The sequence below is a fragment of the Gracilimonas mengyeensis genome, from assembly GCF_900182705.1.
Classification (GTDB): domain Bacteria; phylum Bacteroidota; class Rhodothermia; order Balneolales; family Balneolaceae; genus Gracilimonas; species Gracilimonas mengyeensis.
The window spans coordinates 1-57,671 of the sequence record NZ_FXTP01000007.1; the positions used below are offsets into that span (position 1 = coordinate 1).

The window sequence follows — 57,671 nt, forward strand, 5'->3', positions numbered from 1 at the left end:
GCCAGATCGGCTACTTTACGTCCCTGCTCATGCTGGGAGAGAATAGAGATGATCTGGGATTCGGTAAATCGAGATTTTTTCATAGGTCAAAAGTATGTGTTTTTCTACTTTAGACCGGACGAATTTTAGGGAAGCTGACACCCGGTTCCGCGTTTATCAAAAAGGATAACACGGGCTATTTTGCCCAACTCCTGGAGAAAGTCCACCAACTCCGGGCAGGCCCACATCCAGTCAATATTGGATACCCAGCCGGGAATATACACCAGGTCGATAGGTCCCTCCCCAAACACCTGGTAAGCAATGTTAATCCGTCCACTCTTGGTATATTTTGTAGCAGGTTTCAATAATCGTAGAATTCGTGAATCTCTTATTCATGCAGTACCCTCCTGGTATTTTTATACCGAAAAGTAACCCCGACCAAATTTGCTGAAATAAAAGATTAGTATCAAAGGGTATTCGGGGTGTTTTGGGGAGCTTGGGGCCTTTCGTAGTAGCATTTGCAATGAGTGCAACCATACGTCCGAAGAAATGACTGCTTTGCGCTTCCCAGCGAGCCTAGTGGCAATTTACTTATTTAAAATCAATCATTTCTTTTTTAAAATCCAGTCTCCGCGAATTCTCTGTTTTACTTTTTCTGGATCAAAGTTCGGAGGGGAAGGCTTATATACTTTAGCGTCTTTTTGAATTTCGTACCCCACTTCAAGATGCTCCCGGAACTCTTTGAGGTCGATGGTTGCAATAATGACAAGGTCATTTTCTCCGCCATCCAATCGAATCAGGTTTTTGAAGATGGTCTTCGCCGGTAGCGTCAACCGATTATCCCCGAAATGTGAAGAATTTACCTGAGCCACATACATATTTAAATCTCTGGCTGTTGAATCAATGATACTTGAAAAATAATTCACGTCCTGATTGTATTCCGAGGCAACCAATAAATCTACTTTAGATCGGAACCACGACCGGTGTTCAATATCTGCCAGTTCAAAACAATAAAATGTTGTGAAGTACAGGTTTCGCCATTTGAACAAATGGTAGAAGTACTCATCATTATGAACTACATCTAAATGATTCGCCCGAATTACAGCCAATTCACCGTGACTATAATGGTTCTTCAGTCGGGGAATAAAAATTGCATCTTGTCTTTTTCTTAGCCTGAACGGTAACACCGTTGCAATGAAATTGAAGACATCTTTTCCAGTATTGATATGCTCAATTCCAAAGACCATTCCAAACTGGTGGTTTTTTGCAAACCATAACAAGCCAGAAGTGAAAGCATGTGGTATAGATATCTCGGGAAAAATTGCCAGATCTGTTCTTGGCTTTTCAGTTCTGAACTTTTCCAGTATTCTGTAAATTCTGTCTAACCTTTCAAGATTAGTTAGTGGTCTGCCCCTCAAGCTGTACTCCGCTTCGTGCTCCCACTTTACTTTCATATTAGCAAGGCCGATTCGGATGTTAAGCTTTTCGTTTTCGTCTACTTCAAAATCATCCGGCAAGACATCCTGAATATGAATTTCCTGTATATGTTCATGGTTTTCTATCTGATTTATATTCACCTCATCCGATAACCGCCGAATGGCCTCTTTGATATCCAGTTCATCAGTTGGGATATTATTCCACTCTATAAACTTTTCTAATGCCTTAGAAATGAACTCATGTGTAAAACGGTCAGTTTTCAACTGATTTACCGTGTTGTTCAAAACGATGTTATATATCCACCAATAATGAGAAACCTCATACAAATTGAAAAAGCGGGGATAGGGATTGGGCTGTTTGGCAAGGGTAAATGTTTCTTTATTCAAATTGGACCAATCCAGTTCCTGCTCAATAAGTGAACGGATAGTTGAAATACTTTCTGACTGGGCCCAGTTTGTAAATTCCAGAAGCGGATAGGTAACGTAAGCAGAACGCACAAACCAAATATTCCGGATCGCAAGTGTGGTGTTGTTTATTGTGTCAATCTTGGGAGATTCTGTACCAAAAATAGATTCCAGCCTCTCTGCAAACCACTTGTCATTCAAAATTTTAGCTTTTAAAGCAAAAGATTGGGCTAAGGATGTGCACAGGTAGTTTCTCAACGTCTTTTGCAAAGAGTCACGAACATTGTCAAATCGTTCATCTATCTTTAGGTGTTCAATTTCATTTTGGATGTTTTTTAAAAGAATCGCCAAATCCATTTTCCGATCTGCAACGACCAAAAGTGTGAACAGCTTTTCCCAAAGTTGGTAATATTCGATAAGATTACTACCCTTGAAAAAGGCCTGGACTTTTTTGAATTCTTCTTTTAATCTTTTGCCATCTTTCCAGATAGCAAGGGTGGTCGCTTTGTACAAATAGGTGGAAAGACCAACGCGATTCTCTTTATAATCTTTTAGGGTCCGTGGTTTTCCGAAGCTGTCATCGTACAGCAGTTCATACACTTCTTTATCAAAGTCGAGGCGGTCTTCCGTTGGAAGTCGCCGAAATTCGCTACTCCGATCTTCTATATCTTTTTGAAGCTTGTCTATGACGGATTGGGAATAACCGGCTTTGAATTCATAGACCATCACCTTGCGCCGCTGTAAACTTAATAATGGATACTTTGGATTTCTGAAGAAATAGACCTGTTCTGGGTCTTTTCCATCTGATTTATACTGCTCGACCCTGAACAGGTTGGAGAAGTTTTTAATAATGTTCTTGCTATTGGAGCTAAGTTTTTGAGGCTGTTCTTCGAACCGTTTATCGTGCCCATATGTTCTAATAAGTAATTTAAGTCGTTCATCATCAATTTCAACGCTTTCAGTTTCTGAAACAACTAATATGATGTCATCCACATAACGACCGTAGTAGCTTGTGCTTACGAGATTGGCTACATCGTCGTCGAAAGATTTGAGATAATTATTGGCAAGTATGTATGACGAAAATAATCCTATGGGCAGAATGACTTCATTTTCTGCATATCTACTGCTATTTGATTTCTGAGGTACATTTATCAAAACATTTTTGGTATAAACCTGATGTACCCTGAACATCATCTCTTGAAGCAACTTATCCAGTTCGTTATCACCAACAAACTCTTCCAAATCCTGCCATTTTAGTCGGACATTGTAGTAATAACTGCTAATGTCCAAATTTACAAAGGTTGCGTTGTGGCCTCTTTCCAGCTCTTTTTTTACCTCTTCTATCCCTTTATCACGCCACTTTTGATACTGCCGGTAATAGGGCTCTAATAACCCCCGGCCGGAGACAATGCCACTGCCTTCTTCGTTTAAAAGTAGACGATTACCATAGCACGATTCAGGAAGGTCTTTATCTATTTTATATCCGATTCGGATCAGCCATAAAATGCTCAGGAGGTGTATTTCAAGAGGGGCATCAATGATCAGGTTGATGTCTTTAATGGTTGTTTTCTTTTCTGCTTTGAAATTGGTAATAAACTGTCCGTTCGGTTCACTTTTTTTTATGCGTTTTGGTATGACTACATAGGAAATATTTTTTAAATAAGGCTTTAAGCTCTTTTTCCCTTCTAGCAACCCGAGTACGGATTTTTCTAGCCTTTTTTTTCCATGCTGATACAGGTATGTAACCAGTTGGTTGCGGAGGTGTAGATTAGTGTTTGACTTATCGTAATAAACCTGATTTTTAAGCTTTTTTATAGCTTGCTTTATAAGAGCTTCTTCATTTTCCATTTTATATTAATCGATTGAATGTTTGATATAATGCGATGGCAATCAGGAAAATAACATAATATTATCCGAACGAAGGTATTGTTAGGGTAAACGGGAGGAAACCGCCTTCACAGGGTTTTCAGTACATTTTCGTTCGTATAATGTGAGTTTTAAGATGTTACCCGAACCACTGCTCCGTTAAGGTGTTCGAATAATACCCCGCTCTTTATATGGAATTACTTCCTCATCTCTTTCAAAATAACAAAATTGAAATCATAAGCAACGGCTTTATGGATAAACTAAAGTTATCCATATAGCTTAGCTGAAACTGATCTAATACCTAAAGAGCCCTTCCCCCACAACAAATCCCAAAAACAAAAAAAGGCAACGACATCAGAAGACATCGTTGCCATAGGTTAGTACAACTATAAAAGGTAGTCCAATCAGGTCACTAATAACCTGAGCTCGATTAAAAATGTGAAAATTAATCCAAAAGCCTATAGGGGTCATTCCTGCGAAAGCAGGAATCTTATTGTTGCCATTAAGTCAACAGTTGATACCTGTAAAGCAATTAGATTTCGGGCCTCACCGACAAGTTTGTCGGGACAGGTGCGCCGCGAAATGACTTTTGGGCTTTTAATAATCGAACTGAAGGTATTAAAGCTCCTGGGCCGTTGGACGGAAGAGAATCTCGTTGATATCCACTTCTTCCGGCTCACTTACGGCAAAAGCAACCAGACGCGCAAAGGCTTTGGGCTCAAGCCCTACTTTGCCTACATATTCTTTATTTCCTTCCTGAATCTCATCATTGCTGATGTGTTCCAGAAGTTCGGTTTTAACCGCACCCGGAGAAATAATGGTCGTACGGATGTTGTAAGGCTTCACTTCCTGTCGCAAGCCCTCGGAAATCACCCGCACCGCAGACTTCGTGGCAGAATAGACGGATGAGCCTGGAAAGATCTTATGCCCCGCTACGGAGGAAATATTGATGAACTGACCGGATTTCTGCTCCTTCATATACGGAAGCGCAGCGGCGATACCATACAGCACGCCTTTGATGTTTACATCAATCATCTGCTCCCATTCGTCAATTTTCAGTTCTTCCATCTGGGAAAGCGGCATCAGTCCGGCATTGTTTAATACCACATCTACTTTGCCAAACTCCTCAACGGCCGCATCTACCAATGCTTTTACCTGCTCGCGCTCGGTTACATCGGTGGTCACGGCAAGCGCCTTTCCTCCTTTTTCTTTGATATCCTTTGCCAGCGACTCAATCCGCTCTGTACGCCGGGCACCCAGCACTACGCTGGCTCCTTTATCGGAGAGATGGCGGGCTGTTTCTTCACCCAATCCACTGCTGGCTCCTGTTATCACTACTACTTTATTTTCTATGTTATTACTCATTGGCTTACTCTTATTTTTTATTCCTATTTAAAATTCAAACTAAAACACTCTGCACTGAGAATCCCATACTTCCCATCAGTTGTGGTATCCAGATCCCGAACAAGCCGGACATTTGGTGGCTAAGAATTTTCAAAAACATTTCAATGCCTGTCATCGTGAGGAGGCATGTTGCATAAACTCGATATTTGCGGCTACCGACGTGGCGATCTGTTGAATCTTAGGAATTTACTTACCAACGCTTCGTTGATAAATATCCTAAGTTGTATTAGGCAGATTGCCGCGTCGATACACCTCCCAAATTTTTATTTGGCATCCTATTCTCCTCGCAATGACGGTGTTTTAAATGATACGAGTGGTTTTCAAAAAATCACCTAATGCCAGGCCCGGGTCCAATCAAAAACATCCGGGGGTATGGGACGGTAAAACCACCCATCATTTGATCCTTTTATCTCAGGTCCCGGATAGTAAAAGACCGCAAGACAATCACGTACTTGCGGCCTGGGTTTTCGGGGTACAAAATTTCTTTGATTCCATTTTCGCAGGAATGATTTTGTAAAGACTTTATTGATTATGAAGTTCATTAAATCAAAACAAAGATAACCCTTTGTTAGCTCTTCTAATTACGCATTCCAAACCTATCCTTAAGAAATTCAAACTATTTTCACTATTAACAAAACTACTCTTCACTGATAGAGCATAGGTTTGGGTGAGGATGAATGTCGCGATCTCTCCACCATCCCGGTCATCCATCCCGAATGGCTCGGGACGATGGACCTTGCATTTTGTGGAGCATACTCAAGCAATTTCATGTACTACTTTGCCAGTGGCTCAAGCGCTGTTGCCCGTGATAAGTTGGTAATCATTTTGTGGCTAAGGTTCTTCAGCGGTAGCTTCTGAATGACTGCATGATTTTAGCCATTAGACTTTTCGGAATACTAAAGTGCAGGCTTTTAAACCCGGGTTTGGGACCAATAAAGTTATGCAGGAAACTCAACTCCTGTTAACTCTTCGCAGATTGAGATCAGTTTATCCTGTAAATCTGTATCATCTGCTTTCGTGTTATAGTCAGCTTGGTTTTTGTGATAGAAATACCGGCCGCTCACCAATGCTTTCTCTTCCTCACTCACGGAAAGCCAGACCTGTGTCTCGGCTCCTTTCTGCAGATCATCCGGGGCACTGGAACCGCCCATTTTGGTGGGCACCCATCCCGGGTCCACGGCATTGGCATATACATCCGGCCATTTACGCGCCACCGCTTTGGTAAGTAACAGTATCTGCAACTTGGAATCCGAGTAAGTGATCTGATCCTGGGAGGATGTTAATTCATCCAGCTTGGGGCGTCCGGATTTATGCATACCGGAGCTGAGGTACACCAGGCGTTCCGGCTTTTGGATGAGGCAGGTCAGGATGTAGGGCGCCAGGGTATTTACGGCAAAAATCTTTTTGCCGGAGGCTCTAAGAATGCCGGCATTATGAATCACGGCATCAAAGCGTCCCAGCTCGTTGGCCTTTTTGGCTAATTGCTTGGTTTCTTCAATGCTCGACAGGTCGTCAATTAACACCTCTTCTGCTTCGGGGAGTTCGTTCCTGGCATCCTTCGCGCGTTGTTCATTGCGGGCGTGCAGGATAACACTATGTCCCTGATCGATTAATTTCTCTGCTGCAAGTTGTCCCAGTCCGGCCGTTGAACCGGTAATGAATATTCGTGCCATTTTTGATTATTTAGTGTGAGTTTGAGTAAATCCGTCATCGCGAGGAGGTAATTTGCATACACTCAAGCTTTCTGCTTATCGACGTGGCGATCTGTTTGATCAAGGCAACTCCTTTCCCAACGCTTCTTTGATGAAGCCCCAAGCGGTTTTAGAGAGATTGCCGCGTCGTTACCCAACCCAAACCTACCTTAGGCATCATAATCTCCTCGCAAAGACGGTGTTTTTACGTGATAATAGTGGTTTTCAAAAAATCACCCAGCGCCCGGTCAGCTGAACACAGACCTGTCACCACCTCAATAGTGTTGCCCGCTTTTGGGCAAAATTAATGTCTCGCAATGACAGGTTTTGTATCATGATTACTCAGCCTCTTCTTCTTTCTGCTTGCTTGGAGTATCTGATGAAAACAGAAACAAAAAAAGGTTTCGAAGCGTTGTTCTGTATCGAAATTAGTCTGTAATTTTGCCCCTCAGGACCCTCCCCTTTATCCCCTCCCGGGAGGGGAAGTTCTTTGGGGGATATACATTCTAAATAATTAGGCAGAGTTGCTTTCAAAATGCGTTTGTAAAATCTATTGTGGACATCAAATGTTCCTGCCATGACAGATTAGCTTTGAAAGCTTTTACTCTTCTCTCGGCCTTAGAAAAAAGAGCGTGAAGAAGTAGGCGAAATGAAGCGTTAAGAAAGAAATCATACCGCATGGTCGCTGGCTTACCTGCAAGCCCAGAGATGGAGCATTGATTTCTTTTAGCATAATGGAGTCGGCTTTACCTCTTTTTTCGCCCGCCTTGATCTTTTGCTACTTTTGTATCAAGACAAAAGTAGGAGCAAACGCAGTGCGTTAAAGCGAAACAGCATCAGTTATTTCCAGAGATTTTGTGGCGAAGATGTCCAATGTTGGTCATCGTTCCAAGATATCGCGAACTAATCGTTCTCCCTTAACACTGCTCATAGACATTATCCGGGAGATTGCCACAGGCTGTGTTCCCTTCGGTCACAGCTACCTTCGTAATGACAGGTTTTGTAGCATATAAAAGATCTTTCACTTCATTCCGCTCTGCTGCATTTCGTTCAAGATGACAATGGGGCCGATGGATTAAGTTCAAAGACGCCTTTGGCGCCTTATGGTGGCCTCCCGGCCTTAATGTCATACCGGCAAGTGAATGCAGCGTAGCGGAATGAATGAGGAAGTATCCCAAAAATACGCTTGGAGCAGTTTTGAGATCGATTTTTCTTACAATTCCTTTACTACTTTTGCAGGAACGCCAGCCACTACAGTGTTGGCGGGAACATCTTTAGTTACCATGGCCCCGGCGGCAACTACGGAATTCTCCCCCACGGTAATTCCCGGTAAGATGGAGGCCGCGCCTCCGATCCAGGCGTTTCGTTTTATAACCACGGAACCGGGCACCATCGTTTTTCGGTCTGCTACTTCAACGGGGTGATTTTCCGAGGTGATGTTGACCCTGGGTCCGATCATCACTTCGTCCTCAATCGTGATACCGCCCAGGTCTAAAAATGAGCAGGCATGATTGATAAATACCTTCTTCCCTAACCGGATATTCTTGCCCACATTGGTATAAAATGGAGGAAACAAGGTAGTGCTTTCATCCACTTCCTCCCCGATCACTTCGCCCAGCCATTTTCGGGCTTCATTCACATCGGTTGAGGCATTTAGCTTCCTGATGAGCCCCATCGTCTGGTTTACGGCTTCCCGGATATTGGAATAATCGGGATCATCCATAGGAATGACTTCACCGGAAGTTAATCGCTCAAAAATGTCTTTCTTCTTTTCCATGCTATCTTATGATCTGAGTTCGATTTAAAAGGTTGTGAATGAATTCAAAAAGCCCAAAGGGGTCATTCCTGCGAAGGCAGGTTTTTTAATCTTGCCAGTAAGTCAACGGCTAATACCTGAAAAGCAATTAGATTTCGGGCATACGCCGCGAAATGACTAGGAGGTTTATCATAAAGACCACTTAAACGTGTTTACCGGTTAAAAGATCACATGTAAAAGGAAATCCTCAAAGCGTTTTACCCACCGACTGGTTCAAGCGTCTCGCTTGTACCACTTTGTATATCCTACCTGAGTTGTCTTATTCCAACAAACCACAAGCGAGACCCCGAATAACTCGGGGCGGCAGGCGGAGGAACATTGATAACCGGTAAACGCGTTACTTTAATAAACCGAACGCAGGTTTATGGTTATAACCTGATTAGTTTCCCGGCAAAACTTTAACCGTGGCCGCCCGGGCGCGCTCACTGATCATGGGGCTCAGATAGGGACTACCACTGTATTTATCCTTGTACGCTTCATCAATTTTGTCATTGATGCTTTCACCTTTTACCGGCTCAAAACGCACTTTCTTTTCCATACCGGCGGCTTCAATTTTCCCGGCCTTTTGCTCAATGGCAGACTGATACCAGCTGGAGGAAGTGCCATTATAGGCCCGCACATAAAGCTCTCCTTCTACTTCCACTACCCAAATCCAGGTAAGGGTGCCGAAGGTTTCTCCGTCCTCCCGGTATGGAGCAATGTGAAAGTCATCCTTTTGGGCTATTTGTTGTTTCTCTTCGTCTGTTAATGTGGTTGAAAGGTCGCTCATGCTTGTATGTATGCTTTTTCCTGTTAAAGTGATGTGCAAGAAATACCGGCCGCAATTTCTGAGGCTATGACCGATATCCCCTGAACACACTTAATTCACTTAGTTTCTAAGAGTGACTTGAAGATTTAACTTGCCGAATACTGTTCGTCAGAAACTTTTTCTTCCCAGTCTACAGCCTTTCCATCCTTTTCTTCCTGAACGGCAATGTGACTCATGGCTTTATCAGCAGAGGCACCGTGCCAGTGTTTTTCACCCGGCTCAAACCAAACCACATCTCCGGGCCCTACTTCTTCTATAGGTCCGCCTTCACGCTGTACCCAGCCTAAACCGGATTGAATAATCAGGGTTTGTCCTGCGGGATGGGTATGCCATGCGGTTCGTGCACCGGGTTCAAAGGTTACGACTACACCTGCAGCTTTGGTTACTTCTTTCTTTTGAAATAAGGGGTCGATTCTAACTGAACCTGTGAACCATTCTTCGGGTCCTTGTACAGAATTAAGTGACTTATTTTTGGTAATTTCCATAGTGGTTATCTCTTAATTTTGAATGTCGAATGTTGCGGTATTTGTGGAAGCCAGGGCCTCTACAAAACCTGAAATGTCTTCGATATGCGCTATTGGAATCAGTCCTTTTGCATATCTGAAATCTTTATAAAAAATGGCGACATCGCCCCAGGGAGCGTAATACATCACATCTCCTTTAGACGCTTCCGCTCCTTCGGGGGCATCTTTGGTACTTAGGGCCGGGTCGGGATAGAAAATCTTTTCTATGCCCGCATAATCTTCCAGCTCTGTGGTAAAAGGCATCTGATCAAGCAGGCTCTTTGCGGTTGGGTTATCTTGATAAATCACGGTAAATGTTTCTGATCCTGCCGTAATCGTCCCTTCAATCTTTGATCCGTTTGTAGCCATTTTCTCTGTTATTTTTTGATCTGTTTGTACTGTTGCCGGATGGAGGAAGCTCATCACTCCCATCATGAATGGCATCAGAATTGATATGAGCGTCATGCCTTGCCTTGGTTTAGGGGTAATATGATGCTGTATAAGTGATCCACAACAGAGAAAACTTCCGGCAGAGTCCCTAACATCCGGACTCTGCGGAAGCTCCCTGTTGGGATCTGTCCGTTTGCTGAATGACTAAACCTTCCTACACTGAAAGTTTAAGGGGATGGCTAGGGACTTATAATCCATATGTCATCTCCACCCGGTCATCCAGAGGATACCTCCGATGGACCTTGCATTTTGCAGAGCATCCGCTCATCATTCCTTAGAACTATTTCCAGTGACTCCTAGTGCACTAACTTTGGCCAGTTGGTAATCATTTTCTGGCTAAGGTTCTTCGGGAGTACCCTCTGAATGACGCTAAATGTAAAGATAGATTTCTTTGGAATACTTAAGTGATGCATTAAAAGTGTAAGGTTTAGAACACTCCACTGGGACCAATAAAAAACTTCAGATCAGCCTTTTGCAAAAACAGGAAACTTGCTGGATTCGCCGTAGTCTTCGATAGGCTTCCGGTTCTTCAGCGTTGCCATATCCTCCTCAGAGATTTCAAAATCCACCGCCGCATTACTTTTCATATGCTCGGGATTGGATGTTTTAGGCAGGGGAAGCAGACCAAGCTGAAGATCATATCGTACGCATAACTGTGGTACGGATACATCGTATTTGTCAGCCATTTCTTCCAGGTCATCGGCACCTAATAACTCACCGTGACCAATGGGAGAATAAGCTTCTACCAGGATTTCATTTTCTTCACAGAACTCAATCAGTTCGAAAGGCGTGTTGCTAATGTGTGCAAGCACCTGGTTCACCATAGGCTTGATTGTTCCGTTGTCGAGAATATTCTGCAGGTCTTCCTTCTCAAAGTTGGACACACCGATCGCTTTAAGCTTTCCGGCTTCATACGCTTCTTCCAAAGCTTTCCATGCTTCCAGGTTACCTTCAAAGAAACGTTCTTCTCCCTGAAAATCTTTCCACGGTTTTGGACTGTGGATAATCATCAGGTCAATATATTCCAGACCTAATTTTTCAAGGGACTCGTCAATGGATTTCACTGCTTCGTCATAAGACTTAATTTCAGCGGCAAGCTTGGTGGTAATGAACAGCTCTTCGCGGTCCACTCCACTTTCCCGGATGCCTTTACCCATCTCTTCTTCATTCTGATAGGCTTGGGCAGAATCAATGTGGCGGTATCCGGCTTTCGTAGCTTCTTTAACAATATTGACGGCTTCATCACCATTTACAAACCAAGTACCGAGACCTATTTTAGGAATTTCAACTCCATTTGAGAGGGTATATTTCTCTTCTAAAATCATAGTTGTTATCTCTTTATTTTTTATTAGTTAATTACTTTTATTCTTTCTTGTCTAAAACGTAGCCGCATCAATCACATACCGGTAACGGGCTTTCTTATCCACTACATTTTCCCAGGCCTTATTGATTTCTTTCGCATCAATCACCTGTATTTCCGGGCGAATGCCGTAATCGGCACAATAGTGTACAACTTCCTGGGTCTCTGGCATTCCGCCGATCAGTGAAGCGTTAAAGTTCACCCGGGTGGAGGCCAAGGCAATGTTGCTCAGGTTGATGGAAAAGCCATCAGGCATCCCTACATAGGTGAAATTACCATACGGTTTTACACATGCTTCATACGGTGCTGCGTTAAACTGGTAAGGAATGGTACAGATCATATAGTCAAGCGTTTTGCTGTAGGCACCTAAGTTGCTCATGTCATCATTGACTACAATTACTTCTTTGACGCCCCAGGATTTGATGTCTTCCACCTTATCGGGAGAAGTGGTAAAAGCGTACACTTCCGCACCTTTGGATACGGCCAGCTTCACTGCCATATGACCTAGTCCACCAATACCGGCCACCCCTACTTTCTCTCCAATATTGAAATCTTCTTTCATCAACGGAGAATAAGTGGTGATACCTGCGCAAAGCAGTGGCGCGCCTTCTTCAAAACTGATGTGTTCCGGAATGTGAACGGCGAAATGATCTCTGACCACAATCTTATCGGAATAACCGCCCTGTGTAATCCCAGTTGGGGAGTCTTCATCAGGATAACCGTAGGTGAATAAAGTTTCTCCCCGTTCGCAATGTTGCTCATCTCCGTGTTTACAGCTGTCACATTCCATGCAGCTGTCCACCATGCAGCCCACTCCTGCACGGTCGCCCACTTTAAACTTGGTTACATTTTTACCAACGGCAGCTACCACTCCAACAATTTCATGTCCCGGCACCTGAGGATATTGCTGCTGCCCCCAGTGGCCTTTCATCTGGTGGATATCGGAATGGCAAATGCTGGCAAACTTTACGTCTATCAGAATGTCATCTTCTCCCACCGGCCGGCGTTCAAACTCCCATGGACTCAGTTTTCCGGATTCGTCCGTAGCCGCATAACCTTTGGACTTAATGTTTGTCTCAAAGAACAAGGCGCTATTTTGCTCTGCCTCAGGGCTTGCAAATAATTGCCCAGAACCGGCCATGGATAAACCGGCACCGGCCAGCACGGTGCGTTGCAAAAATTCTTTTCTTGAGTGGGTTCCCTTTTTAGGTTTTTCAGTGTTTTCCATAGTTGTTCTGTTATTTTGTTGAGTTAAATTCTTCATCGGTTACCGCATCTCCCCATTCTACAATCCCCTTTTCGGTATTGGGAACCATATAGATATGCGTCATGCTGCTATCAGCAGATGCACCGTGCCAGTGTGAGACATTGGGCGGGCATTTAACCACATCGCCTTTCCTAATAATCTCTTTGGGCTCACCTTCAATTTGGTGATAGCCTTTGCCTGCAGTTACTAATAAAATCTGTCCGGCCGGATGGGAATGCCAGTTGCAGCGGGCTCCGGCTTCAAACACTACGTTACCGGCGGCCGTGGTGAAAACAGAATCGGCATCCACTAATCCATGGACGTAGGCATTGCCGGTAAAAAATTCAGATGGCGCTAAATCTCCCTTTGGATAAATTGTCTTTTCTTTTTCTGATTGAGCAGTTTGAGTACCGGGATTTTGGCAAGCCTGTAAGGTGAATATCAGGGTGAATAGAAGTGCTGTACTAAATACGAATCTCTTCATGGCCTCATGTTTGATTTAAATTACACCATGAATATAGCCCGAGGCCTGCCTTAGCTGGTAAAGACTTTCAAACCATTAGTTAAGATATTCAAACTTTCTACCGGAATGAGGTGGGAGTAGCCCCGGTATGCTTCTTAAAGAAGTTGTTGAAATAGGTAGGATATTCGAAGCCAAGGGAATAAGCGATCTCTGAAATATTCCAATCGGTATGCTGTATTAGTGCTTTTGCCTCGTTTACAATTCGTTCGCTGATGTGGTCGGTCGTTGGTTTTCCGGTTACTTCTTTTACCGAACGGTTGAGGTAATTGACATGAATGTTCAAATCTGAAGCAAAATCCTGTGCCGTTCTTAAACCCAGGGGCTGATCTTTTCTTTCGATGGGAAACTGTCGTTCCAATAATTCCAAAAATACCCTTGTTATACGCGAAGCCGCATTTTTCTCCGTTTCGTAATTTTCGGAGGGCTGCATTTTGAGGGCTTCATGGAGAATCAAATGGATCTGATTTCGGATCAGGTCATCTTTGTATTTATAATCGGATTGCTGTTCATCAATCATTCGTTCAAAAATGGAATTCAGATATTGGCGCTGCTCTTCGGAAACATGGAGAATAGGCGTCCCTCCCATCTCAAAGAGCGGCGATTTCAACAAACTTTCAGAATGATCAGACAGCTGTAAAAATTCCTCTGAAAACAGGCAGGTATAGCCCACATATTGGGTAGATAAGGTTTCCCATGAATACGGAATATGCGGATTACCAAAGAATAGCACCGTACCCTCGGCCTCGAAGCTGCGGTCGGCATAATGGATTTTACTTTCGCCGGTAGTCAGGCAGATTTTGTAGAAATCCTTGCGGCTATAGGTCCGGGTAGCTTCACTGTCATCCTCAATTTGAAAGACGTTAAAGCCTTTCAGCTTGAGCTTTTGATTAAATTCCGAGAGAGTACGTTTTTCTTTGACTTCCATATTTTAAGTTATGAAAATCAAACTTATTTCAAAAGAGCAGCAGTTCACTCCCTTAGAGCTCGTTCCCAAAGCCACTGGTACACACCGGGCGGAGGTTTACGGTGGTTCACCAATTTTAAAAGAAGCTATGCCCACTACCTACAGACCTTTTTTAAATTTTGCCAAAATGAAATAATGAGACCTGAGTTTATTTCATCGTCTTTAATTTTCTGAAAATTATCAATTAACTTTTGCTCCTTCCTGTTAGGTTTTCTTTCCCTACCATTACCCTGATGACATTGTCCCATTGGAAGGATCAAACTTACATCAGAGCAATTCACTTCAAAAACTACACAGATGGAAGCATTATCTCTTCTTCTATTTTGTATCTGTTCTGATATCCACCGAGGTCTAATTCCTGAACCTTTTTCAGTTGCCTGATTTATTCTTATGGTAATCATATCTCTGACTTTTAAATTAAAGTTAACTATAATTTAATAGCCAACAGTGTCAGATCATGTCACCCTGTTTATAAAAACTTCCAATCCTTCCTAACTCACTAAACGAAAGCCACAAATTCTTTTGTTTCCATCAAATAGAGGTTTTTACCCTTACCAAGCTTCAGGGGCAAGACAAAATCCTGTAAATCTACTCAATCCTGCATAATCCCGGTTCAAACGCCCGTAAGCTGAACCAGGATTTATAGGATGACCAAGATTAGCAAGATTTTATCATTCACTTCATCCGCCTTATCCTCGCCCCTCTCACCATCAACCAAATACAAAGTGATACTTCCCCAAGCGCTGCTGAAATTCCTACTATCCATCCAAACATCACTTTATACTCGGGATACAGAATGAATCCAAAGCTCTCGGTCAGGTAGCCAAAAGCAGCGCAGATCATAAGGATTCCAAGTAAAGTTGGGAAATTGTACGATTTCATCAGTAAATAGCCAAGGATGAAACAGTGAACTCCAAACGTAACGCCGGCCAGGATGTATCCGAGGTGATGCATTTCCATGAAAAACTGGGAAAATTCCATCAACTGTAGACTGCTGAATTGAGCAGCTAAACCAGGACTTTCCAACACCTTCAAGGCCGCAAAGTGATTCAGTAAATTGGCAGTAGCAATGCCAGGATGGGCTATCAATCGGAATGCCGCCATAGCGAGAGCCAGTGGCTTATGCACTGATTTTAACAGCACATACAGCAATACAGAAATAGCTACGTCGGTTGAAAAGGCAATCAGATCGGTAATTAATCCCCAGCGAAATAATGAAGTTGCATTCAAAATATTTTGGGCAGTCATGGCTGCATCGCCGGCTACATAAATAGATTCACGAACTACGCCCTGGCTAAAGCCGGCACACACAATTACCAAGAAGTACAATACGCCCGTAATTCTGCCTGTTTTCTTAAGATCTTTCATAGCTTCCCTCCTTATGAATCGTTAACAGTACATTCCCTTTCTTCCGCCCGGATTCCACATAGCGGTGTGCTTCCTGAATCTCCTCCATCGAATAACTCCGATCTATTACCGGACGAAGGACTCCTTTCCTGATCATATCAGTAACTTCCTCCAGGGACTCTTTGGTTTCTTTAGTGATCCCGGTAAAAACCTTCTTCCCCTTTCGCAGTGCGTTTCCCATCATTCCAAACATCAAGCCGATATTAAAAGCCGTTGAAATGAAGTGGCCTTCATCGGTAAGATGATCCCTGACCTTCCTGAAACTCAGATTTCCCACCGTATCAAAAATGATGTCGTACTGTTGATTGCTCCGGGTGAAATCCGTGGTCTTATAATCGATGACGGTATCGGCGCCGATTTCTTTTACCCATTCCACATTGCTGGTGCTGCAGATACCAGTCACATGAGCTCCTGCAGCTTTGGCGATTTGAACCGCGTAACTTCCCACACTTCCCGAAGCCCCATTAACCAGCACCGAACTTCCGGATTTTAAATTTCCTTGAGACAAAAAGAATTGAGCCGTCATTGCTCCTATTGGAACGGTGGCTAACAGTTCTTGATCGATGCCTTTCGGTGAGCGTCCCAATACGCTGTTTTCATCCACTGTGATATATTCCGCATAAGCCCCGGTTTTCATTCCCGTGCTGCCAAAAACTTTATCGCCTGCAGAATAATTAGTAACTCCTGCACCCACTTTCACCACTTCCCCGGCAAACTCTTGTCCCAATACGGTTTGCTTTGGCTTAAAGAAGCCGTTCGCTATCCGCACCATAAAGGGATCCGCCTTTCGTAGATGCCAGTCGGCGGCCGTCACCGAGCTACTGTTTACTTTGATGAGCAGCTCCCCGGAACCCGGCTCCGGTATTGGACTTTGCATTAGTTGCAGCACTTCAGGGCCGCCATACTTTTCGTAGATTATTGATTTCATCGTCTTCATGTGTACCTCCATAGGTTTTTTATTGAATGGAATTCACCGAATGGCGGAAAGATCATTTCCGGTCAAAGCCGATACATTTCGCGTTATTTTTTTGATGTCCCAGTTCCACCATTGCAGCTTGAGCAGCTGTTCAATATTTTCTTTAGAGAATCTTTTTCTGATGAGGCTGGCCGGGTTTCCGCCCATCACACTATAGGACGCCACATCTTTTACGATTGCTGAATTTGCAGCAATGATAGCCCCATCCCCTATTTTAACCCCGCCCATGATGGTGGCATTATGGCCGATCCAAACATCATTGCCAATAATGGTATCCCCTTTGGTGGGATAGGATTTATTCTCCATGGCCTGCTCCCAGCCGTTTCCAAAAATGGCGAAAGGATAGCTTGTTATAGCATCAGTCAGATGATTGGCGCCGTTCATGATGAAGGAAACGTCGGAGGCAATCATACAGAATTTCCCGATTATGAGTTGGTCCTCGGTGAAGTCGAAGTGATACTTCACATTCTTTTTGAAATTTTGGACGTCTTCCAAATCATCGTAGTAGGTGTAATCTCCCACTTTGATCTTTGGATCATCTATCAGGTTCTTCAGAAAACATAGCTTTTTGTGATGTTCTAAAGGGAAAAGGGTGTTTTTATCTGGTCCGGTCATAGTTTTCTTTTGTTTGATTACGGAGCCAAGATGAGCATATAGGCTATCGCAATCGTACGAAATCACCAATTCGGAACTTTTGTGAGATTTCGGACTTTTTGGAAAGGAGGTTTTTACCCTTCCCAACCAACACCCCTCACAACCAATTCAAGAACTAATTGAATTGGTTGATCTCCCCTCAAGGGAAGAATTATTCCTTGAGGTTGAATCCATGAGGAGTTCTGGCAAGTAATACGACTATAGCAAACTAATCCAAACCGGAAAGCAAGTCCTCCCTTGAGGGAGGTGCCGACCGTATGCGAGGCGGAGGCTGTTGTCGCCAAAGCATCTTTGCCTTTCATAAGCTCGTTCCCAACGACCTCGTTGGGAATGCCTCAGCGGGGCTCCCGGTCCGCATGGTTCGTCAACAACACAAAGCCCAAACTCCGGCAACCACCACAGCCATAGATACCCTCCGAGCGGAGGTTTCCGGCAGTGCAACTCGTTAACCCCGGGCTGCGTCCGGCTTGCACCCAAACAAAATTCAACACCTCTGCGGACATACCCGCTGCTACTTCTGCTGCTTTAGCCACGCCCGGGGTGTGGTACCGGTTTTCTTTTTGAAGTAGTCGTTGAAGGTGGATTTAGAATTGAAGCCACTTTCAAAAGCGATCCCCAACAAGGTCAGATTTTGGTTGGATGGATCCAGAGCAATATCCTGGAAATATTCCAGCCGATGAGAGTTTATAAAATCATTAAAATTCATCTCTTTATCCTCGTTGATAAGCCAGGATAGCTTGTTGGAACTGGTGTTCAAGTGATCGGCCAGCGAAGAAAGTGAGAGATCGGGATTAAGGAAAACCTGTTGTTCATACATACTTTCGTCCAAAGCCACCAGGAGTTCCGCCCTTTCCTCTTCATCGGTAATGAGTGGCCTGGGCCCCGCTGACTCCTTATAGACATCACTCAATAAAGGCAAGGCTCCGGGAATAAAGCGACTCAGGTTTTCAAATCCGGCTTGGTCCTGCAGCTTCACCAAAAAAGGATCACAATCAAAACACATGAACTTGCCGTGTTTTTTTTCCAGACCGTGTTCCAGCATCTCAAAAGCCTGTTCGTAATTTTCTTCAAGCGTAAGAAAGTACAGTTGCCAGGCATGGATGGTCTCATCAGCTAAAGAAGGTATCGGATAATCACTCACCGGCACCCCATGATATAACTTATTCAAGGTTTGGTAATGCACCATAAAAGGATAATCCGCATAACCATCCAGAAGCTCTTCCAATTCATTCTTTTTATTTAACAAAATCAGGCTAGCAGCCTTCAGCTGTACGGCAAACATCCATTTTGGATCCTGACGGAGCACTTTGTCCATCTGTTGGATGGCCCGCTCATATTCCCCCGAAAAATACAGGATGTTCCCTTTCATGAAGGTATGATTTAATGAAAGCGGGTTGAGTTCCAGCGCCCGGTCAATATGGATCAAAGCCTCGCGGAATTGCCCCACCATAATGTACAAGCCCGCCACTGCTTCCAGAGCTTCCGTATGGTTTGGGTTAAGTTGCAGCAACTGCCGAAAATGCTTTACCGCATATTCATAGTCCCATTCTATCATGATCTCGGCTGACGCTTTTGCCAAAAAATATTCTGATGTCTGGTCGTTCACCGCTGCGGCTTTATACAGATATTCATAGACGCCGTCGACATCCTTCTCCTCAGAACTCCAAAACACCAGGTAGATATAACATTGAACAATACCATAATAGGCCCTGGAATTTTCAGGATCCAGTTGAATAGCCTTTTTGTAGAGCTTGATGGCACGGTGTAAGGCATCATTGTTCCATTTTAGCTGCTCATACCGGCCCTTCAGGTAATAATCATAGGCATCTATACTACTCATGGGTTCATCATGCAGGGATGATTGTAACTCAATATGACCAAAGTTCTCCCTGATTTTATCGGCAACCAGTAAACTAATTTCTTCCTGCAGGTCAAAGATGTCTTCCAGCTTCCGGTCAAACTTATCCGACCAGATCTGAAACCCGTTATCCGTCCGAACCAGTTGCACAGAGATGCGAACCTTCTGCCCCGCCCTGCGGATGCTGCCTTCCAGCACGGTAGAAACACCCAAAGCCTTCCCAATATCACGAATATCTACTCCCTGATTCTTGAAGGCAAAGCTGGAAGTGCGGGCCGTTACCTTTAATCCCTCAATTTTTGAAAGGGACAGGATGATCTCTTCCGTAATGCCGTCACTAAAATATTCGTCGTCCGGCTCCGGACTCAAATTCAGAAAGCGTAAAACGGCGATAGATTTACTGTTCATCAGATTTGATTGACAAAAAGAAGGATACCTGATTGGTGAATTCAGCAGAAGATACTAATTCACGGGAAAAAGGCTTCGCCTTGTTTGCATCTATTTCTATTCCCTGTCCTTAACAGGAATGACGAATTTCAATCCGGACCAATTTTCATCAACTGCGCATACTTTAATGTCCACAAGTCCATGCTTTAACCCTGTTTCACGGACTACATTCCCGTTTAAGTCCGTTTCAACCTTTGATGCTTTTTGGGGCCAGGAAATCCAGAGCATCCCATTTTGCTCCATTTCCTGTTTTAGTTGTGTGATATCCTGATCGAGTACAGCCACACTTTTAGAGAAATAATGAATGAAATCCTTTTTGGTTTTAGGGTCAGTTGTGATGTTTATATCGGCGGGAAGATCAGAAAACAGCTCATAATAATGATCGGGCTCCTTATGATTCTTACTTTGAATCCATCCTTAATCCCCAGTTTTTTTGCCAACGGTGTTCCAGAGTAGCCGGCGGTTTTCATTTTATCCCCTTTTTTGTTGCTAATGCTTGAGTTCCACATTGACATCTCCCATGCAGATCATGTTTAATACTCTTTTGAGGTTGCACCTCAAAGCAAAAGTACTCGAAGGCTAAGCCTTCCGTCAGCTCAAACTATCATACATAGAATGAAGGCAGACTACATTTCTGGAAATAGCATAATTTCTTTTCTAAAAACAAGATCGGAAAGTTGTTTGCCGTTGGATAGCCTGTACATCGTCCATCGCATATCGGTCCATCCATCTGTCGCAAATCCGGTAAATGCAGCCACTCGGACCGGGGGAACCGTACAGGCATTCCTCCCAATTAGTTCGGAAGAGATTGGAATAGAATGCAAATTAAATCCTTAGAAACAAGTTTTCATCGCACCGTCCACGCTTGTCCCGATACACTTGTCGGCGTTCCGGTTTAAAATGCCTTATTACATGCTCAAGACTAATTGAAATTGTAAGATAAACCCATTGAGACACCAAATCCGGATAGTTTTACAGGTACAGTAGTTTTATTTTCTTCCTTTACATCAGTTTTTAAAAATCGGTAGTAACCCTTTGTAGTAATACCGATTGCTCTGTTTAAGTTTAGTCCTAGTTCCAGAAGTGGGGAAAAGGTTGGAGCATATTCTGATCTGAATTCTTCAGATTGGCCAAACCGATCCCTGATAGTTAAATAAGTAAGTCCACCACGTAAACCTGTTCTGAAATAGAGATTATTGGTTAGAGTTATTGGATATAGAAGAAATAATTCACCCGAAAAAATTCGAAGATCACTTCTAAAACTATTATCACATGCTCCATTTGGGCAAAATTCACTTCCATCAGAATTTGATTCCATAAGCTTTCCAGTTAAAAAGCCAGTAGCTAATCCAGAAATGAAAGGTGAGGACAAAAACTTCCTTTTAGCTATTTCAAGTGAAAAGCCTTTAAGGTGAATGTTTTCTTCTGCTACCCCCGTTTGTACCGGTTCCTGATAAGGATTTTCCTGATTCGGAAACAGATCAACCGATAGATTGATTTGAACAGGTTGAGCTTTCAATGTCACGAAAAAGAAAACGTAAATGATTAATACAGGAACAGATTTTTTCAAGAGCATATCGACCCAGCGTTTAAACGGCGCGGAGATTATAATTTAGTTGAAGTAGCAAAATTAATTCCTGGCAATCAAGTTCCATCGCACCCCTCCTGCGTGCGATTTGAAACGCCTTGATAGGCACCGAAGGAATTACATTTTATAATCAGAAAAATCTTGCCGGAAATGACGAACGGTTAAAATTTCGATTATCTCAGGATTAATCTCATAGATTACCCCATAATTCTCATGAACAACTATTTCTCGGATTTTGTCATTATTTGTTGGCGGAAATACTCTTCCTGATTCTGGATTTTTAGTTAAATTTTCAACTTTCTCTTCGATCAAATCAATAAGAGCTAAAGCAGCACCTGGATTATCTTCAGCAATGTACTCGAGAATTTCTTTGGTTTTGTTTCTTGCCGTTGGAGACCAAATAATTTTCATGATGAATATTGTGATCTCAATTCGTTTATGAATTCATCATGACTTATACCTTCTCCATTATCTAATTCCTTTCGGGCAGCAGATAATTCTTCCAATAACTCAATCTTATCCAACATTTTTTGATAATCTTCTACATCAATTAATACGGCAGAACTTTTGCCATGCTGAGTAAGAATAAGCGGTCGGCGTTTTGATTTCACATGCTCAATATAAGAGGCAGCATTTGCTCGAAAATCGGAGAGTGACCGAATATCTTGGTCAAGTTTAATGTGAGACATGGTGAAAATTTTTAATTATTGTTCTTTTTAATGTACTAAATTCAGAACAAATTATTGTATTAAATATCTCGGAAAAAAGGTGCCTAACGGCGCGGTGATTATAATTTAGTTGAAGTAGCGATATTAATTTCTTGCAATCAAGTTTCAACCGAACCCTGTCCGCGTCCTTTTGAAACGCTTATACAGCATTTTAACTTTGGTAAAGAATCTATCTTTTTTCCTTAACAACCAAGTTTTATGAAGTGGATGTATTTTTGAAATTAAAGATCTGATATTCTCATCAAACTCTTTCAGATTGTTGTTGTAGACAGTTATGGTTCTTTCAGGAATACCTCCAACATTATCCTCTTTTGCATAAACAACAAAACCTGAATAAAGACTATCTAATATTTTTAGCCTATCCTTAAAACCATATAGCTTTTTAGTGAGAAAGTATTGTCCTTTCTCGGCCTCCCATTCTGAAACTGAAGAAACAATAGAATCAAATTGATCTGGCAAATCTGGTGGATTTATTGGTATTTCGGTTCTCCATGATTCGTCAATTTCAAATAAGCTTTGAACTGTCTCAATTAGACCTGCATTTCTCCATGCTTTTGAGAGCTCAATATGAATAATTCGATCTTCTAATACTCTTCTTAATTCTGTGAAGGTCTTTCTGGTTTTTCTTCTTTCATTTACTAAATAAGCTATAAATGCTGTCATTGAGGATAATATCCAACCTGAAAAAATATATAGGAGATTTTCGATTGTCTCGGGATTCATAGATTAGTTGGAATATTTATTAGTATATATCTAATGCTTTAAAACACCTTATAATACAGCTATTCATCTTTTTCCCATCTATATTTTTTTATCCAATTAATGACGTCTTTTTCATTAGCTATTTTTATTTCTTCACTCTTTAAGTCACTAAATTTTTTTGCAGCACTTGAGTATCTGCTACTCGAAATAGCTAGACAGCCATCCAAATTATTCGCTTTAGCTACACCGTACAATTCTCTTACTGTAGCAACGGACATTGCTTTTCTATTCCTCCCATTTTTAGCCTTGTCAGGATGTTTACATTGAACACAAAATATCTTGGTTTCCTTATTATTGATTCTTGTGGCTAAGAAATCAATACCATCATCTTTAGTTGATCTATATAAATCCACATCAAAACCCATTCGTGCAAAAATTTCAGCCATTAAAGATTCAAAATCTTCTTTATTGACATCGAGAAGTACTTCTGGGTTTTCAGATATATTGTCAATAACATTTTGACTTATGTAATTCCGCACTGGAATTCTGCCTTCTTTGGTTTCATAATGCCTTTTAGAATACATAGTGCCAAACCCAATTCCATAGAAAGGAGTTGATACATCTAGAGGATTGATCGGTAGATCAATGTCAAATAAATCATAAGGAAATAAATGTAGTTCTTCAGATCTTATAAGCCCCCAACATAACCTGTGATTATCAGAAATAGTGGTTTGATCTTTCGGTAAGAACAATTTATTACCGTGAAGGCAATATCTTAGCGCTCCTTGTAATACCTTTCTTGTTCCAGCAGTATTTAGTTCTCCGGCAAAACCAACTTCTTTGAACTGATTTGTAGTTTCATCATATATCAGTCTTACTTTTCCCATAAAAAATGACTGTATTTCTAGAAAGCTGTATAATGACATTGCGCTTATACAGCCAGTTTTTACTTTTCACGAGATTTTGTAATAGTACGCGCAATAAAACCAACCCATCCCTTTTCTTTGCGATTTTTGTAAGTCTTTGCTAGCTCACGTACGCCTTGAATTCCACTCGTTATATTTGAAATTACTGGAACTTGACCTAAAGTGAGTGATGCTGCACCATCAACAATTCTTGCATTGCTAAATTCTGAGGAAGCGAGTTCAGCAACAATTCTATTATACTCGTCATTTAAATCTTGTTTAAGTGAGTCAAGTTCTTCAAATTTAGAATTAGTACTAACTTCTTGAATTTTTGATCTATAGCGCATTAATAAATTATCAGATCTAAGGTCATCTACAAAAGGATGGTAGGGTCCTTCTAGAGACTGTAACGAAGGAATACATGGAGCTAAAAGTTTTTCAGAAGTTTGAAGTGTTAATAAACTTTCTTCAAAGGACATCATCCACTTTGCATTGACGGAATTTTCAAGCAATTCCAGACCAAATTTATTTGCGATATAATGATCTACTAAGAAATTATCATAACTACCTGGAGTAGGATAAATACCTAGTTCCCCAAAACCTTGACTACGTCCATGATTATCGTAGCGAGCTTCAGGTAAAAATGCTTGGTGGATTGTTTGCTCCCACGTGTCCCAAGGAAATTTTTTAATTTCAGGTGGGTCTTCAATTCCCTTTGTAAAGTCAGCAGATAGGCCATCTGTTAATAATTCTTCATCAACAAAGTGCACATAGTCCAATTTTTCCATGTTGTAGGGGCAAACAGATCGGCTAACAAACCATAACTCATCATAAAAAAGTAACAATGAAAAGGGAGATTCAATTATAGGCCCAGGACGTCCTCTTTCACTTTCCAAATCATAATAAAAACCAACTGGACTTGAAAAGCCAATAAGTGCTTTACGTTTACTCATAGTGATAAATTCTTGGCTGTATAACATAGTACTGAGCAGATTTGCTAATCCGCAATAAGAAGCCGCATAATATTTTAAATCCCCCTAAAAACCAAGTAAACCCATGTTTTTTCAATGTTATGCGAATTTCATTTCGCTGAAATTTGCATAATATGGTCAGATAAATTTGTAAGGAGTTAGCTCTGGCTTGGTCTTACAAAGTAAAAATGCATCGCTCCGCCCTGTTCATTAAAGGACTCAAAGTAATGGAGATTGGCAACTGCGAGTAATTCATCCACAAGAATGAATTTCTTCACCACACCTTCAAAAAAATTGGTTTCACTGCCTCCATAAAATCCAATTTATAAGCTATATTGGAAGCAATAAATAATCTCAACTATTCAACAAATAACAATTACATATGTTTGATTTAACTGGAAAAGTGGCCGTGGTTACCGGCGGTGGTGGAGTCTTGGGCGGCAGTATCTCAAAAAGCTTGGTCGAAGCCGGGGTTAAAGTGGTCATTCTGGATATTCGGGAAGAGAATGTGAACAACCGCGTGAAGGAATTGAAGGACATGGGCGGTGAAGCCATGGGTGTGGTATCCAGCGTGCTCGATATCGAGGATATGAAGAAAACCCGGCAGACTTTGCTCGACAAATGGGGACGCATAGACATCCTCATCAACGCTGCAGGCGGTAACCTGCCGGGCGCTACCCTGACCGAGGAACAGACGATCTTCGACATGAAAATCGAAGACTTCGAGAAAGTAAACGACCTGAACATGAACGGGACCGTGTACCCCAGTTTGGTATTTGGTGAAGCCATGGCAGAGCAAGGCGAAGGAAGCATCATCACCATTTCCTCCATGGCAACTTATTCGGCCATCACCCGCGTACTCGGATATTCCACCGCCAAAACGGCCATCAACATTTTCACTCAATGGATGGCGATGGAAATGGCGACTAAATTCAGCGAGAAAATACGAGTAAACTCCATCGCCCCGGGTTTCTTCATCGGGGATCAAAACCGCAAGGTGCTCATCAATGAAGACGGTTCATACACCGAGCGAAGCAAGAAAGTATTGGCACGCACGCCCATGGGACGTTTTGGTGATATCTCTGAGCTCAATGGTGCCGTTCAGTTCTTGTGCTCGGATGCGGCATCCTTCATCACCGGGGTTATTTTGCCTGTTGATGGCGGCTTCAGCTCATTCAGTGGCGTTTAATCTTATCTAATCTCATCATACATACAGTACAATGGCTTTAGAAAAAACATGGCGTTGGTTTGGCGAAAAGGATACCATTACACTCGATATGCTGGTCCAAATGGGAGTAGAAGGCGTGATCACGGCCTTGCATCATATTCCCAATGGCGAAGTGTGGCCCGAGAAGGAAATCCTCCGGGTTAAAAATCTCATTGAATCCAAAGGGATGCGCTGGAGTGTGGTGGAAAGTCTTCCGGTGTCGGAAGGAATCAAACTGCACAACGAGGACTATCCCCGGCTCATCGAAAATTACAAGCAATCGGTTCGAAATCTCGGGAAATGCGGGATTGATACCATTTGCTACAATTTCATGCCCGTTCTGGATTGGGCGCGTACTGAGCTCCATTACCGGCTGGAGAACGGCGGTGAGTCAATGTACTTTGATTTCCCCACCTTTGTGGCCTTTGATATTCACATCCTGAAAAGACCCGGAGCCGAAAGGGACTATCCGGAAGAAATAGTAAAACGCGCCGCCGAAGTCTACAGCAACATGACTGAAGAAGAAGCCGAAGCGCTGGCCTACAACATCATTGTGGTTACGCAGGGTTTCATTGACGGGGTAATAGACGGCTCCGTCCCCGATCCCAAGAAGCTGTTCCTTGAATTCATTGATCGATACGAAGGAATGGACAAGGCTAAGATGCGCGAAAACCTAAAGCTCTTTTTGGATGATGTGGTACCCGTAGCCGAAGAAGCAGGCGTGCGCTTTGCCATCCACCCGGATGACCCTCCCTTTCCTGTACTTGGCCTGCCTCGGATTATCGGGCAGGATGAGGATTACGAATGGCTGTTTGAGGCCAACAAATCCGTACACAATGGCATTACCTATTGCACGGGATCACTCTCGGCCCGAGCGGAAAATAAGCCCTTGGAACTGGCTCAAAAGTATGCAGATCGCATTCACTTTGTGCACCTCCGCAATACGCAGTTGCTGGAAGATGGCAGCTTCTACGAATCCGGCCATATCAAAGGCAGCCAGAATATGGCGACCATTTTGGAGGCTCTGCTTTTGGAGCAGCGAAAACGCAAGAAAGAAGGCAGAACGGATTACCGAATGCCCTATCGCCCGGATCACGGCATCAAAATCCTTTCCGATTTTGAGCATGAATATAATCCCGGATATCCCCTCATTGGCCGCCTAAAGGGCCTGGCCGAAATCGATGGAATTATGCGGGGCGTGGAGCATTTTTTGGATAAAATGGAAGGCTAACCAGCGTGAAGCATTCAATTCCAAGCCTCTGCCAACACGACCCCTCTTTGTTTCTCCCCTGCAACGCATGGGAGAAGACTCGTTGGTAAGCTTGATATGCTTTAAGTGAATTACATCACCGTAAAACTGCCGACAAAAAAATCAAAACCCCACAAACATACCCACCAAGGAGCAAGTCTCCCCTTGAGGGGAGATCCGTCAATCAGCTGTTCCTGATTGGCGGTGAGGGGTGTGCGATGGCGCTAAAGGAAAAATAGCCCAACCTGCAACCGGGTTAACTTTAGTCGAGGCACAGCCTCAACGTAAGTGTACTTTTCAAGTTCAACTTGAAAAGATCTGTTGTGCGATGCCACCAGAGGCACGGTATCTAACAAACTCGTGTCCATGCCAATTGATTAAGATAATTCCCAGAACTAACTAACAAGCCCCTGGCTACACGACCCCTCTTTGTTTCTCCCTCCCGAGGATTCGGGACATGGGAGAAGACTCTTAGATAAGCTCCGTCATTCCGCACGCAGCGTAGCGAAGATGCGGGATCTCCCTAATACAACTCAGTTCTTGCAGTCAGGAGATCCCTGGTCTGGGCCAGGGATGACTGGAACACTCAGTTGCTGCATTTAACGAAGCAATCCAATCCCCAGCAGGAAAGTCTCCCCTTGCCTGTCCCGAGTCTTCGGGGAGGAAGATCCGTCAATCAGCTGTTCCTGATTGGCGGTGAGGGGTGTGAGATGGCGCCAAAGGGAAAGAATATCCAAACAAGCAGCCTGATTAACATTAGTCGAGGCACAGCCTCAACGTGCTTTTACTTTTCAAGTTTAACCTGAAAAGATCTATTGGTGAGATCGGAATGAAAACTAACCTTTCCTAAGGATCCAAGTGGATCTTTTGAGGTTGCACCTCAAAAGTAATAGCACAGGAAGGCTTGGCCTTCCATGCATTGCTTTAGAATAGCATCTAATTTCTTGCGATCCCCCATCGTTGATCAACCCGAAAAATCATCCACATAAAAAGCCTGACCCGCTTATGCGAATCAGGCTTTTGAGTTAATGGGAACTGAAACCTGCCGGGATTGCTAAATCAGACAGGGTTCAGACCTAAACTAATCGCCTACTCCATGGGCCGGGCCTGCCTGAATTTTTTGGTACAGGCTGTGGACATAGACAATATATTTTACATAAGCATCCACCCATTCCCGTCCGGCTTCAACGCTTGCATCCTTGTTACTTTTGGCTTCCATAGCTTCAGTAAATAAATGCGACGTTTTTTTACGGATTTGCTTTGCCAGCATATCAGTAACCGGTGCCAGCTTGCCTGAGTTGAGGGCTTCTTCCGCTAATTGAATGTCCTCAGAGCTTTCCTGGGCAGGTTTTAATCCGGTATAAGGCATGCCTTCGGCCTCACGGTGTAAGCGTACCGTCGTCTCCATAAAATAGCGTTCAGCAAGTTTCTGAGAAGCTCCACCTTCCTGATACACGTTAAGACTTCGTTCAAATGCCGTCCGTAGTTCCGGTTCCTGTGATTCACCTATCCAGACTAAAGCGTGGTCGATATCTTTGGTTTCAAGGGCTTGGCGGGCATCCGTAGCTACCGGCCCGTTAACTCGGTCGCAATGAGCTTGAGAAAGGATCGGTGTTAAGGAAAAGAGGGTTAAAAACAGGAGCGTTAATAATGTTGATATTCGAGTATTCATAACGGTTAGTTTTTTGGGTTTTTGATTTTCATCCCCAATCTAACCGCTTGAATACAGCACTAAAATGATATAGATCAAATTAGTGTGGTCATAATCGTTTTAGGACTTTGTAACAGATCTGAGCCTCTCAATATCCTGAATAGCTACCCATTGGCGGCCCGTTTCAATGATACCCTCTTTCTGAAACGTACTCATGACTCTACTGGCCGACTCGGTGGTAGTACCGGCCATGTCAGCCAAATCTTTACGTGAAAATGGAAGCTGCAGCAAAGTACCACCATCTTTCTCTTCCCCAAATTTTCCGGATAAGGTAAGCAGGATATTAGCTATCCGTTTTTCAACCGATTGGGTGGTAAGCTGTTTCACCTGTTCCTGCGAGGCCCGTAACTTTTCTGAGCTAGATTCAAGAAGTGCAATACTCACCGCCGGATATTCCTGCAATACTTCTTTAAAATCTTTTAGTCCGATAGAAAGGATACAGCAACCGCTTTGAGCCACGGCTGATTCTGTATAGACATCGCTGCCCAGTAGCTTCAGCGAGCCGAAATAACTACCAGGATTAAGTATATCCAGCACCACATCCTTACCTTCGTCCGTATATCTAAGCAATTTAACGGCGCCTTCAACTATTACCCGTAAGTAGTGTGCCGGATCTTCCTGGTAATAAATTTCATCTCCTTCGCTGAAATGATTAGCCGAAAACTTTTCTACCACCTTATCCAATTCAGGCTGCTTTAAATCCTGAAAAAAAGGAACCATGCCCAGCTTCTCGGTTTTTAGCTCTATTGAACAATGAAGGTTCTCTAAAGTGGGGTTGTTAAGTGGAGTAGTCTTTCGACTTCCCATGACAGTTATCTAATTATTCAGGTTTCAGTTTCATGACTTTTACCTTCCATTCCCCTGGCATTGCTTGCAGGTATTCCCAATTAAATGGCACATCATTCTCCGCTTCCATCTGATAATATAAGGGTTTAGGATCGTGATCGTTTATGAACAAAAATGCCTCACCCGCTTTTAATTCATCAAAGGCTTCAAACACCATTTCATGACGTTTGGCAGGTGGGTGTGGACGCACATCAAACTTATTCACCACTGTAATATCCGTCGTATCCGCATCATTTTCAGCATGTTTTTGTACGTGAATAACATATTCTCCCTCTTCTTTGCTTTTGTATTTCCAACTATGCTCTCCTTCAAATTTCTTTTGAAAAATTTTATGAATTTCCTCCGGGTCGTCCCCCGCCCTTATCTCCATTACATCATTGGGCAGCATCATTCCATAACGATGGAAAATGGTGTATTTCCAGTCTTTTTTATCTGTTTTACGCAGATCAATGAGTGTGGAAATGCCCGAACTTTTGCTCCCTTCGGAAGCTTCCGTACGGGTTACATGTACTTTCCATTCTTCCGGATCACGCTCCAGATATTCCCAGCCGACTACATCCCCAAAGATAGAGCGGAATTCGTAATACAACGGTTTTGGATCGTGGTCGTTGATGAAAACAAAGCTACCTCCCGCAGGCAGCTCTTTAAATAGCTTCAACAGTTTTTCGTGACGTTTTATAGGAATAAGATTTCTTACATCGATTTCATTTTCGGTTATTGCAGACATTTTTGTCTTATTTAGGGTTAAAAATTTTTTTTGATTTCAGCGGATAGATGTCCTTAACAAATCGGATTCTATCAAACTAATACACAAGGGGTAGCTTACGCTAGTGTCGGATGTCAATATTCTCAATAGCTGGTTCAAGTGTCTGCTCGTACCAAATTTGAACACATTCAGCTACAATCTAAAACGCGCTCATGTGCTCCGCCTTGGAACGTAAGAGCAGCAAAGCTTTTAGTTTTATATGCTATTTGGTTCCAGCGCGGAACGCATGAACCCAGTTATTAATTTATCCTTGGCGACTAATCGCCAAATCCGTGTTCCATTCCTTCATTCAATTTTGCCAAAAAGCTAACGGCCCATTCTCATCCAATTGCCAGCATCCGCTCAATAGGTTTAATTGCTTTTTCAGCTAGTTCTTCCGGCACCTTCACTTCAAACTGATCGTATTCAAGGGCCTCATATACATTCTGCAGGTTAATTCTTTTCATAAACTCACATACCGATTCTTCGTTGGCCGGGATAAAGTTTTTGCCCTGGTTTTCCTTTTTCATCCGGTGTAAGATCCCGGTTTCGGTAGCTACTACAAATTCTTCAGCTTCGGACTCCTTCACAAAATCGATCATCCCGCCGGTAGAATAAATATGGGCATCCTTACAATCGTGGTAAAAAGCTGAATTAAGCATACAGGAAGTAGAGCATCCACACTCAGGATGTATGAGAATTTCGGCTTCAGGATATTCTCTTTGCTTCTCTCCCAGGTTCAAATCACCAATCTTTTCATGCACATGGCAGGCACCGTCCCATATACGCATATTGTCCCGGCCGGTCATAAGTTGGATATAACTGCCCAAAAACTTGTCGGGGCCAAAAAGGATTTCTTTGTCATCGGGGATAGAATTAATAACATCCATAGCATTGGAAGAAGTACAGCAATAATCGGTTTCAGCCTTTACTTCAGCGGTTGTATTTACATACATCACCACTACCGCACCGGGATGCTCACCTTTCCATGTTCGAAGCTGTTCGGCCGTAATGGTATCGGCCAGCGAGCAACCGGCTTCAAGATCAGGAATAAGCACTCTTTTATTCGGGGAGATGACCGAGGTCGTCTCTGCCATAAAGTGTACACCACAGAAGACAATTGTTTCGGCATTGGTTTGGGCAGCTTTTCGGGCCAAACCCAGTGAGTCACCAATGTAATCTGCAATATCCTGCACTTCCGGAATCTGGTAGTTATGCGCCAGGATAATGGCATTTTTCTGTTTCCTGAGATCGTTAATACGAAGTATTAATTCCTCGTTTGTCATGTTATGTAATTATGCTTTTATCATTTCGTTTAAGAACCATCATGAACTCGCTCCCTCATTCGGCTTGATAGCACAATAGTGGCAAGGATTTTAGGAGCTGAATCACATAGATGATCATTGACCCGAGAATCATTAAAAATCCACAACTATTTGCCCAATCCGTGTTATCTGTATTCTCCTCATCCATTTAACAACGGCAACAAGCTGACAGCTCATCACCCCACACAATACGTGCAAGAAAAATCCCCTTCCGCTATATAACTCGTTCGTTCTACCTTTTTCTCAAACACTCTTTGGTAAAATTCCTTTTCGAGTTTGCAAGGCAATTTGGTCACTTTGATGATCTCCCGAAATGGACAGTTACATTCTTTCATGATTAAGCTACCGGAATCCGGGTCCTGTTCAAATTCAGCCATAAACCCTTCTCCGTCCAACATCTGTCGCGTGATCTCAGCTTTATCCTCCTCTGTCTCCGCATCTTTGCTTTCCAGCATCGCTTGCAATTTCCGGTAACGACGATCCCAAAACTTCTGAAAAAAATCTTCCAGGATCCTATGTTCCCCTTCCGTTTGCAGGTACCGAATAAATTCCCGCATCATCTCCGGTTCATACGATGGATACAAAGCATGTCCTTTATTGGTGAGCTGAAATTGCAGGCTGGGGCGCCCCCTCCCCGATCGTTCATAACTACGCACAATGTAGCCGTCCTTCTCCAGTTGTGTAAAATGCTCGCGCACCGTGGTTTTTGCTAAATCCATTTTCTCCACAGAGTCATCAATAGTCAATTGTCCGTGGTGTTTGATGAGATCCAGTAATTCGTTCTTTGGCCCGTTCACCATGGTCGGTTAGATTAAAAGGTTATCAAGTTTCATTTTCAGTTTGGAGAGCACATATTGATGTTCTAAGAAGTGATGCTTCTTCAGATCTTGATCCAATTTTTGAAGTGTAAGATAAAATAGACGAAAAGTAGTACATGCTTCTTTGGGAGGTGTAAAATTATTGGTCAGATCCCGGATTCGTTGCGTGAAATACTCAATATCCTGCTGATCTTTTTCAACAATCTCAGTTTGTTTTTTCAGTGACTGAACCATTCCATCTTTGGGCTCCCCATTCATTTGAAAAAACCTGAGCACATTGGGGAAATATTTTTGATTCTCAAAACTCAGATGCATTTCCAGTTTCTTCTTTAGCTTCTGCACATACCAATTCACCTGATTAATCTTTGGATATTGGGCACCATGAACATCCCAGGCTCTTGCTCCATAATCGTCGGCGTTCTGAATGAGTGAAATGGTATAATCGTGATGTTCTTCTTTCAGATACCGAATTACCAGCTCAGTAGACCAGCTAAAAATTCCATCCGGATAATCAAATTCAGTCCCTTTCTTCAGCTGTTTAATTTCCTTGAGGATCTCCTCTTCATTTCGATTTTCAACAGTACAAACTTCCATCAAGGTTTTATGCTCATTTCCTCGAGTGGGAATGCCAAGTACCTGTAATAACCTGAAACCTCTTTTTTCCTCCTGTAAGAAATCAGCAATGGTTTTCTTTAAAATACCAGGAGGCTCCTTTTCTTCAACATTCATGATGATTTGCACTTTTTCTGATCAATGATGTTTCAATGATAGGCAAAGAAACTTCTATAATCAATATAATCGGTTTTATTAGTTTTAATTTTTCCGTTATAGATTTCCTATAATTGATCAGTGTCTATCAGGTTAACCAACAGGAAATCATTTGAAATCGATCTTACAGGAGCCACGCTTCTTTTACTTCCAATGAACTTATCTAAGCTCAGTTCGAGATGGGAACTACCCCCCCTGCAGAACTAACCCCTCAGCAGGGTCCAATGAATTGCTCCGGACTTCAGGCCGGAGCAATTACCGTAAAAGTTGAAATGTTATCTCGAACTCAGGGTATGTTAGCGTGAGAATTGACCAAAGCTGCATTCCAATCTTCTTATAAATAATAAAATCTATTTTAACCGATTTTATTATTGATTCTCACTAATACACTCTCTAAATTCGAGGCAGAAATAAATGAATTTAACTTAAATCGAATATGGCTTACGTAGTTACCGAAAATTGTATCAACTGTAAGCATACCAACTGTGCGGTTGTCTGTCCTGTGGATGCTTTTCGTGAAGGGCCTAATTTTTTAGCCATCGATCCTGTTGAATGTATTGATTGCGATGCGTGTGTCTCAGAGTGCCCCGTAGAAGCCATTTACCCGGATGATGAAGTTCCCTTGAAGTGGGAACACTACATTGATTTGAACGAACAGCTTTCCGAAGAGTGGTCAGACCGAATCATCAATGAAATGAAAGAACCGCTGCCGGAAGCTGAATTCTGGGCTGACAAGTTCCCTAAGCTGGAAGAATTGATCAGAAAGTGGTGAAGATAGTCAAAAGCTAAATTTTTTAACCCTAAATAAGACAAAAATGTCTGATATAGAACAAGAACTAGACGTGAGGGTTATTCCCCCACCACAAAAACATCCAACGATTTTTAAGACTTTTGAGAACCTGGACGAAGATGAGGCCTTCATTCTGGTAAATGACCACGACCCCAAACCGCTCAGATATCAGATGTCGGCTATGTTGGGAGACAAAGCTTTCCATTGGGAGTACCTGGAAGAAGGGCCAAATGTTTGGAAAGTGCGGATACTTAGAACCAGCACTTAATTGAATTGAATCATGACCGAACAACGACGCCGGATAGCCCGGAAATTGAAAGAGGTGATAGATCCCGAATTAGGAGTGAACATTGTGGATCTTGGGTTGGTCTATGACATCCTTATTGAAGATGGACAGGTCACCATAATTTATACCACCACTACTCCGGGTTGTCCTATGCGTCGTTATCTGCAACAGCAAATTGATAAGGCACTTACAGAAATTGAAGGGATCGAGTCGTCCGAAAGCAAGCTAGTGATGGAACCCGAATGGTCGGTAGATATGATCGTGCCTGATGTCGAGTTTTTTGCTGTTCCACCTCCTCAACTCAATCAATAGCCGGATGCAAGCTTTTCGATTTTCGAACAAATTACTGGCCGGTTTTATGGTTTTTGCAGCTCTTGGTTTACTGACAGGTTTGTATGCCGGGCTTGCCAAATTGGGTTTTTTGGAAGATGTAAATGTAAACATCCCCGGGGGCATCCACGGCCCACTCATGATAAATGCCTTTCTTGGAACCCTTATTGGCCTTGAACGTGCCGCCGCTTTGGAAAAACGATGGACGCTTTCCGGCCCTTTTCTTATGGCCCTATCTGTCGTTTTTATGTTATTTGTGAATCTGCCATACGGGAGCTGGTTATTTACAACCGGCAGCTTTTTCATAACACTCACCCTGTTGTACATCTGTTTCATCCAGCCAAAGATCTATCACTACATCATGGCAATGGGCAGTACTGCTTTGTTCATCGGAAACCTTTTATTTGCCATGGGAGCACCGGTCTTTGAGGTCGTAATCTGGTGGTTAGGCTTTCCCGTACTCACTATTTTTGGGGAGCGACTGGAATTGAACCGAATTATGCGCCCGCCTAAAAAAGCGCAATGGGCTTTTGTAGCTTTTATTTTCATGTGGGTTTTAGGAACTGTTCTGCTTCATGTAAACCGTGTTCATGGCTGGCACCTGGTAATGGTTGCAACACTTGCTTCTGCCCTCTGGCTTATTAAATATGACATTGCTCGAAGGACCATAAAATCGGTGCAATGGACCAGATATAGTGCGTGGTGCCTGATCAGTGGGTTTGGATGGCTGATTTTGACCGCAGTTTTTGGCTTGATATACGGACTGCCAACCGCTGGGCCAATCTATGACGCCCTGCTTCATATGGTGTTTGTGGGATTTGTATTCAGTATGATATTTGCTCATGCTTCTGTCATCATCCCTTCCCTTTCCGGAAAGATCATCCCCTGGAGCCGCTATTTTTATCTGCCATTAGTTTTACTCCATGGATCACTGTTCATCCGAATTGCGGGTGATTTTCTGGGACTCTATGAAATCCGATCTATTGGCTCATGGATCAATGTGTTGGCTATTTTGATGTTTTTAATCGGAATTTGGGTTCTCATTTTTAAAAAAAATGAGTCATAATGTGCCAGTTATTGCCAAATGGATTGGCATCATCAACTTAATGATGATGCCCACCTTCTCCTTTGCGTATCTCCGACAACTCGAAAAATCCCTCCAGGGATCTTTTGAGGTTTCACCTCAAAAGTAACAGCACAAGAAGGCTGCGCCTTCCGAACATTGCTTTGGAATAGCACAAGTGTTTTGCCTTACCCCAACGTTCATCAACCGGTAAGGAATCATCCACATAAAAAAGCCTGACTCGCTTGTGCGAATCAGGCTTTGAGCTCCCCGGAAGTTACAGACTTGTGGATTTTGGCCTCTGTAAAATGACCTCTTAGGGATTTTAAGCGGAGATCCAAAAGAATCCCTGTTTGAAATTGACTTGGAAAAACTGGTCCAAATCTACCCTTTTTTGAATCATTCGAACCTTTGTAAAGCATGGATTTTTGTCCCCCCAAAAAGAATAAACGCTCCCCTGCCAAGAAGGCCAAATTAGTATGAGTTCGACATAAGGATCGCACAAGCATAGGCCGGCCATCGCGAGGAGTGCATTTAAATGCATAAAGATATTATGCGTACTGGCGAAGCGATCCCCTTACCAACGCTCTGTGCATTATCCTGGAGATTGCTACCGACGCAAGTGTGCGGCATAGGCCCAGTATTTGCTCCCAAATGGTCGCTTCCTGCATCATCGAAACTCGCAATGACGGGTTTTATATCAAACTTACGCCAAATTATACCGGAAACTATTGGACTCTGGAAAGGTGAAAAAAAGGCAGCCATTGCCCGAAATTTTTACAATAAGTCGATCTTGGGTAACAACAGCATTGAGTTAATAAATTTCATGTATTCAAGAATTATTCAACAACAATTTTTTTCTGCTTGAACCGGAGGGCATGGTATATTTCCATATGAACAGAACACGCAACAATCGCCAACTTTTGGTTTGATAATATTTTCACACTCCGGGCATTTCCAAAAAAACTGGCAGGAATTTTCCGGCATTTCTTCGTTGGTAGCGAAATCACATTCCGGACAGGTTATCATAGATGTGAATATTAAACCAGTACTCATTATTTGATCAGTTTGAATTATTCAAAACGGGATTATTTAGCTTCTTTAACCCAACATAAAGCCAGATAGCTGATATCAACGTTAAATATCCAGTGATTGTAATCGCCATGCTGATATTGTACAGATCAGCAATAATCCCGGAAAAAATGGCTCCGAAAGCATAACCCGCATCCCGCCATAGCCGATACACTCCAATACTTTCGGCCCGATCTTCTGGATGAACCAAATCAGCCACTGCCGCAAGAAAAGTTGGATACACCATAGCCGTTCCGGTTCCTAAAAGAGCCGATATGATGATAAAAGCAACAAACTGGTCAACCATTGGAAATGCAATAAGACTCAAGGCCTGAACCAGCATCCCCGCCCAGAGCATTTTCTTGCGACCGGTATAATCTGATAACTTTCCAGTTACAATTTGCAGCATGCCCCAAAAAGCAGGATATACTCCCACCACTATTCCAATCTCAGTAAGTGAAAGTCCTGCGGAAGCAAGAAAAATCGGGAAAGCGCCCCAGGCTAAACCATCGGTAAAATTGGTAATCATACCTCCTTGTGAAATGGCCCTGAGGTTGGAATCTTTGAAACTAACTTCCCAAAACAGGTTCTTTTTAACCCGGTCTGTTTTGTGGTTTTTGGATTCATGCTGCACAAAGGGTGCGGTATCTCTTACAAGAAAGATAGACATGATCAGCCCTAAGACGGCCATAAAAATTCCGATATAAAACGGGTAAGGCCTCAGCCCATATTCGCTGGCAATCCAACCGGTAAGAAATGCGACGATGGCAACGGCTAGGTAACCCGCAAATTCATTCAATCCCATAGCCAGGCCACGATCCTTTTCTCCGGCAAGGTCAATTTTCATAATCACATTAGCCGACCACGACAATCCCTGGTTGATACCCAAAAGGATATTTGCAAAAACAATCCAGTTCCAGTCTGGAGCTAACATGAGAATAAATGGAACAGGGAGTCCAAACAACCATCCTATAACCAACATCTTTTTCCGTCCAAATTGCTGAGAAAATCGTCCTGCAAAGTAATTGGCTAGCGCCTTGGTTATACCGAAAACGATGATAAAAGAGAAAATGGCCGTTTTAGCGGCAATACCAAAATCAGTTTCCGCGATCTCAGGTAAAATGGTTCTTTCCAGGCCAACCATACCACCAACAAAGGCATTGATCAAAACCAGAAGTGAAAACTGTTTCCAGTTTTGTTTTAATCCGGGAATGTTTTGCATGGTCAGGTTTTCCGTCATTCTATGGTTTGCTTGTTGTTTGATTGCTTATTTAGTCTCTGAAAGCAATCGCCCATTAAAATACGGATTAACCATCAATGATGATGCCCGCCTTCTCCTTTACGCATCTCCGATAACACAAAGAACGCGCCTTTGGTAACCACCTGGCTTTCCTCGGCTACTTCTTCCAGCAAACGAATCTCTACATAGCCTTCTTCACTCGTTCCAGTTACCACGGGTACCGCTCTTAAATGCGTGCCGCGATGTTCTTCTTCATCGGAATGGGAAGCTTCTTCCATTTCAATATGCCCCTCTTCCTCTTCAACCATGAAGATATATGACTGCCCGCCGTCGGAAACCACAGCTTCTTCAGGTAAGGAAAGCACCGTTTCTTCATCGGTTACAATCATGGCTTCTACATACAATCCCGGTAAGAGGTTTGACTGTTCTTCCATCAGGTGAGCATGTACACGCACAGCTTTGGGGTTTTGCTCAAAAGCTTTTCCAACCGCAAAAATCTCGCCTTTGTACAATTCTGAGGTGGGTTGATTGGCATACCGAAAATACAGTAACTGACCTTCTTTTACCCGGTGCAGGTCTTTTTCATATACCATCAGGTCGATGTGTAATTCACTGTTATCAATCACTTCAAACATATGGTCTCCCGGGGTGATGTAGCTTCCTGTATTCACTTCTACCAAGCGGACGAACCCATTCAGAGGGGAGTGTACCGGCACTTGTGAGCTGATCCTGCCTTCCAACACCTGTTCAGGATTTAATCCCAATAGCTCCAATTTAGATCGAAGTCCTGAAATGCGCGCCTCATTAGAGCGGTACCGTGAAGCACTTTCCTGGAATTCCCGGGCAGAGCCGACCTCTTCATCGAATAGTCGCTTTTTACGCTCATAATCCTGTTGTAAGAACTCCCGTTGTTCGCTGGCTTCAATAAAATGCTGCTGCATATCAATGATGGCCGGATCTTCAATCGTGGCCAATATATCTCCTGTCTCTACGCGATCCCCTTCAATTACGTTGATGTCCGACACCTGTCCTGCCACCAGCGCACTGATGTCTGCCTTTTTCTGCGGGGGCAATTCCAGCATACCGTTAGCTTTAACGGTATTTTTCAGGGGCAGATACGAAAACTGCCCGATTTCGATGCCCACGGCTTCCATTTGCCGTTCGCTGAGTTCTACAGATAAAGCATTTTCGGTATGTCCTTCTTCTTCAGCATGTTCGTCTTCATGCGCATGATCTCCGCCGCCGCAGGCTGCAACAAGCAATAGTCCAAAGAAACTAAAAATGAGTGTACTGTTTTTGATTGATTTCATGATGGTGTTATTTAAGTATTTCAAATTCGTTTTCATTGACCATTCAGGTATTGCCATTCGGCCACCTGCTGCAGATACTCAAGCAGCACCTGTTGGTATTTTTGTTTGATGTCGATGGCTTCATCCAGATAATTTGTGTAGGTCAGATAATTAATCTCACCGGCTTCAAAACTTTTCTGGGCGGTATTTATCAATTCCTCGGCCAGCGCATTTTGTTCGTTTTGATAGAATTTCACCTGCTCCTGAAGCTGTACCAATTCAGAGCGAAGCTGCTTGGTACGCGATTGAAGTTCAAACCGGTAATCCTCCACCTCCATTGACACCGCTTTTGATTCCAGTCTTGCTGCCTTCGAACGCTGATGCTGGGCAGTAAACCACAGAGGAACCTTCAACCCAATATGGATGCCATAGAATCCATCCGTTCCGGCTACTTCCTGCCTTTTATATTGAAGATTGAGATTCGGCAGCCATTGGGAGCGCTGGAGCCCCAATTCAGCTTCAGCCACATTGGATTGCTCCCGCAAGTAGCTGAGTTTCGGATTATCATCGAAGCGCACATCATTCATTCCATTCAGAAAATTCTGGGCCAATTGTTCCAGTGAGCTTTGTTCAATCTGAGCTGAATCCCCGGCATAGGTCCACCGTCGGAGTTCGAAGTAATATTGTTTAAGCTGAGCCTTGGCTTTCATTTGTTCTGTTTGAATGTTTTGGTAACGAGACTTTGCCCCGGTCAACTCCAGTCGCCCGGATTCCCCGGTTTCATATCGAAGCTCGGCGGCTTCCATAAACTGCTGATATACCTCGCTCAACTCATTCAGTATGTGAAGTTGCTGGTGTCCATACGCCGTTTGGTAGTATGCTTTTCTCACCCGTTTAATTAGTTCAGCTTTGGTGAGGTTCAATCCTGCCTGTTGAAGATCCACCTCGGCATTTCCAACCTGTTTTTGATTGATGAATTCCGTCGGAAAGGGCAGCTCCTGACTGATGCCAAAAGATTCGACGCCCACTCCCTGCTCAGCATCGTATTCACTGCGTGAGTAAAAGAGCTCCGTATCGCCGATATCAATGCGTGACTTGCTAAGTGTTTGCTGACTCCTTACCCGTTCAAAGGCTGCCTTCAGGTTCAGGTTGTTTTGCAGAGCTGATTCAATAGCCTCATCCAATGTAACTTCTTGGACTGATTGAGCAAATACATTTGAATGAGCTCCTAACATCAACCCAAAAAATAGAACGATGGGTGCAGCTATCTTAGGTGAATTCATCCTCCAGGAAACACCTTCATCAAAAATCCGATAGAGCACCGGAAGCACCACCAGGGTAAGCAAAGTTGCGGAAATCAAACCACCGATAACCACGGTAGCCAGCGGTCTCTGCACTTCAGCACCGGCAGAGGTTGAAAGCGCCATGGGTAAAAATCCAAGGGCGTCGGTGAAGGCTGTGAGAAGCACCGGACGTAAGCGCTGTCGGGTTCCCTGTAAGATTCGCTCATCGATATCTTTCATACCATCCTCCTTTAGTTGTTTGAAAAAGCTGATAAGTATAATCCCATTCAGCACGGCGATCCCAAACAAGGCGATAAACCCTACGCCAGCCGATATGCTGAACGGAATGCCTCGAATCCACAACGCAAACACACCGCCAATAGCCGCCAGCGGAATGGCCGTAAATACCATAAGGGTTTCTTTGAACGAGCTGAAGGTGAAATACAGCAGTAAAAATATGAGCCCCAGTGCAATCGGAACGGCAATAGAAAGCCGGTCTTTGGCCCGCTGCAGATTCTCAAAAGCACCGCCATAGGTGATATAATACCCAGCCGGAAGATCGAGATTGTTTTCCAGTTCCAGGCGAATCTCGTTGACCAGTGATTCCACATCCCGGTCGCGTACGTTCACGCCCACCACGATTCTTCGGCGGGAATCATCCCGGGAGATCTGTGCCGGTCCCTCCCGATAACCAATGGTTGCAACCTGCTCAAGGGGAACCTGATTCCCGTTGGGCAGGCTAATGTATAAGTCTCTGAGATTTTCGATATCCTGCCGGTACGGCTCCTGAAGTCGAACAACCAGATCAAATCGTCGTTCTCCTTCGAAGACCACACCCGCTTTGCCCCCAGAAAAAGCCGTTTGAATAGCCTGGTTCACATCCTCAATAGCCAATCCATATTGAGCTATCTTATTGCGTTCATATTCTACCACCATTTGTGGCAAGCCGGTGATCTGCTCCACGTTGATATCCGCCGCACCCCGAATACCACCAACAATTCCGGCAGCTTCATTGCCCTGCTCAAACAACACATCCAGATCATCACCATAAATTTTGATGGCTACATCCGAACGCACGCCGGTCATGAGTTCATTGAAACGCATCTCGATAGGCTGGGAAAAGGCGAAGTTTACTCCGGGAACCACAATCATGGCTTCCTGCATTTTCTCTGCCAGTTCTTCTTTGGTTTCCACTTTGGTCCATTGATCCTTATCGTGGAGAATGATGATGATGTCCGACATCTCCATCGACATCGGGTCATTGGGCACTTCCCCGGTTCCAATACGGGAAACCACTTGCTTTACTTCATCCGGAAACTCGTTTACCAGTATTCCTTCCAGTCGTGTATTGGTCTCAATGGTTTGCGAAAGGGAGGTTCCCGGTTTCACCAGCGGGTGGATAGCAAAATCGCCCTCATCCAGTTGAGGGATGAATTCACCTCCCATTCTCAGAAACACGATCAATGCTGAAATAAATAAGGCTCCGGCAACACCCAGCACGAGTGATTTTCTGCGGAGCGCAAAACGGATGGTCGGCTCATAGATACCATTAAAAAAATTCATGATCTTCGCTGAAACACCATTCTTTTCTTTGATATCTCCTTTCAGCAGTACCGAAGATATCATAGGTACGTAGGTCAAACAAAGTATCATGGCTCCCAGCATGGCAAACCCAAAGGTGAGCGCCATTGGGGTGAACATCTTGCCTTCAATGCCGGTCAGTGAAAGAATCGGGATAAACACAATCAGGATAATCACCTGCCCGAAGATAGCGGAGCGCATCATCCGGCTGGACGATTGAATGGTCAGCTCATCCACTTTGGCCGCCCGTTCAGCTCCGGTCAACTTCGAAAGCATACCTGATTTCGTTGTGAGCTGATACAGCGTGAATTCCACGATGATCACCGCTCCATCAATGATGATCCCAAAGTCAATGGCTCCGAGACTCATCAGGTTGGCCGATACCCCAAACAGGTTCATCATGCCCAGCGCAAATAACATGGACAATGGAATAACCGAAGCCACAATCAGGCCGGACCGGAAATTTCCGATCAATAGAACCAGTACAAAGATTACGATTAATCCACCAAGAATCAGGTTTTCCGAAACGGTAGCAGTGGTTTCGCTGATAAGTTCAGTGCGGTCCAGAAATGGTGTAATCACCACCCCTTCCGGCAACGACTCCTGCACCTGTGCAATCCGTTCTTTGATACGGTCGATGACTTCATTGGTGTTTTCGCCTTTAAGCATCAGAAGCTGTCCGCCTACTTTCTCACCTTCGCCATTGGCAGTAATGGCTCCATATCTCACGGCATGACCATAGCCCACTTCAGCCACATCACCTATAATAACCGGAATGTTATTCTCCGTTTTGATGACGGTTTCGCGAATGTCATCCAGGGTTTGTACCTGCCCTTGGCCCCGAATAAAATATGTCTCCGAGCCTTTTTCGATGTAGCTTCCGCCGGTGTTTTCGTTATTTGCCTCCAGTGCATCATACACCTCTGTCAGCGTAATGTTCATGCTGCGTAACTTCTCAGGGTTCACAGCCACCTCGTACTGCTTCAGGTAACCGCCCCAGCTGTTAATCTCCACTACACCTTGTATACCGGATAACTGCCTGCGAACAATCCAGTCCTGAATAGACCGCAATTCCATGGCATCATAATGATCCGCATATTTCGGTTCCACATCCAGGATGTACTGGTATATCTCACCCAATCCAGTGGTGATGGGAGCCATTTCCGGCGTTCCCATTTCGGCGGGAATTTCTTTTTCGGCCTTTTTAAGCTGTTCTGAAACCAATTGTCGGGGAAGATAGGTACCCATGTCTTCCTCAAAAACAATCGTGACAATGGAAAGACCGAGTTTGGATACCGACCGCATTTCCACCACACCCGGGAGGTTGGCCATCGCCAGCTCCACCGGAAAGGTGATAAATTGTTCGACTTCCTGCGTAGCCAGGTTCGGGGAAGTAGTTATGACGCGCACCTGATTGTTGGTGATATCCGGTACGGCATCAATCGAAAGCTGTGTTAATGAATAAGTACCCCATGCAGCCAAAGCGATCGTCAGCAGACTAATAATCAGCTTATTCCGCACAGAATAGCGAATGATATTGTTAATCATGTCAGAGAGATGTAGAAATTGTGTGTTTAAAAGTGGATTGAATCAGACATAGGTTTCCCTGATATCAATCTTAGAAGAAGTGCAAGGCAGATAGTACACTGCCAGAAAAAGAAGGGTTTTAAATCAGAAGGCGAGTAATCCGGAGTGTATGCTGTGATTCCGGAGGTGGCAATGGGTGTTCCTGAAGAGTTATTGGCCGATGAGGACGCTCTGAGATATGGCTAAACCCGTCGCAGTCATTTCCATAGCTCACCGGAAGGTCGAAATCGGTGTCCTGCTTTTTAAAGGTCAGTGCCAGGTTATCAAAACAACAGGAGCTATGGAAAGAATGGGCGTCGTTTTCCTCATCCATGAGATGAAATCCATCGGCATTTTCATGATGATCGACCACTAATTCGAAACAACCTTCATCGGCATTAAACACCGAATAGATAGAATGGGACTCCGCAAAACCAAGAATCTTAACCGGCAGTACAATAGCCATCATCACCCACGAAAGGATAAATCCTGCTGTGGTGAGCCAATTAATTCTATGTATGTGTGAGCGAAAAAACTTCATTGCGCGTAATGGTAAGCATATTTTCGATGCAGGGCAACGGATTGAGGTGTTTCGCTAAGTAAAACTCAAAGAGGGATGTAAGACGGCGCCGAAGGCATGGTGTTTTATGTAATTGTTATCATAGCATCTGAAAACATTCTTTCATTGAACGAAATATCCAGCATATTGCTATGAAAGCGTTCTCTCCAGAAAAAACAAATTGAGCTTCCCGGAAGTTACCGACTTGCGAATTTTGTTCACCATAAAATGGCCTCCAGGGCTTTAAACAGGGGGGCGAAAGGTTATCGCTTCGAAATTGACTGGGTAAAACTGCTTGAAAGGTTCCATTCGTAATTGAATGGAACCTATTATTCATAGCACTATATCTACTTAATTTATTCAAACTCGATGATATCAGCGGTAATGGAAACCGATGCTTTTGTATAAACTATAAAGTTCGCCGTGTTGGAGTCATATTGAATGTTAATAAGCGCCAGTTTTCTCCCTTCTATCGATTCCCCTTGTTTTTCGAAGTTATCCCAAAGCGATTCACGAGCTTCTTTATATAACATTTTATTTCCATCAAGAGGAATTAAACCTATAGAATTAGTGGCAACGCCCCATGAATAACTGGCTCCAAATAAATTCGATGTTTCAGATGAGCCTGTAACGTTTTTAGCCACAATAGTATAGTTTCCTTCTTTTAGTTGAACCTCGGTACTATTAGACGCCATAAACATACCTGCGTTTCCACATCCAGTAAGCAGAAATGCCACGGCCAAAAGAATGATAAATGAATAAGATTTCATATTGATAAGATTATTTTTCATTGGATTGTTGTTTTATTTGTTGTACTTCTTGTTTAAAAAAATCCTGTAAGCGATGAGTACCGTAGCGGGTTGCAATATTGTCGCGCGCCATAAGTGTGAGAAAGTATTCAAGCGGTCCAAATCTTTGCTCGGGTAGAAAAATCTTAGCTGTTTTTAGTATCAATAACCTGATCCAGCCCGGAAGGTGAACAATGCCAGCCGGTTTATTCCACGCGCATAAAGCCATTTCTGCTATCTCATTTTGAGTGAGAATATCTGGTCCGCCTACCACTATCACTTTTTCTTTCTGCGCAATAGCCCGTACACACACTTCCGCAAGGTCAGCACCATGGATAGGGTTTAGCTTTAACTCTCCATTCCCAAACAACACCACCCTTCCTTTTTCAGCCATGTAAAGCACATCCCGCAAATCTGAAAAAAATCCATTGGGTCGGATGACGGTATATTCTAATCCCGAGGCTTTAAGGACATCTACGAACCGTTCCTTAGCTTCGGTAATCTTAAGGTGGCGCAGCTTGTCTCCGTCTATAACAGATACACATATAAATTTTCTAACCCCGGCTCGTTCTGCTTCCTGCAATAAGTTCACATTTGCCTGGTAATCGACATCCATATAGGTGAGGCCGTCTTTCTGCCGGGTGATACCAACGGTTGATATCACTGTCTCAACATCTTTAAAAACACCACTTAGTGTTTCCGGCTGCGTTACTTCAGCCTGAACTATCTTGATATTTCGGTGTTTCAGATCTTTCAACTTTTCTGAAGCCCGAACCAAAGCTACAGCTGGTATCTTCCAGTTATCCAGTTCTTCTAGTATATATTTGCCGAGATAGCCACTGGCTCCGACAACTAATATTTTTGTCATGGTGCATTTCTTTTGATTGCGAAGCCAATATCTACAGGTTTGATGCACTAATCGTACGGAATGATATTTTCGGCGCTTTTATGAGATCCCGGACTTTTTAGAGAAGAGAAAGGCTGCCTGCAAAAGAATGAGAACAATGAATTGAAACAGTAGCAGCATCTTATTGTAACGTGAGTTCGAGATAAAGTTTTGATATTAAATAGTTGCTCCGGCCTTTAGGCCGGTAGATAGATGCAAATAAAACAAAGCTTTGCCCCATTTTTTTTGCTTAAATTTTGATTCAAAGCTTTGGCAATACCGACTTTTAAGCTTGTAGAGACCAACCCTCGGTACACATAATAGCTCACAAACCATCTGTGACTCGGGTTAATAGTTTCAATGCTGCTTTTCCACCGGCCTGAAGGCCGGAGCAATTGAGCTCTTATCTCGAACTCAGGTTATTTTATACTTCCATATTAATAATGCTAACCTCTTTGCAGGATAATGACAAAAAGTGATCCCTTTTTTTTGAGAAGAGCAAGGAATTGCAAACGAAGATTCTGTTGCCGATTGATACTCTGTAGGGGCTTAGAATCAAGTCTCTTACTTATGCTCCTTCAACCACTTGCGTGGGGTAATGCCAGTTTTCTTTTTGAAGTAATCATTGAAAGTGGATTTAGAATTAAATCCGCTTTCGAAAGCTAAACCCAATAAGGTGAAATTCTTATTAGCGGGATCCAGCGCCTTCTGCTTAAAACACTCCAGCCGGAAATTATTAACATAATCGTTGAAGCTTACCCCCACCTGGTCGTTCAGCATCCATGAGAGTTTATTGGGGTGAAGTCCGGCTTCATCAGCCAGGGTTCTTAGAGATAATCCCGTATCTAAATAGCGTGCATCCTTTTGCATCAACTGGTCGAGTTTCTCCAGAGCCATGTCGATCTCTGCAGTCTGCATCAATGCTCTGCCATCAACCTCATTCTTTCTCTGCGCACTTCCGTTACTCAGCTCCTTTCCTGAACGTTTGTTGGGTAAGCGGGAAGGTTCGAATGTTTTTGTGACCAATGCTTTAAAACCATCTGTTTCCCTAATGTTGTCAAGAAAAGGGCGGCTGAGGAAGTTTGCAAACTGACCTCTTTTATCTGCTACAGCTCCATCAAGGAGTTTCATTGCTTTGTCTTGGTCCCCAAATTGCGCATATAATAATAAAGGCCAGGGCGTAATTGTAAAACCTTCCTCATTTACAACTTCATCTATATCCTCACGCTTGATACCATGATCGCTGGGTTGATGAGTTAATTTATATAACATCTCACATGATCTCGGAGAATCGGTCAATAGTGTATTATTAAGATACACCTCCAGAGCCTCTTTTCTTTTTAGTTTGATAAGATTTAGATGCTTTATCGTGATAGCATGGGTAAAACCGGGGTCGATCTGAAGAGCTTTTTCTGTACTTGCAAGAGCTGATTCATAATCTTCCTGCAAGTAATGAATATTTGCTTTGGTAAAATGATGATTGGGAGAAAGAGGATCCAGTTGAAGGATATGTTTGGTATGATCCATGGCTTCATCGAACCAGCCAATGGCCGTATATAATTCAGCTAATCCCTCCTCAGCTTCCGTATAGGATGGATTTAAAGTCATGGATTTGAGATACTGCTTTTCTGCTTCCCGGTAATTCCAATGCCCCCAAAATTCGAGTGTTGCTTTGCTGTAGTACCCCAGAAATGACTGTTCGTCGATCTCAAATCCCCGGTCTATATAATCAGCTACCAAATCAAGTGAGGCCATATTTGGGGTCCATGATCCAAACATAGAATGGCAGTAACCCGCTCCAAAATAGGGCCAGGAAAATCCCGGATCCATCTCTATACATTGTGGATAAAACTGCATTGCATTTCCAATCCCCACACTATCCCATCGCAAATGATTATATCGCGCTTTTAAGTAGAGATTATAGGCCTGAATATTTTGAGTGGGCACATCCACCAGGTGTTCTCCTATTTCCAGGTGGCCAAAATTTTCCCTGATTTGTTCCGCAATAGCTAAACTGATCTCATCCTGAAGCTCAAAGATATCCTCAATATCACGATCAAAACGACCCGACCATATTTGAAATCCATCGGTCGTTTGTATCAGCTGAGCAGAGATCCTGACTCTCTTTTTTGACTTACGTACACTCCCCTCCAATACCGTAGACACACCCAGCTGATTACCAATATGACGCACATCCATATGCCGCCCTTTGAACGCAAAAGAAGAAGTTCTCGCAGTAACTTTTAAACCCTGAATCCGGGTCAATGCATTAATGATATCTTCGGTAATGCCATCACTGAAATATTCATTTTCAGGATCTGAACTGAGGTTCAGAAATGGCAGAATAGCTATGGATTTGTTATCGATCAAAGATAAAGTAGGTGTTTAAGTACTACCCGTTATTCATATATACAGGAAGAAGATATAAAATCATGGGAATAAAGGAATAGAAAAGAAAACTTTAGACTGTAGGTACTACTTGTAATCTTTAGGTTGGCAACATCCAATATCTCATCAGTAGGTCCGCAATTTCATTTCAGGACGATAGCCTCTCTCCTTCTCCCGATCATTGAGCTGTCGATTCGATAAAGTGGATTTTCTAAGACTAAATCTATCGACAAATATCAAATCACCCATTTAACCGAATAACATTCAGAACAATGAAAAACCTACTGATTATTGTTTTTACACTTGCCTCATTGAGTGCCTTTGCTCAAACTAACTTACCAGAGGGTAAAGAAACTGAAGTAGCCCATAAATACAGGGTAAGTTTACCTTATTTCATTATTACAGATCCTATCGGAGATTCCTGGGACGATCGACAAAACGTTCAAATGATTGAACTTCATATAAAACGCAACTTAGATGATAAAAACATCATTGGATTAAAATTTGCCACCTGGCGATTGTTTCAACCCATGGGAATCACCTGGTGGGATGGTCTTTTAGATAAGCTTGAGACAGAAAGTGAATTCTATCCGGGACATGTTCGGGAAACCGGAATCGGAATTAGCTATCAACGCATGTTATGGAAAGGGTTATTTGCAACGGTTGAAGTTCTACCTCAACATCAAACCTACTTGGATTTAGACGGTAATAAAGTTGGAAATGGTTTTAAAGTATATAATTCCTATCACTTGGGATATCATATCTCAATCGGTAAGAAAAAACGATTTTTCATAGAACCTCAGGTTCATAGTCAGCACTGGATGTTTGAGACGAAGGCTCCTGAAGGATTTAAGGAGCTGGACGATAAATGGAGAAATTATTTCCTGTTTGAGCCCAATATATACGTAGGGTTTAATTTCTAAAGTATAGCTGCCTTGCAGCAGCAGTAGGATAAGCCCAAAAAATAACTCTACAAACAAAGACTCATAACCTGATACTATGTTCAAATCAAAAAAAGGAAAGAAGGAAATACTTCATCTCTACGACAAAAAATTGAAAAGCCTTAATCTAGATTTTGAGTATTTAACGATACAAACCAGTTTTGGAAAGACCAATATCATAGCTACGGGAGATTCTGAGAACCCGCCGATAATACTTGTTCATGGTTCGAATGGCTGTGCCCCTGTCGCTCTCGAGACCTATGCTAATCTGTATAAGAAATTCAGAGTTTTTGCGGTGGATGTTCTGGCTCAACCTAATAAAAGTGCCCAGAATCGCCTGAGTATGAAAGATGATTCCTATGGAAAATGGATGAATGAAATCATCGCTGACCTAAAGATTGAATCCGTAACTATGGCCGGATTCTCTTTTGGAGGATTGATCATTCTTAAAACGCTGGAATACGATGAGAATAACATCAAAGAAGTGGTTCTCTCAGCCCCCGCTTATATCGTAAATGGAAATCCATTGAAGGCCATATTCGAAGTGTTCATACCGATGAAGATGTACATGAAGACTAAAAAAGTAAAGTATGTTGAGAAGTTTTTATCCCATCTATTTACCGATCGGGATGATTTTGCTATTGAATTTCTTTCCAAAGTCTTTTTAGAGTTTGAAATGGACTTTACCCCGGTTCCGGTCATTGATGCTAAAAAAGCCGGAGAAATCACAACTCCCATTACCCTGTTCGCAGCTCAAAACGACATCCTGTTTCCCGGAAATAAAATGATAAAGCGGGCAGAAAAGATATTTCCGTCTCTGAAAAAAAGTACGCTTTTGGAACACTCAAAACATGTCCAAAACCAGGAACAGAATGAACGAATTGAACGGGAGATCATGAGATAAGGAGCACTTGGTACAATAAGATGCACCCGAAAAGACTACTCAGGTTACTCTAAACGGGCTCAATAAAAAGAAACAATTATGAAAGCCATTAAATGTTTGAAATACGGAGGTTCTGAAAACCTGGTACTGGCAGATGTTGAACAACCAAACCCGAAAAGCAATGAGGTGCTGATAAAAATTAAAGCTACCTCAGTCACCACCAGTGATGTACTCATACGAAGATTGGATGAGCCGCTCATTCCAAAATTTATACTTCAAATCATCTTTGGTTTTGGGAAACCACGCAACCCCATTTTGGGGATGGTATCATCCGGACAAGTGGTAGCAAAGGGCGAAAAAGTAACCTCCTTTCAGATTGGTGATGAAGTATTTGCCTACGGTTCTGTTTCGACTACTAATCACCGCTTTGGGTCTTATGCAGAGTATATATGCCTGCCCGAAGACTGGAATATCGCCCTGAAACCGGCCAACATCAGTCATAATGAGGCTGCCGCGGCTCCCTATGGCGGCTTACTCGCTATGCATCTATTGAGCAAAACCTCCATTCAGAAAGGCGATGAACTCTTAATCTACGGGGCTTCAGGCAGTATTGGGACCATGGCAGTGCAATTAGCCAAAATTGCCGGCGCAAACGTAATCGCTGTTTGTAGCGGCAAAAACGTTGACCTGGTCAAATCGCTGGGCAGTGATCTTGTGATTGATTACACCTTGCAGGGCGCTGAAAAACAGTTATCCACTTATAAATATGTACTGGACGCAGTCGGAAACTCAAAGTCCTCACTACTTAAAGAAAAAAGCAAAAAGGCCTTAAATGTAAATGGTATATACATATCCATTGATACCGGTGTACCTAAAACCCTCAGAAGTGCTTTTATACAATTGAAAAACTACCTCGCAGCAGGGAAAATCAAACCGGTAATTGACAGAGTCTTCCCATTAGAAAAAATGGCCGAAGCCCACGATTATGTTGAGCTCGGGCATAAGCGGGGTAATGTCATCATAAGTATCTCCCTTTGACCTATCTGACATAAACAAAAAGAGGTAATACCTCAAACATACAAGCAACAGAAAGCTTAGCCTTCTGTGCATTGTTTTAGAAAAGCAACAGCACATGTTTTGCCTTATCCCAATATTCACCTACCGGCAAAAAATCCTCTACATAAAAAAAGCCTGACTCGCTTGTGCGAATCAGGCTTTGAGCTCCCCGGGTAGTGGCTTGGAGGGGTTATTTCAGGTTTCAAAGACCGTTACTTACTCACAAAATATCAGTTACTTACAAAATGTAAGTAGAGAAACTTTCTTCCCCCAATGAGTGACTTTATTCAAGTTTAGTCTTACTATGGTTGTACCAAATTTCAACCTAAACATGACTGGATGTCAGCAACTTTTCAAATTGTCTTTAGGTCAGATAAACCTAAGAAAAATGGAGAGTGTCCTGTTTATCTCAGGATCACACAAAACCGTAAGGCCAAATTTATGAGTACCGGGATTTCAGTGGAACCCAAATACTGGAATTCGGACAAAAGAGAAATTCGCAAGTCACACAGAAACGCGAAGACCCTCAATCAAATTTTAAATCTAAAAAGAACCGAAGCCGAAGATGCATATGCGGAGTTAGCTCGTCATGGCCGGGATAACTCAAAAAATATCAAGCGTAAGATAAAGGCCAAGAAGGATGCGGACTTCTTTATATATGCCGAAAATGAAATCAGGGGAAAAACAGAGATCGGTAAGCTATCTCAGGTAAGCCAAACCAAAGTGGCTAAATCCCAGATGGAAGATTATATAGGAGAACCTCTCCTTCCTATTGCTCAGATGGATCATCACTTTCTGGAAGGCTTTCAAAACTATCTGCTCTATCAGAAAAAGAATAAGCCCACTACCATAAAGAAAACCTTTCAGCCCATAAAAAGGATTATCAGGCAAGCCCTGCTGGATCATGTTATTCATGTAGATCCGTTTGTATTCTTTAAAAGGGTGAAAGAGAATGAACCGCCGGAAAAAACCAAACTGACTTTGGAGCAAATTGACCTTTTGAAGTCATTGGACATTAAAAAAGGTTCGTCCAAATGGCACACTCGGAATGCTTTCCTATTTAGCTTCTACAGTGCCGGTATTCGGTTTGGGGATGTCTGTGAGTTGACTTGGGATAATGTCAAAGGCGGACGACTCATCTATAACATGGGCAAGAATGGGAAGAAATTCAGTACCCATCTGAATGACCCTCAAAAAGAGATCCTCTCCCATTACTCCGGTGAAAGAAACCAATTCATCTTTCCCTTTCTAAAAAATGATGTAAAGTATGATGACCTGGGTGATCTTCGAAGAGACATTCGATCACAAAATGCTTTGTGCAATAAGAACCTATCTAACCTCAGAGATCTTGCCAACGACAAAATAGAAAAGGAAGAACTCAAACTACCCTATGTGGAGCATATCTCCTTTCACGTTGCCCGACACTCCTTTGCCCAGCATGCGGTAAATAACGGAGTATCTGTCTATGAACTCAAACAAGTTCTGCGACACGCTAAAATTGAAACCACTGAAAAATACCTTAAATCACTAAATGCTGAGGTCGCCGATAAAACCATCAGCAAGCTATTTTGACTTTAATGAATACAAGACAACACTTTGACGCCATTAAACATGGCAATATGACGAAGCTAGATATCCACAATTTTGTTGATAATGCTACTGATAACTTCAATCCTGTTAAACTGAAAATGCTGCTCCAGGATCTGGATCACTATATCACGAGATTCTACTTCGACATCAGAATAAGACCTTCAGAAATGATCTGGCCTGTTTTTGAGAAAATAAATGAAGATGCAGGACATGAAATTTATACAAACGTTTTAAAAAACATCTGCGGTTTGCCCGGAGCCGAAGAGGAAACTTTTCAAGATGCTGCTTTAGCCTATGTTCAGCAATATGGTTATGAGGCGGTCATAGAATTTACCGATACCATCAAAAACTTCGAAAAGGTTGCTGATGAGATGTACGGCAATGAGTTTACCAATCAGTATCTAAACGAAATTTCACTTACAAAATTCAGAACATATCTGAATGATCAGTTGGTTGAAGCTGAAGAAGAACAGCTGATTGAAAACCAACCGATTGGTCGTCAACCCGTCTTTGATTTGCAGGACACCTTGAACTGGTTTCACGAACTTAAAGGAAATCCGGATTACCAGCATGCCAATGGTTCACCTCACTACAGTAACATTGATTTGGAGCTGATTTCCCGCCACAAAAGAAAATCTGGACAAAAACCATCCATTGACACGATAAAAGTACATCGTAGAAAACTGGGTTTAATGCATACTGGAACACTATCTCGAGGGGTGAAAAAGGGTTAATAACCCTTTTTCATCTGTTTCAGGTTCGCAAAAGTGCGGAAGTTGTGTGCAGTTCAAACAACAACCACAACAAAAGCACACAACTATGCACGCTTATATACCAACCAAAGACGACCTCCAACAACTCATTGAAGCCGCAGTAGAACGCACTATGCAAGAGTGCCTCCCTGATGCCATCCGCAAAGCTACCCGAAAGAAATGGCTGACTACAGAAGAAACCATGAAGCTTCTGAAATGTTCACGTCGTCATATTCAATATCTAAGAGATACCGAACAGCTTCCCTATGTCCAAAATGGACGAACCATCCGGTATGATATCGACGAGATCGAGCAGTTATTGAAAACCCACAAAGTCCAACGAAGAGTTAATTCTTAGTCACTGCGTCAAAAGAGCCTGCTCCACAATGGAGTGGGCTCGATTATTTCAAAAATTTCAACAATTGCCTCTAATGAAAAATACCATACTATCAATACCAAAAAACTTCGATCTAAACACCGCTGAACGACCTAGCGATATCACTATTAACCAACATCAGGCAAATTTAGTCAGCCCGGAAGACCTCCGACTGCCCGCGGAACTTCTACATGAACTGCCACCCTTAGTCACCGACTATCTCGACTACGCCTCACCTCTTTCTGATGCCCCGGATGAATTTCTACTGACTCCTTTCCTGGCGATTGCAGGATCACTTATTGGAAATAACCGGTTTGTCGAACTTGGAGGCATAACCGTCTATCCGGTTATTTGGACGGTTATTTTTGCTGGTTCTTCCACCCTGCGAAAATCCACTTCGGTCAGCATCGCTAAGAAGCCGTTTAAAGGAGTCTTGAAAAAATGGAAGGAGGAACATGAAATCAACGTCATGAATTGGCAAGAAGAAAAAGAATATGCCGAGGATCACAATCAACCCTTTGAAGTACCGTCTCCTGCTAAACGAACTTTATACTGCTCCGATGGTTTCTCAGATCTCACATTCTGGGAAGACCTGAAGAATAACGGAAGCCTGACCTCCACTCCCACCGAATTTACCGCCCTTTGGAATGAGTTAACCAGACCTCGAAATAGTTTAAAAGATTTGGCTCTTTCCATCTTTGATGCGGAAGATTCCATTCGAAGAAATACAAAGAATGCCGGGGATATAGAGCTTCAAAACCCCATTTGGTGCATTGTTGGAGCAACTACCCTTTCCAACTTTCAGAAAACCTTGACGGCCATGGAGCGATCCTCCGGTTTATTGCAACGAATTCTGCCGATTTGCATGAAAGAACGGACCAAACCTTTCAAAGCATTAACGGAATTGGTCAAGCCGGATGAAAAACTTTACAACGAAATATGTACTCTAATTGAAGCCCTATCTGCTCTTCCAAGGCGTCCGGTTTCACTAACCATGGAAGCCGCTGAACTGTACACCAACTGGAGTCATCAGCAGCAAGAGCAAGCGTATGAGCTTGAACAACACATCCCCGATATCGGCGGCTATGTCTCCCGCCTCGATGTCTATACCATCAAGTTTGCATTGATCTTCCAAACCCTGGACAATCATAATTATGCCATTAGCGGGAAGAACATGAAAGCAGCTATTCTGTTGTGTCAGTGGCTCTTCAAGCATATCATCTTCATGCTTCAAAAGAACTACATCTTTAACCGAACCTATTCTGACCGATTGAAAATTCGGGAGCTTTTATCAAAGCAAGGCGGAAAGATGAGCCGAACGGATCTGATGAATTATTCCAACTTTGATAAAGAACAGCTCGATAAGGCGTTGGATAATGAAGTAGAAGCCGGATTTATTGAAAGATTGGTCATTGATACCGGTGGCAGACCCCGCTACGAGTACAAGTTGAAGCCTGAAGGCAACTTAGTTACTTAAATACTTAGAAAGTCCCAGCCCTAAACCACTTATTAAGAAACTAAGTAATTAAGTAGCTATGAATGAGCTAAACAATTCCATCAGTATTTTTAAAAACTTTCAGTCTGAACCAAAGACCATTTCCCTTATACAGTGGCTCCATGCCTGTAAGCATGGATGCAGGTATTCCAAACAGGTCCTTCGGTATCGTGAGACAAAGCAGGATTTTTTAAAGAAATCCCTGCCTTTGGTAACTGTCGGAGCCGTTTGTGAGGGTGGTCGCAAAATGGAACAGGTGATTCACAAAACCGGATGGATTGCTTTAGATATAGACGGTAAAGACAATCCACACCTCTCCAATGCCGAACACCTGCGGGATGAAGTCGCCAACATTCGCAATGTGGCATTCTCCGGGCTAAGCGTATCGGGAAATGGAGTTTGGGCCCTTATCAAAATTGAAAAGCCAGATCAACAGGCAGAATACTTTCATGAAATTCAGCAGGACTTTCTGGAATTATTTGGAATAAAACTGGATATCTCAAAAGGAAGAAACCCCAATGATGCCCGGTTTTATAGCTATGATCCTGACGCCATCATAAAAGAATCCTTCATACCCTATCGAAAACTTTCTAAAGAACTACCCAATTCCCCTGTTTATTTAAATGAATTTGATGATAGTAGAAATTATCAGAAAGATTTCTGTGGCAATGGTACCAGATATGGAGAAGTAGCCCTTCAGAGTGAACTAAAACTCTTAGAACAATCATCCGATGGTAACCGAAACAACCAATTATTTAAAATTTCTGCCCAATTGGCCTCACTGGTTGCCTCAAATTGTTTAAATGAATTCGAAGTTCGCAATCTTTTAGAACATTCAGCCCGATTCATTGGCTTGTCTGACAAGGAAATTCATCAAACCATTGAAAGCGGATTCAAGAAAGGGCTGCAAAATCCCAGAATTTTAAAAGTATCACATGATTCCTTATCCCACAACACCGCAATTTCTTTAAAAGAAAAGCCTCAGATCAATTCTGCACTTTACGGAATGAATCCCTGGACAGGTGAAGTCTTTGATGAGCGTGGTTATCCTAAAAATTGGGATAACGTGCTACCCTTTTAAAAAAACCGCCGGTCAATTGATTAGTTATCTACTGATTTATTAGAGTGATTTTTCTTTAAAAGGCTAAATTGGATGTTATACAGCATATCCAATTCCGTTAATTAACGATTACAGCCGGTTTCTTTGAAAGAATAGAAGAATTACTTGAAATAATTCGTGATTCGCGAAATGCAAATCACTGTTTAATGCTATTATTGAGGCCTTTTTGGAATTCATTTAAAAGAATTGGGCTAATTCGTAAATAGTTAGGTTATTTGGAATAATCGGGCTGTCAGGAATGCTGTTTTATTCCAATTTACTCATATAACTCCGTAGAATTATGCTGTTATCAATCTCTCACGTAAGCTTTCTTTTGGTGAAAAGGTCTATTCAGAGTAAATGTTTTAAATAATAACCGATTTCAATAAATAACCCCTATTTATAAACATTATTTATAAAAAGTAATCGGTTTTAACGATATCGGTACTACCGCCAATCAAAATGAGTATTGCTTCACCAAATCTTCAAAGCGAACCACTTTTTTTCTATCCGTTGCTTTGAATAAAAATGGTTCCACGTCTTTGGCCATTTCTTCCATATCCAGTTGCTGGCATTTTTCCAGAACGACTTCTTTTAAGGTCTCGGCATCAGATACCGAAATTTTATCTTCAAGATAATCGTAGTCGGGCTGAATGTTACGCCCCATCAGAAAAACCATATCAAAGAAGTCTCTGCCTTTATTCCTTTCGCGGTTGACAATAGCATATAACTTTTGAGCCATCAGTAACGGTAATGGAGTGGTCAAAATAGTGGTAAATACCTCGAACCGGTTTAGTACAAACCGTTCAGGCTCATAGTCAAAATGCTGTGGCTCGGTATCTAATTGAATAAGAATCTTTTCTTCTTTATGGCCCGATAATCCTTTTTCAAAAAGTAATCCCGGAAACTTGATGTGACAGTGCCAGGCTCCTTTCATCACGGTTTTCATTTCGGTTTCAAATCCTTCTCTGGTGAGTTCCCTTTCAATGAGCTTGGCTACTTT

56 protein-coding genes (1 of these 56 running past the window's edge) are annotated in these 57,671 nt (G+C 42.8%); 16 read left to right on the plus strand and 40 right to left on the minus strand.

The window, feature by feature from the left end; genetic code table 11:
- Positions 1 to 125: 125 nt before the first annotated feature.
- The 4 genes from FN815_RS08740 to FN815_RS08755 form a co-directional block, all read right to left on the minus strand.
- Positions 126 to 344 (minus strand): alpha/beta fold hydrolase, encoded by a 219-nt coding sequence (locus FN815_RS08740; protein ID WP_142454258.1) that lies wholly within the window; start codon positions 342 to 344, stop codon positions 126 to 128.
- Positions 345 to 584: 240 nt separating this feature from the next.
- On the minus strand, positions 585 to 3,668 hold the full coding sequence (locus FN815_RS08745) for a reverse transcriptase domain-containing protein (protein ID WP_142454259.1): 3,084 nt from the start codon (positions 3,666 to 3,668) through the stop codon (positions 585 to 587).
- Positions 3,669 to 4,304: 636 nt separating this feature from the next.
- On the minus strand, positions 4,305 to 5,051 hold the full coding sequence (locus tag FN815_RS08750) for an SDR family oxidoreductase (RefSeq protein ID WP_142454260.1): 747 nt from the start codon (positions 5,049 to 5,051) through the stop codon (positions 4,305 to 4,307).
- Between the two features lie 977 nt (positions 5,052 to 6,028).
- A complete protein-coding gene (locus tag FN815_RS08755) occupies positions 6,029 to 6,763 on the minus strand; it encodes an SDR family NAD(P)-dependent oxidoreductase (protein ID WP_142454261.1) in 735 nt (244 codons plus the stop codon).
- A 52-nt stretch (positions 6,764 to 6,815) separates the two neighbouring features.
- Here FN815_RS08755 and FN815_RS18880 point away from each other — a divergent pair, with 52 nt between their 5' ends.
- Positions 6,816 to 7,037, plus strand: coding sequence for a hypothetical protein (locus FN815_RS18880; protein ID WP_185957227.1), 222 nt, complete (start codon positions 6,816 to 6,818; stop codon positions 7,035 to 7,037).
- A gap of 957 nt (positions 7,038 to 7,994) precedes the next feature.
- Here FN815_RS18880 and FN815_RS08760 read toward each other — a convergent pair.
- The 21 genes from FN815_RS08760 to FN815_RS08860 form a co-directional block, all read right to left on the minus strand.
- Positions 7,995 to 8,558 (minus strand): DapH/DapD/GlmU-related protein, encoded by a 564-nt coding sequence (locus tag FN815_RS08760; protein ID WP_221930287.1) that lies wholly within the window; start codon positions 8,556 to 8,558, stop codon positions 7,995 to 7,997.
- A 418-nt stretch (positions 8,559 to 8,976) separates the two neighbouring features.
- Positions 8,977 to 9,366, minus strand: a complete 390-nt coding sequence (locus FN815_RS08765; RefSeq protein ID WP_142454262.1) for a DUF2255 family protein — start codon at positions 9,364 to 9,366, stop codon at positions 8,977 to 8,979.
- A 125-nt stretch (positions 9,367 to 9,491) separates the two neighbouring features.
- Positions 9,492 to 9,890 carry a (R)-mandelonitrile lyase gene (locus FN815_RS08770; RefSeq protein ID WP_142454263.1) on the minus strand — a complete coding sequence of 133 codons (399 nt, stop codon included), beginning with the start codon at positions 9,888 to 9,890 and terminating at the stop codon, positions 9,492 to 9,494.
- A gap of 12 nt (positions 9,891 to 9,902) precedes the next feature.
- Complete coding sequence (locus tag FN815_RS08775; protein WP_221930288.1) at positions 9,903 to 10,373, minus strand: cyclophilin-like fold protein; 471 nt, start codon at positions 10,371 to 10,373, stop codon at positions 9,903 to 9,905.
- Between the two features lie 449 nt (positions 10,374 to 10,822).
- The gene (locus tag FN815_RS08780) at positions 10,823 to 11,683 is read right to left on the minus strand and encodes an aldo/keto reductase (protein ID WP_185957228.1); all 861 of its coding nucleotides are present in this window, start codon (positions 11,681 to 11,683) and stop codon (positions 10,823 to 10,825) included.
- Between the two features lie 51 nt (positions 11,684 to 11,734).
- Complete coding sequence (locus FN815_RS08785; protein WP_185957229.1) at positions 11,735 to 12,946, minus strand: NAD(P)-dependent alcohol dehydrogenase; 1,212 nt, start codon at positions 12,944 to 12,946, stop codon at positions 11,735 to 11,737.
- A gap of 10 nt (positions 12,947 to 12,956) precedes the next feature.
- Positions 12,957 to 13,448, minus strand: coding sequence for a cupin domain-containing protein (locus FN815_RS08790; RefSeq protein WP_142454264.1), 492 nt, complete (start codon positions 13,446 to 13,448; stop codon positions 12,957 to 12,959).
- Between the two features lie 97 nt (positions 13,449 to 13,545).
- Positions 13,546 to 14,412 (minus strand): helix-turn-helix domain-containing protein, encoded by an 867-nt coding sequence (locus FN815_RS08795; RefSeq protein ID WP_142454265.1) that lies wholly within the window; start codon positions 14,410 to 14,412, stop codon positions 13,546 to 13,548.
- A 134-nt stretch (positions 14,413 to 14,546) separates the two neighbouring features.
- Complete coding sequence (locus FN815_RS08800) at positions 14,547 to 14,852, minus strand: hypothetical protein (protein ID WP_142454266.1); 306 nt, start codon at positions 14,850 to 14,852, stop codon at positions 14,547 to 14,549.
- A 274-nt stretch (positions 14,853 to 15,126) separates the two neighbouring features.
- Entirely contained in the window at positions 15,127 to 15,819 is a 693-nt protein-coding gene (locus FN815_RS08805) for a DUF4386 domain-containing protein (RefSeq protein ID WP_142454267.1), read from the minus strand.
- Positions 15,806 to 16,795: an NAD(P)-dependent alcohol dehydrogenase gene (locus FN815_RS08810; RefSeq protein ID WP_221930289.1), complete on the minus strand. Its 990-nt coding sequence runs from the start codon at positions 16,793 to 16,795 to the stop codon at positions 15,806 to 15,808. The genes FN815_RS08805 and FN815_RS08810 overlap by 14 nt, the downstream gene beginning before the upstream one ends.
- A 33-nt stretch (positions 16,796 to 16,828) precedes the next feature.
- On the minus strand, positions 16,829 to 17,449 hold the full coding sequence (locus tag FN815_RS08815; protein ID WP_142454269.1) for a CatB-related O-acetyltransferase: 621 nt from the start codon (positions 17,447 to 17,449) through the stop codon (positions 16,829 to 16,831).
- A 374-nt stretch (positions 17,450 to 17,823) separates the two neighbouring features.
- A complete protein-coding gene (locus FN815_RS08820; RefSeq protein ID WP_142454270.1) occupies positions 17,824 to 18,021 on the minus strand; it encodes a hypothetical protein in 198 nt (65 codons plus the stop codon).
- Positions 18,000 to 19,754, minus strand: coding sequence for a helix-turn-helix domain-containing protein (locus tag FN815_RS08825; protein ID WP_142454271.1), 1,755 nt, complete (start codon positions 19,752 to 19,754; stop codon positions 18,000 to 18,002). The genes FN815_RS08820 and FN815_RS08825 overlap by 22 nt, the downstream gene beginning before the upstream one ends.
- Before the next feature lie 96 nt (positions 19,755 to 19,850).
- Entirely contained in the window at positions 19,851 to 20,078 is a 228-nt protein-coding gene (locus tag FN815_RS19020) for a hypothetical protein (protein ID WP_221930290.1), read from the minus strand.
- Between the two features lie 637 nt (positions 20,079 to 20,715).
- Positions 20,716 to 21,369, minus strand: coding sequence for a hypothetical protein (locus FN815_RS08835; RefSeq protein ID WP_142454272.1), 654 nt, complete (start codon positions 21,367 to 21,369; stop codon positions 20,716 to 20,718).
- A 129-nt stretch (positions 21,370 to 21,498) separates the two neighbouring features.
- Entirely contained in the window at positions 21,499 to 21,792 is a 294-nt protein-coding gene (locus FN815_RS08840; protein ID WP_142454273.1) for a type II toxin-antitoxin system RelE/ParE family toxin, read from the minus strand.
- The gene (locus FN815_RS08845) at positions 21,789 to 22,070 is read right to left on the minus strand and encodes a type II toxin-antitoxin system Phd/YefM family antitoxin (RefSeq protein WP_142454274.1); all 282 of its coding nucleotides are present in this window, start codon (positions 22,068 to 22,070) and stop codon (positions 21,789 to 21,791) included. The genes FN815_RS08840 and FN815_RS08845 overlap by 4 nt, the downstream gene beginning before the upstream one ends.
- A 144-nt stretch (positions 22,071 to 22,214) precedes the next feature.
- Positions 22,215 to 22,832 carry a hypothetical protein gene (locus FN815_RS08850; protein ID WP_142454275.1) on the minus strand — a complete coding sequence of 206 codons (618 nt, stop codon included), beginning with the start codon at positions 22,830 to 22,832 and terminating at the stop codon, positions 22,215 to 22,217.
- A 59-nt stretch (positions 22,833 to 22,891) separates the two neighbouring features.
- Positions 22,892 to 23,698, minus strand: coding sequence for a restriction endonuclease (locus FN815_RS08855; protein ID WP_185957232.1), 807 nt, complete (start codon positions 23,696 to 23,698; stop codon positions 22,892 to 22,894).
- Positions 23,699 to 23,757: 59 nt separating this feature from the next.
- The gene (locus FN815_RS08860) at positions 23,758 to 24,669 is read right to left on the minus strand and encodes a hypothetical protein (protein WP_142454277.1); all 912 of its coding nucleotides are present in this window, start codon (positions 24,667 to 24,669) and stop codon (positions 23,758 to 23,760) included.
- A 400-nt stretch (positions 24,670 to 25,069) separates the two neighbouring features.
- On the opposite strand from FN815_RS08860, the gene FN815_RS08865 reads away from it, so the two are divergent.
- Entirely contained in the window at positions 25,070 to 25,876 is an 807-nt protein-coding gene (locus tag FN815_RS08865) for an SDR family oxidoreductase (RefSeq protein WP_142454278.1), read from the plus strand.
- A 31-nt stretch (positions 25,877 to 25,907) separates the two neighbouring features.
- Entirely contained in the window at positions 25,908 to 27,125 is a 1,218-nt protein-coding gene (gene uxuA / locus FN815_RS08870) for a mannonate dehydratase (protein WP_142454279.1), read from the plus strand.
- Positions 27,126 to 28,224: 1,099 nt separating this feature from the next.
- Here the strand turns inward: uxuA and FN815_RS08875 are convergent.
- The 6 genes from FN815_RS08875 to FN815_RS08900 form a co-directional block, all read right to left on the minus strand.
- Positions 28,225 to 28,815: a DUF6448 family protein gene (locus FN815_RS08875; protein WP_142454280.1), complete on the minus strand. Its 591-nt coding sequence runs from the start codon at positions 28,813 to 28,815 to the stop codon at positions 28,225 to 28,227.
- Positions 28,816 to 28,914: 99 nt separating this feature from the next.
- Positions 28,915 to 29,661, minus strand: coding sequence for a Crp/Fnr family transcriptional regulator (locus FN815_RS08880; protein WP_142454281.1), 747 nt, complete (start codon positions 29,659 to 29,661; stop codon positions 28,915 to 28,917).
- Positions 29,662 to 29,674: 13 nt separating this feature from the next.
- On the minus strand, positions 29,675 to 30,427 hold the full coding sequence (locus tag FN815_RS08885) for a DUF2249 domain-containing protein (protein ID WP_142454282.1): 753 nt from the start codon (positions 30,425 to 30,427) through the stop codon (positions 29,675 to 29,677).
- 359 nt (positions 30,428 to 30,786) lie between these two features.
- Positions 30,787 to 31,731: a quinolinate synthase NadA gene (gene nadA, locus FN815_RS08890; protein ID WP_142454283.1), complete on the minus strand. Its 945-nt coding sequence runs from the start codon at positions 31,729 to 31,731 to the stop codon at positions 30,787 to 30,789.
- Between the two features lie 215 nt (positions 31,732 to 31,946).
- On the minus strand, positions 31,947 to 32,570 hold the full coding sequence (locus FN815_RS08895) for a helix-turn-helix transcriptional regulator (protein ID WP_142454284.1): 624 nt from the start codon (positions 32,568 to 32,570) through the stop codon (positions 31,947 to 31,949).
- Between the two features lie 6 nt (positions 32,571 to 32,576).
- Complete coding sequence (locus FN815_RS08900; RefSeq protein WP_142454285.1) at positions 32,577 to 33,317, minus strand: hemerythrin domain-containing protein; 741 nt, start codon at positions 33,315 to 33,317, stop codon at positions 32,577 to 32,579.
- 475 nt (positions 33,318 to 33,792) lie between these two features.
- Here FN815_RS08900 and FN815_RS08905 point away from each other — a divergent pair, with 475 nt between their 5' ends.
- The 5 genes from FN815_RS08905 (at position 33,793) to FN815_RS08925 (ending at position 36,693) form a co-directional block, all read left to right on the plus strand.
- Positions 33,793 to 34,128 carry a ferredoxin family protein gene (locus FN815_RS08905; RefSeq protein WP_142454286.1) on the plus strand — a complete coding sequence of 112 codons (336 nt, stop codon included), beginning with the start codon at positions 33,793 to 33,795 and terminating at the stop codon, positions 34,126 to 34,128.
- A 43-nt stretch (positions 34,129 to 34,171) separates the two neighbouring features.
- Positions 34,172 to 34,414, plus strand: coding sequence for a DUF2249 domain-containing protein (locus tag FN815_RS08910; protein WP_142454287.1), 243 nt, complete (start codon positions 34,172 to 34,174; stop codon positions 34,412 to 34,414).
- Positions 34,415 to 34,426: 12 nt separating this feature from the next.
- Positions 34,427 to 34,744, plus strand: coding sequence for a metal-sulfur cluster assembly factor (locus FN815_RS19230; RefSeq protein WP_142454288.1), 318 nt, complete (start codon positions 34,427 to 34,429; stop codon positions 34,742 to 34,744).
- Between the two features lie 4 nt (positions 34,745 to 34,748).
- Positions 34,749 to 35,828, plus strand: coding sequence for a hypothetical protein (locus FN815_RS08920; protein WP_142454289.1), 1,080 nt, complete (start codon positions 34,749 to 34,751; stop codon positions 35,826 to 35,828).
- A 535-nt stretch (positions 35,829 to 36,363) separates the two neighbouring features.
- A complete protein-coding gene (locus tag FN815_RS08925) occupies positions 36,364 to 36,693 on the plus strand; it encodes a hypothetical protein (protein ID WP_142454290.1) in 330 nt (109 codons plus the stop codon).
- Here FN815_RS08925 and FN815_RS19280 read toward each other — a convergent pair.
- The 8 genes from FN815_RS19280 to FN815_RS08965 form a co-directional block, all read right to left on the minus strand.
- Positions 36,669 to 36,881 carry a GDCCVxC domain-containing (seleno)protein gene (locus FN815_RS19280; RefSeq protein ID WP_342780480.1) on the minus strand — a complete coding sequence of 71 codons (213 nt, stop codon included), beginning with the start codon at positions 36,879 to 36,881 and terminating at the stop codon, positions 36,669 to 36,671. The genes FN815_RS08925 and FN815_RS19280 overlap by 25 nt on opposite strands.
- Before the next feature lie 7 nt (positions 36,882 to 36,888).
- Positions 36,889 to 38,136 carry an MFS transporter gene (locus FN815_RS08935; protein ID WP_246075217.1) on the minus strand — a complete coding sequence of 416 codons (1,248 nt, stop codon included), beginning with the start codon at positions 38,134 to 38,136 and terminating at the stop codon, positions 36,889 to 36,891.
- Between the two features lie 74 nt (positions 38,137 to 38,210).
- Positions 38,211 to 39,446, minus strand: coding sequence for an efflux RND transporter periplasmic adaptor subunit (locus FN815_RS08940; protein WP_185957233.1), 1,236 nt, complete (start codon positions 39,444 to 39,446; stop codon positions 38,211 to 38,213).
- A 32-nt stretch (positions 39,447 to 39,478) separates the two neighbouring features.
- Entirely contained in the window at positions 39,479 to 43,837 is a 4,359-nt protein-coding gene (locus FN815_RS08945; RefSeq protein ID WP_142454292.1) for a CusA/CzcA family heavy metal efflux RND transporter, read from the minus strand.
- Positions 43,838 to 43,955: 118 nt separating this feature from the next.
- Positions 43,956 to 44,396, minus strand: a complete 441-nt coding sequence (locus FN815_RS08950; RefSeq protein ID WP_142454293.1) for a hypothetical protein — start codon at positions 44,394 to 44,396, stop codon at positions 43,956 to 43,958.
- Positions 44,397 to 44,770: 374 nt separating this feature from the next.
- Positions 44,771 to 45,205: a DUF6567 family protein gene (locus FN815_RS08955; protein WP_142454294.1), complete on the minus strand. Its 435-nt coding sequence runs from the start codon at positions 45,203 to 45,205 to the stop codon at positions 44,771 to 44,773.
- Positions 45,195 to 46,070, minus strand: coding sequence for an SDR family oxidoreductase (locus FN815_RS08960; protein WP_142454295.1), 876 nt, complete (start codon positions 46,068 to 46,070; stop codon positions 45,195 to 45,197). The genes FN815_RS08955 and FN815_RS08960 overlap by 11 nt, the downstream gene beginning before the upstream one ends.
- 582 nt (positions 46,071 to 46,652) lie before the next feature.
- Entirely contained in the window at positions 46,653 to 48,458 is a 1,806-nt protein-coding gene (locus FN815_RS08965) for a helix-turn-helix domain-containing protein (protein WP_221930291.1), read from the minus strand.
- 290 nt (positions 48,459 to 48,748) lie between these two features.
- On the opposite strand from FN815_RS08965, the gene FN815_RS08970 reads away from it, so the two are divergent.
- From FN815_RS08970 to FN815_RS09005, 8 genes are all read left to right on the plus strand, one after another.
- A complete protein-coding gene (locus tag FN815_RS08970; protein WP_142454296.1) occupies positions 48,749 to 49,399 on the plus strand; it encodes a hypothetical protein in 651 nt (216 codons plus the stop codon).
- A 76-nt stretch (positions 49,400 to 49,475) separates the two neighbouring features.
- Complete coding sequence (locus tag FN815_RS08975) at positions 49,476 to 50,321, plus strand: alpha/beta fold hydrolase (protein WP_142454297.1); 846 nt, start codon at positions 49,476 to 49,478, stop codon at positions 50,319 to 50,321.
- A 78-nt stretch (positions 50,322 to 50,399) separates the two neighbouring features.
- Positions 50,400 to 51,338: an NAD(P)-dependent alcohol dehydrogenase gene (locus FN815_RS08980; protein WP_142454298.1), complete on the plus strand. Its 939-nt coding sequence runs from the start codon at positions 50,400 to 50,402 to the stop codon at positions 51,336 to 51,338.
- Between the two features lie 357 nt (positions 51,339 to 51,695).
- Positions 51,696 to 52,928 (plus strand): site-specific integrase, encoded by a 1,233-nt coding sequence (locus FN815_RS08985; RefSeq protein ID WP_142454299.1) that lies wholly within the window; start codon positions 51,696 to 51,698, stop codon positions 52,926 to 52,928.
- A gap of 47 nt (positions 52,929 to 52,975) precedes the next feature.
- Positions 52,976 to 53,680 (plus strand): hypothetical protein, encoded by a 705-nt coding sequence (locus FN815_RS08990; protein WP_142454300.1) that lies wholly within the window; start codon positions 52,976 to 52,978, stop codon positions 53,678 to 53,680.
- An 85-nt stretch (positions 53,681 to 53,765) separates the two neighbouring features.
- Positions 53,766 to 54,056 (plus strand): helix-turn-helix domain-containing protein, encoded by a 291-nt coding sequence (locus FN815_RS08995; protein ID WP_142454301.1) that lies wholly within the window; start codon positions 53,766 to 53,768, stop codon positions 54,054 to 54,056.
- A 73-nt stretch (positions 54,057 to 54,129) separates the two neighbouring features.
- Entirely contained in the window at positions 54,130 to 55,551 is a 1,422-nt protein-coding gene (locus tag FN815_RS09000; RefSeq protein WP_185957234.1) for a DUF3987 domain-containing protein, read from the plus strand.
- A gap of 58 nt (positions 55,552 to 55,609) precedes the next feature.
- Positions 55,610 to 56,650, plus strand: a complete 1,041-nt coding sequence (locus FN815_RS09005; RefSeq protein WP_142454303.1) for a BT4734/BF3469 family protein — start codon at positions 55,610 to 55,612, stop codon at positions 56,648 to 56,650.
- A 475-nt stretch (positions 56,651 to 57,125) separates the two neighbouring features.
- Here the strand turns inward: FN815_RS09005 and FN815_RS09010 are convergent, their stop codons facing one another.
- Positions 57,126 to 57,671: the 3' portion of a nucleotidyl transferase AbiEii/AbiGii toxin family protein gene (locus FN815_RS09010; protein ID WP_142454304.1), read on the minus strand. Its footprint extends 234 nt past the window's final position; 546 of the gene's 780 nt are visible here — the last part of the coding sequence; the start codon falls outside the window, past its right edge; the stop codon is at positions 57,126 to 57,128.

Bases quoted from the DNA above. Each gene is read 5' to 3' on its own strand.
- FN815_RS09005 (WP_142454303.1), top strand. From the start codon at position 55,610: ATGAATGAGCTAAACAATTCCATCAGTATTTTTAAAAACTTTCAGTCT.
- FN815_RS08750 (WP_142454260.1), bottom strand. From the start codon at position 5,051: ATGAGTAATAACATAGAAAATAAAGTAGTAGTGATAACAGGAGCCAGC.
- FN815_RS19230 (WP_142454288.1), top strand. From the start codon at position 34,427: ATGACCGAACAACGACGCCGGATAGCCCGGAAATTGAAAGAGGTGATA.
- nadA (WP_142454283.1), bottom strand. From the start codon at position 31,731: ATGACAAACGAGGAATTAATACTTCGTATTAACGATCTCAGGAAACAG.
- FN815_RS08850 (WP_142454275.1), bottom strand. From the start codon at position 22,832: ATGAATCCCGAGACAATCGAAAATCTCCTATATATTTTTTCAGGTTGG.
- FN815_RS08935 (WP_246075217.1), bottom strand. From the start codon at position 38,136: ATGACGGAAAACCTGACCATGCAAAACATTCCCGGATTAAAACAAAAC.
- FN815_RS08940 (WP_185957233.1), bottom strand. From the start codon at position 39,446: ATGAAATCAATCAAAAACAGTACACTCATTTTTAGTTTCTTTGGACTA.
- FN815_RS19280 (WP_342780480.1), bottom strand. From the start codon at position 36,881: ATGAGTACTGGTTTAATATTCACATCTATGATAACCTGTCCGGAATGT.
- FN815_RS08745 (WP_142454259.1), bottom strand. From the start codon at position 3,668: ATGGAAAATGAAGAAGCTCTTATAAAGCAAGCTATAAAAAAGCTTAAA.
- FN815_RS08845 (WP_142454274.1), bottom strand. From the start codon at position 22,070: ATGTCTCACATTAAACTTGACCAAGATATTCGGTCACTCTCCGATTTT.
- FN815_RS08805 (WP_142454267.1), bottom strand. From the start codon at position 15,819: ATGAAAGATCTTAAGAAAACAGGCAGAATTACGGGCGTATTGTACTTC.
- FN815_RS08825 (WP_142454271.1), bottom strand. From the start codon at position 19,754: ATGAACAGTAAATCTATCGCCGTTTTACGCTTTCTGAATTTGAGTCCG.
- FN815_RS08900 (WP_142454285.1), bottom strand. From the start codon at position 33,317: ATGAATGTTGAAGAAAAGGAGCCTCCTGGTATTTTAAAGAAAACCATT.
- FN815_RS08840 (WP_142454273.1), bottom strand. From the start codon at position 21,792: ATGAAAATTATTTGGTCTCCAACGGCAAGAAACAAAACCAAAGAAATT.
- FN815_RS08955 (WP_142454294.1), bottom strand. From the start codon at position 45,205: ATGAAAAATAATCTTATCAATATGAAATCTTATTCATTTATCATTCTT.
- FN815_RS08885 (WP_142454282.1), bottom strand. From the start codon at position 30,427: ATGTCTGCAATAACCGAAAATGAAATCGATGTAAGAAATCTTATTCCT.
- FN815_RS08990 (WP_142454300.1), top strand. From the start codon at position 52,976: ATGACGAAGCTAGATATCCACAATTTTGTTGATAATGCTACTGATAAC.
- FN815_RS08815 (WP_142454269.1), bottom strand. From the start codon at position 17,449: ATGACCGGACCAGATAAAAACACCCTTTTCCCTTTAGAACATCACAAA.
- FN815_RS08920 (WP_142454289.1), top strand. From the start codon at position 34,749: ATGCAAGCTTTTCGATTTTCGAACAAATTACTGGCCGGTTTTATGGTT.
- FN815_RS08835 (WP_142454272.1), bottom strand. From the start codon at position 21,369: ATGCTCTTGAAAAAATCTGTTCCTGTATTAATCATTTACGTTTTCTTT.
- FN815_RS08995 (WP_142454301.1), top strand. From the start codon at position 53,766: ATGCACGCTTATATACCAACCAAAGACGACCTCCAACAACTCATTGAA.
- FN815_RS08895 (WP_142454284.1), bottom strand. From the start codon at position 32,570: ATGGTGAACGGGCCAAAGAACGAATTACTGGATCTCATCAAACACCAC.
- FN815_RS08960 (WP_142454295.1), bottom strand. From the start codon at position 46,070: ATGACAAAAATATTAGTTGTCGGAGCCAGTGGCTATCTCGGCAAATAT.
- FN815_RS08795 (WP_142454265.1), bottom strand. From the start codon at position 14,412: ATGGAAGTCAAAGAAAAACGTACTCTCTCGGAATTTAATCAAAAGCTC.
- FN815_RS08985 (WP_142454299.1), top strand. From the start codon at position 51,696: ATGTCAGCAACTTTTCAAATTGTCTTTAGGTCAGATAAACCTAAGAAA.
- FN815_RS08780 (WP_185957228.1), bottom strand. From the start codon at position 11,683: ATGATTTTAGAAGAGAAATATACCCTCTCAAATGGAGTTGAAATTCCT.
- FN815_RS08810 (WP_221930289.1), bottom strand. From the start codon at position 16,795: ATGAAGACGATGAAATCAATAATCTACGAAAAGTATGGCGGCCCTGAA.
- FN815_RS08785 (WP_185957229.1), bottom strand. From the start codon at position 12,946: ATGGAAAACACTGAAAAACCTAAAAAGGGAACCCACTCAAGAAAAGAA.
- FN815_RS08880 (WP_142454281.1), bottom strand. From the start codon at position 29,661: ATGGGAAGTCGAAAGACTACTCCACTTAACAACCCCACTTTAGAGAAC.
- uxuA (WP_142454279.1), top strand. From the start codon at position 25,908: ATGGCTTTAGAAAAAACATGGCGTTGGTTTGGCGAAAAGGATACCATT.
- FN815_RS08860 (WP_142454277.1), bottom strand. From the start codon at position 24,669: ATGAGTAAACGTAAAGCACTTATTGGCTTTTCAAGTCCAGTTGGTTTT.
- FN815_RS08775 (WP_221930288.1), bottom strand. From the start codon at position 10,373: ATGACGCTCATATCAATTCTGATGCCATTCATGATGGGAGTGATGAGC.
- FN815_RS08770 (WP_142454263.1), bottom strand. From the start codon at position 9,890: ATGGAAATTACCAAAAATAAGTCACTTAATTCTGTACAAGGACCCGAA.
- FN815_RS08910 (WP_142454287.1), top strand. From the start codon at position 34,172: ATGTCTGATATAGAACAAGAACTAGACGTGAGGGTTATTCCCCCACCA.
- FN815_RS09000 (WP_185957234.1), top strand. From the start codon at position 54,130: ATGAAAAATACCATACTATCAATACCAAAAAACTTCGATCTAAACACC.
- FN815_RS08950 (WP_142454293.1), bottom strand. From the start codon at position 44,396: ATGAAGTTTTTTCGCTCACACATACATAGAATTAATTGGCTCACCACA.
- FN815_RS08855 (WP_185957232.1), bottom strand. From the start codon at position 23,698: ATGGGAAAAGTAAGACTGATATATGATGAAACTACAAATCAGTTCAAA.
- FN815_RS08980 (WP_142454298.1), top strand. From the start codon at position 50,400: ATGAAAGCCATTAAATGTTTGAAATACGGAGGTTCTGAAAACCTGGTA.
- FN815_RS08865 (WP_142454278.1), top strand. From the start codon at position 25,070: ATGTTTGATTTAACTGGAAAAGTGGCCGTGGTTACCGGCGGTGGTGGA.
- FN815_RS08800 (WP_142454266.1), bottom strand. From the start codon at position 14,852: ATGATTACCATAAGAATAAATCAGGCAACTGAAAAAGGTTCAGGAATT.
- FN815_RS08765 (WP_142454262.1), bottom strand. From the start codon at position 9,366: ATGAGCGACCTTTCAACCACATTAACAGACGAAGAGAAACAACAAATA.
- FN815_RS08760 (WP_221930287.1), bottom strand. From the start codon at position 8,558: ATGGAAAAGAAGAAAGACATTTTTGAGCGATTAACTTCCGGTGAAGTC.
- FN815_RS08875 (WP_142454280.1), bottom strand. From the start codon at position 28,815: ATGAATACTCGAATATCAACATTATTAACGCTCCTGTTTTTAACCCTC.
- FN815_RS08970 (WP_142454296.1), top strand. From the start codon at position 48,749: ATGAAAAACCTACTGATTATTGTTTTTACACTTGCCTCATTGAGTGCC.
- FN815_RS08790 (WP_142454264.1), bottom strand. From the start codon at position 13,448: ATGAAGAGATTCGTATTTAGTACAGCACTTCTATTCACCCTGATATTC.
- FN815_RS08975 (WP_142454297.1), top strand. From the start codon at position 49,476: ATGTTCAAATCAAAAAAAGGAAAGAAGGAAATACTTCATCTCTACGAC.
- FN815_RS08925 (WP_142454290.1), top strand. From the start codon at position 36,364: ATGCATAAAGATATTATGCGTACTGGCGAAGCGATCCCCTTACCAACG.
- FN815_RS08905 (WP_142454286.1), top strand. From the start codon at position 33,793: ATGGCTTACGTAGTTACCGAAAATTGTATCAACTGTAAGCATACCAAC.
- FN815_RS08945 (WP_142454292.1), bottom strand. From the start codon at position 43,837: ATGATTAACAATATCATTCGCTATTCTGTGCGGAATAAGCTGATTATT.
- FN815_RS08755 (WP_142454261.1), bottom strand. From the start codon at position 6,763: ATGGCACGAATATTCATTACCGGTTCAACGGCCGGACTGGGACAACTT.